This is a genomic window from Bradyrhizobium sp. CCBAU 45321 (assembly GCF_028128975.1).
GTDB classification, from domain to species: Bacteria; Pseudomonadota; Alphaproteobacteria; order Rhizobiales; family Xanthobacteraceae; genus Bradyrhizobium; species Bradyrhizobium yuanmingense.
Window position 1 is genome coordinate 1 of record NZ_LFKZ01000112.1, and the last position, 49,413, is coordinate 49,413.

At 60.9% G+C, this 49,413-nt stretch carries 42 protein-coding genes and 3 pseudogenes; 27 read left to right on the forward strand and 18 right to left on the reverse strand.

What is annotated here, in order from left to right; genetic code table 11:
• The 3 genes from ACM43_RS13415 to ACM43_RS13425 all read left to right on the forward strand — a co-directional run.
• The coding region (locus ACM43_RS13415) for a helicase-related protein (protein ID WP_271540566.1) at positions 1 to 2,466 on the forward strand (2,466 nt) is incomplete at its 5' end.
• Between the two features lie 35 nt (positions 2,467 to 2,501).
• Positions 2,502 to 3,056, forward strand: coding sequence for a hypothetical protein (locus tag ACM43_RS13420; RefSeq protein WP_271540568.1), 555 nt, complete (start codon positions 2,502 to 2,504; stop codon positions 3,054 to 3,056).
• 17 nt (positions 3,057 to 3,073) lie between these two features.
• On the forward strand, positions 3,074 to 4,381 hold the full coding sequence (locus ACM43_RS13425) for a hypothetical protein (protein WP_271540570.1): 1,308 nt from the start codon (positions 3,074 to 3,076) through the stop codon (positions 4,379 to 4,381).
• 156 nt (positions 4,382 to 4,537) lie between these two features.
• On the opposite strand, the gene ACM43_RS13430 is transcribed toward ACM43_RS13425, so the two are convergent.
• From ACM43_RS13430 to ACM43_RS13460, 7 genes are all read right to left on the reverse strand, one after another.
• A complete protein-coding gene (locus ACM43_RS13430) occupies positions 4,538 to 6,337 on the reverse strand; it encodes a S8 family peptidase (RefSeq protein WP_271540572.1) in 1,800 nt (599 codons plus the stop codon).
• Positions 6,338 to 6,489: 152 nt separating this feature from the next.
• Complete coding sequence (locus tag ACM43_RS13435) at positions 6,490 to 6,759, reverse strand: hypothetical protein (protein WP_271540574.1); 270 nt, start codon at positions 6,757 to 6,759, stop codon at positions 6,490 to 6,492.
• Complete coding sequence (locus ACM43_RS13440; RefSeq protein ID WP_271540577.1) at positions 6,756 to 7,847, reverse strand: AAA family ATPase; 1,092 nt, start codon at positions 7,845 to 7,847, stop codon at positions 6,756 to 6,758. The genes ACM43_RS13435 and ACM43_RS13440 overlap by 4 nt, the downstream gene beginning before the upstream one ends.
• 105 nt (positions 7,848 to 7,952) lie before the next feature.
• Positions 7,953 to 8,855, reverse strand: a complete 903-nt coding sequence (locus ACM43_RS13445) for a HesA/MoeB/ThiF family protein (RefSeq protein ID WP_271540580.1) — start codon at positions 8,853 to 8,855, stop codon at positions 7,953 to 7,955.
• Positions 8,852 to 9,355, reverse strand: a complete 504-nt coding sequence (locus ACM43_RS13450) for a hypothetical protein (RefSeq protein ID WP_271540581.1) — start codon at positions 9,353 to 9,355, stop codon at positions 8,852 to 8,854. Before ACM43_RS13450 ends, ACM43_RS13445 begins: the two co-directional genes overlap by 4 nt.
• A gap of 10 nt (positions 9,356 to 9,365) precedes the next feature.
• Positions 9,366 to 9,683 (reverse strand): hypothetical protein, encoded by a 318-nt coding sequence (locus ACM43_RS13455; protein WP_271540583.1) that lies wholly within the window; start codon positions 9,681 to 9,683, stop codon positions 9,366 to 9,368.
• Positions 9,680 to 10,390 (reverse strand): multiubiquitin domain-containing protein, encoded by a 711-nt coding sequence (locus tag ACM43_RS13460; protein ID WP_271540585.1) that lies wholly within the window; start codon positions 10,388 to 10,390, stop codon positions 9,680 to 9,682. Before ACM43_RS13460 ends, ACM43_RS13455 begins: the two co-directional genes overlap by 4 nt.
• 159 nt (positions 10,391 to 10,549) lie before the next feature.
• On the opposite strand from ACM43_RS13460, the gene ACM43_RS13465 reads away from it, so the two are divergent.
• Complete coding sequence (locus tag ACM43_RS13465) at positions 10,550 to 10,939, forward strand: helix-turn-helix domain-containing protein (protein ID WP_271540587.1); 390 nt, start codon at positions 10,550 to 10,552, stop codon at positions 10,937 to 10,939.
• Complete coding sequence (locus tag ACM43_RS13470) at positions 10,929 to 11,837, forward strand: ImmA/IrrE family metallo-endopeptidase (protein WP_271540589.1); 909 nt, start codon at positions 10,929 to 10,931, stop codon at positions 11,835 to 11,837. The genes ACM43_RS13465 and ACM43_RS13470 overlap by 11 nt, the downstream gene beginning before the upstream one ends.
• 106 nt (positions 11,838 to 11,943) lie before the next feature.
• Here the strand turns inward: ACM43_RS13470 and dinB are convergent, their stop codons facing one another.
• From dinB to ACM43_RS13490, 4 genes and pseudogenes are all read right to left on the reverse strand, one after another.
• On the reverse strand, positions 11,944 to 13,050 hold the full coding sequence (dinB, locus tag ACM43_RS13475) for a DNA polymerase IV (RefSeq protein ID WP_271540591.1): 1,107 nt from the start codon (positions 13,048 to 13,050) through the stop codon (positions 11,944 to 11,946).
• The gene (locus tag ACM43_RS13480; RefSeq protein WP_271540592.1) at positions 13,047 to 13,772 is read right to left on the reverse strand and encodes an SOS response-associated peptidase; all 726 of its coding nucleotides are present in this window, start codon (positions 13,770 to 13,772) and stop codon (positions 13,047 to 13,049) included. Before ACM43_RS13480 ends, dinB begins: the two co-directional genes overlap by 4 nt.
• 3 nt (positions 13,773 to 13,775) lie before the next feature.
• Entirely contained in the window at positions 13,776 to 14,225 is a 450-nt protein-coding gene (locus ACM43_RS13485; RefSeq protein WP_271540639.1) for a hypothetical protein, read from the reverse strand.
• Positions 14,226 to 14,269: 44 nt separating this feature from the next.
• Positions 14,270 to 14,664: pseudogene (locus ACM43_RS13490) on the reverse strand (hypothetical protein).
• 80 nt (positions 14,665 to 14,744) lie between these two features.
• Here ACM43_RS13490 and ACM43_RS13495 point away from each other — a divergent pair.
• From ACM43_RS13495 to ACM43_RS13505, 3 genes and pseudogenes are all read left to right on the forward strand, one after another.
• Positions 14,745 to 15,917 (forward strand): annotated as a pseudogene (locus ACM43_RS13495) (DNA-binding protein); the annotation flags it as partial.
• Positions 15,918 to 16,101: 184 nt separating this feature from the next.
• The gene (locus ACM43_RS13500; RefSeq protein WP_271540594.1) at positions 16,102 to 20,421 is read left to right on the forward strand and encodes a strawberry notch-like NTP hydrolase domain-containing protein; all 4,320 of its coding nucleotides are present in this window, start codon (positions 16,102 to 16,104) and stop codon (positions 20,419 to 20,421) included.
• Positions 20,421 to 21,464, forward strand: a complete 1,044-nt coding sequence (locus tag ACM43_RS13505; RefSeq protein WP_271540596.1) for a DUF7146 domain-containing protein — start codon at positions 20,421 to 20,423, stop codon at positions 21,462 to 21,464. Before ACM43_RS13500 ends, ACM43_RS13505 begins: the two co-directional genes overlap by 1 nt.
• Before the next feature lie 341 nt (positions 21,465 to 21,805).
• On the opposite strand, the gene ACM43_RS13510 is transcribed toward ACM43_RS13505, so the two are convergent.
• Together ACM43_RS13510 and ACM43_RS13515 are read right to left on the reverse strand one after the other, a co-directional pair.
• Positions 21,806 to 23,476 carry a hypothetical protein gene (locus ACM43_RS13510; RefSeq protein ID WP_271540598.1) on the reverse strand — a complete coding sequence of 557 codons (1,671 nt, stop codon included), beginning with the start codon at positions 23,474 to 23,476 and terminating at the stop codon, positions 21,806 to 21,808.
• 74 nt (positions 23,477 to 23,550) lie between these two features.
• Positions 23,551 to 24,027: a hypothetical protein gene (locus ACM43_RS13515; RefSeq protein ID WP_271540600.1), complete on the reverse strand. Its 477-nt coding sequence runs from the start codon at positions 24,025 to 24,027 to the stop codon at positions 23,551 to 23,553.
• A 716-nt stretch (positions 24,028 to 24,743) separates the two neighbouring features.
• Between ACM43_RS13515 and ACM43_RS13520 the strand changes: the two genes are divergently transcribed.
• The 5 genes from ACM43_RS13520 to ACM43_RS13540 all read left to right on the forward strand — a co-directional run bounded on the left by ACM43_RS13520 (position 24,744) and on the right by ACM43_RS13540 (position 32,797).
• Positions 24,744 to 26,873, forward strand: a complete 2,130-nt coding sequence (locus ACM43_RS13520; protein WP_271540602.1) for a DNA/RNA non-specific endonuclease — start codon at positions 24,744 to 24,746, stop codon at positions 26,871 to 26,873.
• 290 nt (positions 26,874 to 27,163) lie between these two features.
• Positions 27,164 to 28,717, forward strand: coding sequence for an HAD family acid phosphatase (locus tag ACM43_RS13525; RefSeq protein WP_271540641.1), 1,554 nt, complete (start codon positions 27,164 to 27,166; stop codon positions 28,715 to 28,717).
• Between the two features lie 347 nt (positions 28,718 to 29,064).
• Positions 29,065 to 29,643 carry a hypothetical protein gene (locus ACM43_RS13530; protein ID WP_271540604.1) on the forward strand — a complete coding sequence of 193 codons (579 nt, stop codon included), beginning with the start codon at positions 29,065 to 29,067 and terminating at the stop codon, positions 29,641 to 29,643.
• 13 nt (positions 29,644 to 29,656) lie between these two features.
• On the forward strand, positions 29,657 to 31,342 hold the full coding sequence (locus ACM43_RS13535) for a hypothetical protein (RefSeq protein ID WP_271540606.1): 1,686 nt from the start codon (positions 29,657 to 29,659) through the stop codon (positions 31,340 to 31,342).
• 429 nt (positions 31,343 to 31,771) lie between these two features.
• Positions 31,772 to 32,797, forward strand: coding sequence for a hypothetical protein (locus ACM43_RS13540; protein WP_271540608.1), 1,026 nt, complete (start codon positions 31,772 to 31,774; stop codon positions 32,795 to 32,797).
• Positions 32,798 to 33,159: 362 nt separating this feature from the next.
• Here ACM43_RS13540 and qatD read toward each other — a convergent pair whose 3' ends face one another.
• From qatD to qatA, 4 genes are all read right to left on the reverse strand, one after another.
• Entirely contained in the window at positions 33,160 to 33,924 is a 765-nt protein-coding gene (qatD, locus tag ACM43_RS13550) for a Qat anti-phage system TatD family nuclease QatD (RefSeq protein ID WP_271540609.1), read from the reverse strand.
• 166 nt (positions 33,925 to 34,090) lie between these two features.
• Complete coding sequence (gene qatC, locus ACM43_RS13555; RefSeq protein ID WP_271540611.1) at positions 34,091 to 35,278, reverse strand: Qat anti-phage system QueC-like protein QatC; 1,188 nt, start codon at positions 35,276 to 35,278, stop codon at positions 34,091 to 34,093.
• Positions 35,278 to 36,162: a Qat anti-phage system associated protein QatB gene (gene qatB / locus ACM43_RS13560; RefSeq protein ID WP_271540613.1), complete on the reverse strand. Its 885-nt coding sequence runs from the start codon at positions 36,160 to 36,162 to the stop codon at positions 35,278 to 35,280. The genes qatC and qatB overlap by 1 nt, the downstream gene beginning before the upstream one ends.
• Entirely contained in the window at positions 36,162 to 38,102 is a 1,941-nt protein-coding gene (gene qatA / locus ACM43_RS13565) for a Qat anti-phage system ATPase QatA (RefSeq protein WP_271540615.1), read from the reverse strand. The genes qatB and qatA overlap by 1 nt, the downstream gene beginning before the upstream one ends.
• An 862-nt stretch (positions 38,103 to 38,964) precedes the next feature.
• On the opposite strand from qatA, the gene ACM43_RS13575 reads away from it, so the two are divergent.
• The 4 genes from ACM43_RS13575 to ACM43_RS13590 all read left to right on the forward strand — a co-directional run bounded on the left by ACM43_RS13575 (position 38,965) and on the right by ACM43_RS13590 (position 41,378).
• Positions 38,965 to 39,888 carry a DUF2493 domain-containing protein gene (locus ACM43_RS13575; RefSeq protein WP_271540617.1) on the forward strand — a complete coding sequence of 308 codons (924 nt, stop codon included), beginning with the start codon at positions 38,965 to 38,967 and terminating at the stop codon, positions 39,886 to 39,888.
• Positions 39,889 to 40,028: 140 nt separating this feature from the next.
• Positions 40,029 to 40,478 (forward strand): hypothetical protein, encoded by a 450-nt coding sequence (locus tag ACM43_RS13580; protein ID WP_271540619.1) that lies wholly within the window; start codon positions 40,029 to 40,031, stop codon positions 40,476 to 40,478.
• A gap of 226 nt (positions 40,479 to 40,704) precedes the next feature.
• A complete protein-coding gene (locus ACM43_RS13585; protein WP_271540621.1) occupies positions 40,705 to 40,869 on the forward strand; it encodes a hypothetical protein in 165 nt (54 codons plus the stop codon).
• A 188-nt stretch (positions 40,870 to 41,057) separates the two neighbouring features.
• Entirely contained in the window at positions 41,058 to 41,378 is a 321-nt protein-coding gene (locus ACM43_RS13590) for a DUF736 domain-containing protein (protein ID WP_271540623.1), read from the forward strand.
• A 102-nt stretch (positions 41,379 to 41,480) separates the two neighbouring features.
• Here the strand turns inward: ACM43_RS13590 and ACM43_RS13595 are convergent, their stop codons facing one another.
• On the reverse strand, positions 41,481 to 41,729 hold the full coding sequence (locus ACM43_RS13595) for a helix-turn-helix domain-containing protein (protein ID WP_104462270.1): 249 nt from the start codon (positions 41,727 to 41,729) through the stop codon (positions 41,481 to 41,483).
• Positions 41,730 to 41,875: 146 nt separating this feature from the next.
• Between ACM43_RS13595 and ACM43_RS13600 the strand changes: the two genes are divergently transcribed.
• The 10 genes and pseudogenes from ACM43_RS13600 to ACM43_RS13645 all read left to right on the forward strand — a co-directional run.
• A complete protein-coding gene (locus ACM43_RS13600) occupies positions 41,876 to 42,148 on the forward strand; it encodes a DUF2285 domain-containing protein (RefSeq protein WP_271540626.1) in 273 nt (90 codons plus the stop codon).
• 165 nt (positions 42,149 to 42,313) lie between these two features.
• Entirely contained in the window at positions 42,314 to 42,508 is a 195-nt protein-coding gene (locus ACM43_RS13605) for a transcriptional regulator domain-containing protein (RefSeq protein ID WP_271540628.1), read from the forward strand.
• A 136-nt stretch (positions 42,509 to 42,644) separates the two neighbouring features.
• Positions 42,645 to 43,085, forward strand: coding sequence for a DUF2285 domain-containing protein (locus ACM43_RS13610; protein ID WP_271540630.1), 441 nt, complete (start codon positions 42,645 to 42,647; stop codon positions 43,083 to 43,085).
• A gap of 132 nt (positions 43,086 to 43,217) precedes the next feature.
• On the forward strand, positions 43,218 to 43,499 hold the full coding sequence (locus ACM43_RS13615) for a helix-turn-helix transcriptional regulator (protein ID WP_008561544.1): 282 nt from the start codon (positions 43,218 to 43,220) through the stop codon (positions 43,497 to 43,499).
• 22 nt (positions 43,500 to 43,521) lie between these two features.
• The gene (locus tag ACM43_RS13620) at positions 43,522 to 44,403 is read left to right on the forward strand and encodes a replication initiator protein A (protein ID WP_271540632.1); all 882 of its coding nucleotides are present in this window, start codon (positions 43,522 to 43,524) and stop codon (positions 44,401 to 44,403) included.
• 289 nt (positions 44,404 to 44,692) lie between these two features.
• Positions 44,693 to 45,157, forward strand: a complete 465-nt coding sequence (locus ACM43_RS13625) for a DUF2840 domain-containing protein (RefSeq protein WP_271540634.1) — start codon at positions 44,693 to 44,695, stop codon at positions 45,155 to 45,157.
• Positions 45,154 to 45,666 (forward strand): S26 family signal peptidase, encoded by a 513-nt coding sequence (locus ACM43_RS13630; protein ID WP_271540636.1) that lies wholly within the window; start codon positions 45,154 to 45,156, stop codon positions 45,664 to 45,666. Before ACM43_RS13625 ends, ACM43_RS13630 begins: the two co-directional genes overlap by 4 nt.
• 206 nt (positions 45,667 to 45,872) lie before the next feature.
• Complete coding sequence (locus ACM43_RS13635; protein WP_333919219.1) at positions 45,873 to 46,562, forward strand: lytic transglycosylase domain-containing protein; 690 nt, start codon at positions 45,873 to 45,875, stop codon at positions 46,560 to 46,562.
• Between the two features lie 666 nt (positions 46,563 to 47,228).
• The gene (locus tag ACM43_RS13640) at positions 47,229 to 48,992 is read left to right on the forward strand and encodes a relaxase/mobilization nuclease domain-containing protein (protein ID WP_271540637.1); all 1,764 of its coding nucleotides are present in this window, start codon (positions 47,229 to 47,231) and stop codon (positions 48,990 to 48,992) included.
• A gap of 37 nt (positions 48,993 to 49,029) precedes the next feature.
• A pseudogene (locus ACM43_RS13645) lies at positions 49,030 to 49,413 on the forward strand (conjugal transfer protein TraG); the annotation flags it as partial.

Genomic DNA, 49,413 nt, shown 5'->3' on the forward strand with positions numbered 1-49,413 from the left:
TTTCTCGAGGAGCTCGGTCTCAAGGTCGGCATCATCAATGGATCATCCGGCCAAAGAAACCAAGAGACCATAGCTCGGTTCCGTGCCGATCCGCCTGAAATCCGTGCCATCGTTTCAACCGAAGCTGGCTCGGAAGGCGTCAATCTTCAAATTGCCAACGTGCTGATCAATTTCGATCTGCCTTGGAATCCGATGATCGTGGAGCAGCGTATCGGTCGCGTTCAGCGTCTCGGCTCTGAGCATAAGAACGTAATCATCTACAATGTGATGCTCGCCGGCACGTTCGAAGAATATATTGTCGGCCGTCTGATGACCAAATTGCAGATGGCGACAGATGCCATCGGCGATATCGAGTCCTTGCTCGAGGCATCGGGCGTCGGCGACGAGGAAGAGGGAGCCGGATTCGACGAAAAAATACGCGAGCTTGTGGTCGCAGCGCTCGCCGGCCACGACATGAAAGCTGCCGCAGAGAGGATCGCCCGCAGCATCGAAGCTGCCAAGAAGACCCTCGAAGAAGAACAAGAGAATATCGAGCAAACGTTAGGGTCGCAGGATGGTTACGGCTATGTCGGCCCCCAGACGCCGACGCTCGAAAAGATCAAACCTTCCATGGAGTTCGAGCCTTTCGTGCGCGCGGCCCTTACAAGCCTCGGCGGGGCCGTCAACGATATCGCTCCCGGTGTCTTGCGCGTCACTGGCAAAGGTGCCCCCGAATTCGTACGCCTCATAGAGGATGCTGGTCCCGATTATGCAAAGGTGCCGCTCTATAGGCCGGGCAGTACCGCCTTTCTTCGCCTTATTGATCGCGTCACGGCTTCCGGCCTTCATGAGGTTCAGGATATCGATCATGAACCGCGACAGCGGATAGAGCAGCTTGTCGACGAGTGGGTATCTAGCTTTAAGGGAACGAAGCCGGAGGTGACAATCCAGAGCACGCAGCGCCGGTTCGGAGGCAATGCTATTGCCCGCATACGCGCGACAACGGCTCATGACAGTTACGAGCGCATCGTGACGATTACCTGCAATCCAATCGAGCACACCCAGGCGGCCGCTGCGCTCGACGCTATGCCGGCTCTACTTCAGCAGCCCGAGGTCGCTGGTCTCAATTCAAATCTCGTTTTGGATGAAGCCAATCGCGACCCAAACGTCGTCGAATTTAACCGCTTCTATCTCGAGCGGCGCGACGCTGAACTGAGGTCGGCCGGTAAAGATGCTCGGAAGCGCAAGAAGCTGGAAGATGAATTCACGCCGCAGATTGACACAACACTTGTGGCCTTGGACGGCCAGGTGAGCCGGCGGGTAGATCTAAAGGTACGATACCAGCTAGATGGCGCGTCATATGAGAGCGACCTCGTCATCACGCCTTCCGCCGATCGGATCGACACTGCGCCGGCGCTGGAGCCATGCGCGCTGATGCGTGTAGAGGTGCCTGCCGACTGCCTCGCCGCCTGTGAACTGTCGGGCGTGCGCGCGTTAAGGCACCGATTGGCGCGCTCGGAGGTGAGCGGACGTTACGGATTACCTGAACATCTCCTTCGTTGTTCGCTTTCTGGCAAGTCGCTCCTCGTTGACGAAGCTGGCATGTCCGACATCACGAATGCTGTCGTTGACCGGACATTGCTCAAATCTTGCGCCATCACCGGCAAGAAAGGAGAGCCCGCCCATTTTGGGCAATGCGCCTTCACAAGGGCCAATGTGCTCTCGGAGCAGCTTGGGAAAAGCGAGGTTTCGGGCAAGCCCTATCGGCTTGATCAAGAGGTGTCCTCCGTGGTCTCAGGTAAGCGCGGACATGTTGGGGAATTTGTCCGCTGCCAGGAAACCAAACGCACATTGCTGCCGCGTGAGGCCGAACGCTGCGCCAAGACTGGACGGATCGTTGCACCAGACGTCCTTCAACCCTGCGACGTCACAGGCAAGCGCGTGCTGCCCAGTGAGCTTCGGACATCGTCCGTCAGCCGCAAACGTGTGCTAGCGGAGCATTTGGTCTCGAGCAATCTGTCCGACGCTATTTTCCTAGGAGATGAGGGCATCCGGTCTGCTTACGGGAAGTTCTGCGCGCCAATCGAGGCGAAGCACTGTCAGTGGAGCGGTGCCGCTACCCATCCGGATGATCTCAAGACCTGCGCTCTCTTGGGGCTTTCCGTTCATTTCCAGTATCTGTCAGACGAGTCGGGTCGTCTTCAGCCTGTTGAAGAGCTTCTCGCCGGCAGGCGCCGTGCCGTGGATGCTCGAGATCGTTGGGACATCATCCTTCCTTTGGTGTCGTCAGCGGTAAACACGAAGAGGTGCCAAATCGAGTCCGGACAACTCTCGCCCGATGGTCAAAAGCTCGCGCTCGCCGTCGAGATCAAATCCTTGCTAGGGCTCAGAACGCAACATGCGGCGATGCTCTACTCACTCAAAGACAATGCGATCCTTGGTAATATTGCGATCGTCAAGCGAGACGGACATGGCGGTTTCCGCTAGAGCATACTTCAATTCCAGTGAACGGATGTCTAACAATGGCAGATATCGAAACTATCAAGTGCAATTTCATCGGTGACTTCAAGGTCGGCGACAACATTCTGGCCAATGGCAAGGCTCTGTGTCGTTTAAGTTCGACCAACGAAGCCAATACGTTCAACAAGCTCATGGTGGTCCAAGCGGGCTCTATCGTTGAAGCGGCGCTTGATCAGATTATCTATCGAGCACAAAATTACACTACGGAAGGGGTGCCCAACATTCCGGCTGAAGTCCTCAAAAAAATCCGTGACACCGAGATCGAGCGATTTAACAACATCATTCAGGCGATGAAGACCCACAAGCTTCTCGATGGTCTGGGCGCGACCATCTACGACGACCTGCATCGCCTGCGCGAGCTTCGCAACCGCGTACATATTCAATTCGACGATAAGCCCGAGGAATTGGGCCGGAGCGACCATGACGCTTTTACCAGCAAGAATGTTGCATGGTCGCTTGATCTGTGCATCAAAATCTTGAAGCATTTGAGCGAGAAATTTCCGAGGCCCGAAAGGCTGGGCATGTTTGCCCACGACGTTTCCATTCCGAGAAGTTAGACGATAGCAGGCAAGACGTGTCATCCGCATTCAGTGAAAAGCAGGTTCACGACGCTTTGTGTGTCAAGGGCGGACTTGAATCGCTCGTTCAGGATAGTCCGGAGATTGAGAAGGCGCTCGATGAAGCGGATTACACGCCGCCGAAGATTGATCCAGCGGAGTATCCCGGTCCTGATTTCGAGCTTTGGAAATTCGTGAAGTCGCGCGCCCTGCAAAAGATCGGTCGATTGCATCGGACCATACGTTACGGCGAGTTTATCGGCAGCAAAATCAATCTTCGTACCGACGATACGAAGCCAATGCAGCTCGACCTTTTGGGGCAGCACGAACCTGGCTTATTCATTCTGGAGCTGAAGGTCGATAAAACGGCGGAGCGCAACGCGTTCTCAGAGCTGTTCGCATACAGCAATTACATCGCCGAGATGTTCGCTTTGTCGGGCAGCAAGGATATCACGAATGTTCTGGTAGCCAACTTGGACAACAAGATCACCACGCAAGCCTACCTGTACGATCTGCTGATCGCCGATCGCAACGTGATCGTCTACCGGCCCGAATTCCCGACCGCTTCATTGGACGATCTCACCCTTCACCTGCATATTCCTAGCGACGAGGATTTTAAGCATCTCACCAATTGTTTGCTGTCCCACGAGTCGATGGACTGCGTTGTCGTTTCCTTCGATGACATGGAGGGATGGTTCGATAGCAATGAAGATGGCTGCGACCTCAACGATCATACGATCGAGCATCTGAGCAAGCTAAGTACTTACGCAGCGCAGCTCATGGAAGCCGAGCGGCTTCACGGATTTTGCTTCGTCCGGAGGCGTTGGAAAGAGGTCCAGATGGGCTGTGGCAATAGCCTGATCTTTTGCGCGATCAATCCGTTTCGGATCGCTGGCCGCGAGCAATCAAATGACATTTTGGAGCAACTCGACGAAAAGCACCACTACGCATTCTTCGAAGTGCCTGAAATGGGGTTCGACAGTCGCCTTTTCGCGCTGGCGAAGCGTGCGATCAAGGATGGCCTCACCCACGATTACGACTGTGAGTTGGAAAGCGCGGTATGGAGTGCGATGGTCGTCTCCATGATCGAAGTTGTTTTTACGCACAACTTTGCTTTCCGGCCTACCGGAATTTTTCGCGAGGCCTACTCAAACTATCTGAACATGCTCTATGCCGATGAAAATGCAGGCCTGTGCGACGAGGATATCTCGGTGCTCAAGGTCAACGAGCTGTACAGCTGGTTCAACGCTTGGCAGTTCATGGAGCGGTGCGGTTTCACCGAGCCCGATCACAAGAACGGGTTGGAAGATGAGAGTGTGGGATAGCCGGGAGAGAGCTTTCTTGGCGTTATGTGCTTCTCATCACCTTATTCTAAAGCTCAACGACGCCAGCCAGGACTGTAAGGGCTGAAGCCGATGACCTCGTCGATCGTCAGCAGGATGCGTTTGATTGGGCCAAAGGAGTTCCCCGCACGGCGGCTGCTATGTCATGACCGGAATCTCGATAACTGGCCGGAGCGCTTCGAGCTGGCGTGCATATTTGCGAACGATCTTGTCGTAGAGGTCACCAAGGTGCTTGGCGTGGACACTGACGACAAGTGCGTACGGCAGATCCTCCTTCGGCGAGAAGTTACGCCCGCCGAGACGCGCGTTGTAATGAATGTCGAGAACAGGATTGCGCAGCGTCTTGCCCATGAACGTAACGCGGGTGTGGAGGCAGTTCTCCCATTTCCAGGCATCGCGGCGGAGCTCATCCTCCATCAGGCCGCTCTGTGTCTTGCCGAAGAAGCTCTTGCTGTCGGCGTGGACCTGGTTCGGATCCTTGCGCTTCTGGTCATGTGGCCTGAAGGTCGGCTCGAGCCCGGCGCGGGTGTAATTGCCGGGATGGTGCGGATCGACGCCAGTCGGATAGCAAAGCGTCGCAGTAATCGTGACCTTGCCGGGTACGGTGCCCGATGGCATGGGGATCGGGGCGCGGATATAGCGGGTCGGCGTGATTTTGCCCTGGTGGACGACGCGCACCGTGTCGTCGTCGCATAGGACGATGTTCTGTACGGATCGCGCGACACGGCCGCGGCCGACATCCTCGGCGGGATGGTCTGACGGTTGGGCCGTGTGGATGAGCAGCGCCCGGATCGCAAGCATGTCCAGGCTGTCACCGAAATGCGCGCGAACACCGGCGCCAAGGCGTAGGACCGACGGCGCGGAGAAGGACGTCCCCTCCGTGGCTTCGAATGCCGCTGCCGGTGTCTCGCTGACGACGATGAATGGCCGTTGCAGGCAACCTCCGAATTCCACGAAGTCGGGTTTGACCACACCGGGGCTGCGTCCCGGACCAATCGAGCTGTAGCCGCTGCGCTGCCACGGGGTCTCAGGGCTGTCGCATGATCCGACCGCGAGGGCATTCACGCAATCTGACGGGACCTGGATGCGGTTGAAGCCGCCCTTGGCCGGTCCGTCTCCATCGTTGCCGACGGCGATGGTCGCCAGAGTGGTGCCCGCTGACAGTCGGTCGTCGAGGACGGCGGTCCACGCATGAACGTCATCGTCTTCGATTGGAAGCCGGGGGCCGATGCTGAGGTTGATGAAATGGTAGTGCTTCTCGACCAGGACCTGGTCGATACGAGAGAGCACCTCATAGAGCTCGTGCGGATTCTGTTTTGGGGCGGTATCGAGAACGCGATAGTGGTCGACCGCCGCATACGGACGCGGAACAGGGCTTGCGGGATCGATATGCCCGAACAGGAATGCGGAGCTGACCCCCACGCCGTGCTTCTGCAAATCGGGAATGGTGCCGCCGATACCGGAGGGATCGATGGGCTTGACCCATTTGCTGATCGGATGGTTCTTCGGCATGCCACCATCGAAGATCGCGACGCGGATCTTTGGATCGATCGGACCGACAGTCGGCAACACGATGTTTTCCATCGGGACGCGCGACGAACGGAATGTCGGGCGCAGCATGCGCAGGCTCGGCATCTGCCGCAACGCGCGGACAGGTGTGAAGGTGGCGATTTCGTCAGCGAGCTCCACGGGGGCCTCGAGTTCGACAAAACACAGCCCGCCGGCCGAGAACCGTCGGCCAAGGGCCTGATCAATGCCGATCTCCTCGAGATATTCGCTGAACAGCGGAATGATCCCGTTGGAGCCAGTGCCCGCGTCACTGTGCAGGACGACCTCGAAGACAGTCTCGCCGGTTTTCGGGAGCCTGCCCTTGATCTTGTCGCGCGGCGTTGGCGCAGCCACCTGCTCGATGGTCGGCAGCTCATCGGCACCCTTCACCTCCTCACCCCACCGGGGCAGTGCGCTGCGCCAGGCGCGAAAGGCGTCGCGGCTGCCTGCAACGAACAGCTCCGTGGTGATGGTCTCTTCGGGTTCGCGACCCTTCGAGCGCTTCTGCGGCTTGATGCGCCGCGGGCGGCTTCCGATCGGCTCTAGCCCGACGGATTCGAGAGGCGTTCCGGGAAATACGATTTTGCAATGTATTCGGGGTTGAGCGTGACCGTTGCAACGGCGCGATTGTCCGGACAGGCCGCGTCCGGCAGCTGGTCGATGCCGCGGACCACGCGCGCGAGCATGGGCGCAATGCGCTCCCTCGCCTCGGAGAACGTGTAAGGATGGCTCTTCGGTGCGCCGCCGCGGACGCCTGCGACATCTTCGACAAGGCGTTCGCCCTTACCCAATAAAAAATTGCGTTTGGTCATGACGTATCTCTGCCGTTTTTCCGTTTCGTCATTTTCTTAGATTTGCCGGCGCGACTGCGGATGGTGTCACGCGCCACGCCGGTAAGCTCGCCCGCCTTGCGCTGCGAGAGGAGGCCGCGATTGACAATCGCTGTCGCCAGTTGAATGCGTTTGGCTTTGACAATCGATTTGTTGGTGAGCAGCCCGGCCAGTTGCTCTTCGAGCGGGACATTGCCTAGCGCTGCGCCACGTCTCGCGGCAGATAGATCGCGCTCGATGTCGCTGAAGGATCGGCCGGCGAAGCCCGTAGCAAGCAAACCGCTCCACTGTTTCGTTGCTGGAAAATAGGGGGCGAGTGTCGCCTCAATGAAGCGCGCAATTGCCTCCTGGTCTGGCAAAGGGAATTCAACGTGCAGCTCGAACCGGCGCCATATGGCGGGATCGAGAAGATCGGGGTGGTTGGTTGCCGCAAGGAGCACACCCGAGGTCGGCCAGTCGTCAATTTGCTGAATGAGGACCGTGACAAGCCGCTTGAGCTCGCCGATCTCACCGCGATCATCGCGGCGTTTGGCTATGGCGTCGAGTTCATCGAGAAGCAGGACACAGTCGATGGTCTTCGCGTATTCCAGAACATGGCGCAGATTGCTGCCCGTCCTGCCGAGCAGGCTGCTCATGACAGCGGCCAGGTCCAGGATGAGGAGCGGGCGCTTGAGCTCGCGCGCCAGCCATCGCGCCGCCATAGTCTTCCCGACGCCGGGAGGCCCCACGAACAAGGCCGCCCGTGTGGGATCGAGACCGGCACGGGCCAGTGCCTGCGGATTGCGACGCTCTTCCACGACCTGACGCAAGGCGCGTTCCAGCTCGGGTGAAAAGATCGGGTCGTGATCGAGAACAGGCTCGGATTCGACCCGCATCAGGTGAAGCCGGGAGTCGATGTCGACCGGCAGCGGCACTTCGGCCTGCCGGCGCAAGGGGGAAGCCGGAGAGGGCGATTCGTGAAGCAGGCTGGTGAGCGCCTCGGCGAACTGAGGCACGGCCTGGTGGTAGCGCTTGGCCGCGCGTCGCAGGACGACCTGGACGTCCTGTATGCGGCCAGTACAAGGGTTCAACAGGCCTGCACCCTAGCAGGGGTGGACGAGTTTTCACATGGAAAATGAAAACTCGCCCATAATAGAAAAAACATAAGTTATTACAATTAGATGAAGGTGGGCGAATTATATTGATTTTCGACCACGCAGCCGAATCAAGAGGCGACGCCACCACGGCAGCCGCACGCGCTCCGATGCCGGCGCCGGCCGCGGTGCAAAGGCCTGCTTGCGGATGTCGAACAGCGGATCTCCGGCCTCGTCGTGCGGGTGGTGAGGGCAGACTTGATCCTTGAGCAGCTCCATGCGGGCGTTGCGGGTGACCGTTCCCTTGTTGCCGTCGTAGTCGAGGAACACGAAGGACGGCGGGTTTTGGTACCACGGCGTAAGCACCTGGGTCAGCAAGCCGACCGTCGTCGACGCGAGCACGCCATTCGACCAGACCACCTGGGGGCGCGAGCCTGCAGCACCGTACTTGCGGGCTTCCTGCTCGAGCCTCTCGTCGGTGATGAAGCCGCAGCAGCGCATGCACGGTGCTCCCGGCATCGAGAGGATGATTTGGCCGCTGACCAGGTACCCCTCCTTGCCGAGATCGTGCACGTCCATGCCGATGTCGATGTACGGGATAAGGTGACGGCCGGCGAAACGCTCAAGCTGTTCGCGCTCGCGGAAGCCGTCGACCGCGCCGACGATGATGTCGCAGCGCTTGAGATCATCGACGGCGTTATGCCAGTCGTCCTGCACCGAGATGATCCGCGCGCCGGGATTGAGGCCGCGGATGAGGCGCGCTGCAATCGCGACCTTGGGCATGCGCGAGTCCACGTCGGCTAGCGTCCCGCCGATCAGGCGGTTGGTGTTCGTGTCCTCGATCACGTCTGGGTCGGCGTTCACATACCCGCCCACGCCCATATGCGCCGTCTGCTGCGCCACGTGCGACCCGCCGCCGCCGAGGCCGACGATGCCGATGGTTGCGCCTTCCAGGATTGCGTCACTGTTAGGCCCCAGGAAGCTTTGTCGGTCGAGGCGGCTCATGCAGCCCTCCATGTGTGAACGGGCATGCCGACCTCGGTGAAGCGGGCGATAAACGGCTGTGGCGCGTCGCGACCAAGCCAGACCTGGCCGAAGGCGGCCGTGTCGCTGAGAACGATCGCGCCGTGGACCGCATGGGGCGCGACCGACACGAAATTCGGGATGAACCTGGCGTTCTCACGGTTATCGACGCCGCTAAACCCCGGCACGCCATGGCCGCCATGCGTATGTACGTGGAAGATGGCGGCGCGGTCGTTCATGGCCCACTGGCGCGCGCGGCGGATCGCCTCGGCGCTCATCATTGCGCCGACGCTCGGGTCGCGCAGATATTCTTCATCGAGCACGGGACGGTATTCCCGGGCCAGGATCATCAGCTCGTCGTGGGCGGCGGCAAGGCCGGCGGCGATGAAACCGACGCGCTCGTGCGCGAAGGCGTGAGGGCGGCGCAGATCGGCGCGGATGCCGGCCAGCAAGGCCTTGTTGATCTTGAAATGAATGTTCATGCGACGGCCCTCAGATGCGCCAGCAACATTTGCGTCCATCGCAGCGAGGCAGGCACGTGATTCCACGACGGTGCCCACCAGTTGCGCTCGACCACGCGGTGCGGGTTCCAGTTGGCGCCGCGCCCTTCGATCTTGTCTCGAAGAACAGGCGGGTGTCGTAGCCCGAGTGAGCAAACGGCACGAGCAGCAGGTCCATGCGGTACGCAATGTCGGCCGCCATGAAGCCGAAGGAGGGCAGCAGTGCGACCGGCTGGCCGCCCTCCTTGAGGAGGACGGCCTCACGGTGCATCGCCTGCAGCCCGGCGAAGTTCGCGGGGGCGTCGGTCACGAGGAACCTCCGCAGGGCACCTGCTCGAAGAAGCGCATCCCGTCCTTGACGCGGAGCTTCTTACCGGGCTTGAGCTCGGTGAGGTTGCCTTCCTCGTTGATGACCTCGAGGACGTAGCCCTGCTGCACGCCGAACAGGTCCTTGAGCTGCTCGGTGGTGTAGGTCCCGCGAGGGATTTCCCGGGGCTTGTTCTCGAAGAACACCGTGATGAGCCGCTTCTCGGTGTGCAGGTGCTCGGTGCCGGCCTCGCTAAGGTCGAGCTCGTCGCCCCGCTTAAGCTCGACGTCGTCGCTATCGCGGTCCTGGATGATGACCTCGTCGTCGCGGACGTGGCCGATGACGCGCAGCTCCGGCTCCCCGATCTTGCGGATCCCCCATTCGAAGCCGTGGTCATTAAGGGTGAACCGGAAGATACGGTCGCTCTTGAAGGCCCGGAACGCCTCGGTGCCCGGCGCGGTCAGGTCGACCGTTTCGTCGAGCCCGATCGAGCGGGTCCCGTGACGCATCAGCTGGATCAGCACGTAATCGCCGGCCGGCTTGAAGCCCGCCTTCTCCAGGATGCGGTCGCCCTTGGGCGGCGCATCGCCGAATTCGACCGTGATGCCATTCACGGTTGTCGAGAACTTGCCGTCCGGCCCGGGGCGGCGCGCCGCTTCGGCCTCGACATGTTGGTTGCGGCCCTGGCCGCCAGTCTGGGTATTTTCCATCGTCCTAGTCCTTGCCTTTCTGCCAGCCCATCGCCAGCTCGGTAATGATAAGATAAGGCGGCGTGCAAAGAACGTCAAGCACTTTACGTGCACGCTTGACATTCTTATCGTTTGTGCTAAATACACTAACGGAATCAAGCAGTTTGGAGGACGATAGACATGGCCAAGAAGAGCGCTGAGCCCGAGGTCAAGCTCACGCTTGGACAATATCTCGCCTCAATTCGTGAAGACCGCGACCTCTCGCAGCGCGATGTCGAGAAGGCCACCGGCAAAGTCGTGTCCAATGCGTACTTGTCCCAGATCGAAAACGGTCTGATCAAAAAACCGAATCCGAACATCCTGCATGCGCTCTCGGAGCTTTACGCGATCAGCTACGAGGATCTGATGGAGCGCGCGGGCTATATCGTGCCCACGCGTTCGCGCGGCGCAGGGCAGCGCCACGGGCGCGTCGCCACCTTCGCAGGACATAACCTGACGGACGAAGAGGAAGCGAAGCTCGTCGAGTTTCTTGGATATTTGCGCAGCAGGAAGAAGCCTGGTGAAAGCTGACGACAGTAGTCTCGATCCCGAAGAGGTGCGCGCTGTGCATGCCGCTGCACGGCGCGCACTGGACCGGGCGTCGGCATGGGGTGTCTATCCCACACCCACTTCCGTCATCCTCGAAGCGGCAAGCCTGAAGATCGCGCCAAAGAGCGCATTCGACCCGCGACGGATCACGGAATTTCTGCTGGGCAAGGCCGAGAGCGCAGCCACGGCTCTCAAATCCGCAATCGCAAAGGTGTTCGGTATCTACGATGCCGGCGAGCAGTTGATCCATATCGACGACAGCGTTCACAAATCCAAGCAAAACTTTCTCAAACTGCATGAGGCAGGGCACCACGAGCTCCCTGCTCATCGCAGCGCGTTCCGGTTGTTCCACGACTGCGAAAAAACACTGGATCCTGCGATCTCCGACCTCTTTGAGCGGGAAGCAAACAACTTCGCCAGGTTCGTGCTGTTTCAGGGGGACGGTTACGCGTCGATGGCCGTCGATCACAAGTTCGAGCTGCGCACGCCGATCAAGCTGGCGGGAAAATTCGGGGCGTCGGTCTATGCCTCTTGCCGCGAGTTTGTGCGGACGCATCACCGGGCATGCGTCATCTACATCCTCGAGCCGGTCACGTACTGCGAACGCACTGGCGCCCGCGCCGAGGTACGCCGGATCGAAGCGTCGCCGGCCTATCTGAAGCAGTTTCGCCGGCCAGATGAGGACGTGATAACCCTCGATCATTCGCTCGGACGCGTACTACCGATCGGCAGGAAAATGACCCGTCCGACGACGGTTTCAATCACTGACCGTAACGGTCAGGCCCACGAATGCATTGCAGAGGCATTCAACACGACCTTCAATATCCTACTGCTGGTCTACCCGGTGAAGGCCCTTACGAGCACCACGATCATCCTTTAGGGATAAGGTGCTCGCAGCGCGGCCGCGGCTCGCCGCGCGATCGAAGATCCTAATCGGTACAGACTGAGCTCGACGACCAACTTGAAAAGGAAGTGAAGTGACGCGATTACATCGGCAACGCCAGCTGTGGTTCCGTGTCATCGACATGCTGCAGCGCCGATAGCGAGATGCCCAGAAGCCGCACCGGCTTAGGGAGCGGCATCTCGTTCTGCAGCAAAGCGACCGATAGGCATTCCAGCTCGCTGCGGCTCGACACCACGATGGGTACGGATCTGCTTCGCGTGATAATCTCGAAGTCGTTGAACTTCATTTTCAGAGTCAAGGTGCGTCCCCGGTTGCCAGCGCCCTCGCAGTATCGCCAGACCTTGTCGATGAGCGGCTTCAGTTCGACAATCATGGCGTCGAAGTCGGTAAGGTCGGCGGAGAATGTGTTCTCCGCACCGACTGACTTTCGTATTCGGTCGGCGCGGACTTCGCGATTATCGACGCCTCTCGATATCCAATAGTAGTGTTTGCCCGCTTTGCCGAAATTTGCCTGCATGAAATCGAGCGACTGATTGCGCATGTCGAGGCCGGTGTAGAGACCCAAGGAATTCATCTTGGCGCTGGTAGCCGGACCGATGCCGTGGAATTTGCCCACGGGTAAGGCTTCGACGAAGGGCGGCCCCATCTCCGGCGTGATGACGTACTGGCCGTTCGGCTTGCGGTGGTCTGAGGCGAGCTTCGCCAGAAACTTGTTGTAGGAGATCCCGGCGGATGCGTTGAGGCCGGTTACCTCCTTGATCTTCGTACGGATCGCCAACGCGACGTCTCGGGCTAACGGAATGCGCTGCAGATTTTCCGTGACGTCTAGGTAGGCTTCGTAAAGCGACAACGGTTCGATGATTGGGGTGTGCTCCGCGAAGATCTCGCGGATCTGCTGGGAGACCGCCTTGTAGATTTCGAAACGGGGTTTCACGAAGATCAGGTCCGGGCACTGCCGCTTGACTGTCACCGATGGCATGGCCGATCGGACACCGAATTTGCGCGCTTCGTAGCTGGCCGCCGCCACGACGCCGCGCTCCCGGGATCCTCCAACGGCGACCGGCTTGCCGCGCAGATCCGGATTGTCCCGCTGCTCGACCGACGCATAGAAGGCGTCCATGTCGATGTGAATGATCTTACGCTGGCGGCTCGGGGAGGCTGCCTGGTCGTCATCGTCCTCGATGGTCACGTCGCTAGCCCGGCCGTGTCTTCCTTGACGCCACGGGCGACAATCCGGAGCATTCCGTCGGCAAGCGGCCGCTGCAGCTTTAGCGCCTCGTCCGGAGGAGCCATCATCCAGGCCTCGACCTCGTCCGGCGTCGTCAGGATCAACGGCATTGCCCTCGGGTGGATGGCACCGACCTCGGCGTTCGGCTCTGTCGTGAGGAACGCGTACAGGTCGTTGGTCGTCTCACCTTCCTTGACCTTGCGGACGGACGTCCAGTTGGTCCAGATGCCGGCGAAACAGGCGAGGGGACGGGTCTCATCAAGCGCGAACCAGATGTCGCCGCCCTCGGCCTTGTTGAACTCGCTGAACGAGTTGAATGGCACCACGCAGCGATTTTCGGTCCCCAGCCATCGCGTCCAGTGCTTGCTCTTCACGTTGCGGATGTTGGTCGTGCCGCCGTCCGGCTCCATTCTGAGCAATTCCTTGAAATCCACCGCCTTGCCCTTGGCCTGAAGCTTCTCGGCTCGCTTCCTCGTGGCATCCATCAGCGCTTTTGACGACGATGGCATGCCCCAGCGCGCCGTGGCGAGCTCGCGGCCCTCGGCTCCGTTGCGCACGATCGGTGCCTTGTAGTCCGGAAATACCCCCGGCATCGGCGCCAGATTTCCAACGTATCGGTTCACGACGCGGAACAGCGCGCTGATGGCAGCTTGGTTGGTCGTGATCGAGTAAAGATTGCACATCGGTCAGGATTCGGCTCGAGGGTGGCGCGGCTGCCGTGTCAACTGTAGCAGAGTCGCGGATGGACGCCGGCCCGCCCCGGCGCATTTGCGGCAGCGCAGCCGGCTGGCGAGATCGTGCACGAAGGTGGTCGGAGAGTGTTTCATCGCTGCGAGGTCCACGTCGCTCGCCGTCTTGCAGCGCGCACACCTGATCTCCAGCCAGGGGAAGCCTCCGTTCACGGCCTGATCGATGGTCGGCGACGGATCAATCGGTTCGCCGTCACTCCACATCCGCTCGTTCCAGCTTTCGCAAAGCAGCCTGTCGGCCTGCTGGATCATCGCCTCACCTTTGGCCCGCATCTCCGCCGATTGGATCGCCAAGATGCTCGCCATCGCGCGCGCCTTGCCGAGCTCTTTTGCAAGAGCCTTGCGATCGCCGCCCGACAGGGGCGTAGGGTGATACTTCGGGGCCATCCGCACATCCAGGCGCAACGATCGGATCGGCAAATCCTGAGCGACTACGGCGTCTCGAACGCTGGCCAGCACCCGTCTTCCTCATGCCTGCCGGTGCGCTGCTGGCAGGTGTTGTCGAGCAACCGCTGCGCCACGTCCTTCCAGATTGCGTTGGCGCCATACAAGCGGACGGCATCGGCGGTCTGGATTTCCACGGTCCGCTCGCAGCGGCGGCAGGAGATGCGCAGCACGTGGGCCTTGATTTCCGAAAGGCGTCGCTGTCGGGCCTGGGCCACGGTCGCGCCGGCGCGAGGGTCTTTGAGGACCGATTCCCAATATCCGGCCGGGACGGGCGCATCTGGAGCCGCAGCCGAGGGCGCTCGTCTACGGTCGGCTTCAGCGGCCAGTTTTTCATCTGCTTCGGGGTCGGCATGCGCCAGCTCGCGGGTCGATCGGTCATGCCTGAATTAGAACATAACAAGAACAAATGTCGAGTCCGTCCAAGAGGTGGATGAGAAAAATCCTCCTGTGGGGCGGGTCGATGCGCTGAACGCCGAGCAGGCCAAGCTGGAAACCGACTACCAGGACGCCGACGAATTGCCCGAAGAGGTTGATCAGCGTCTTGGCGAGATCGAGTCGGCACTGGCGGCTTTCGAAGACCGGCCGATGCTTTACGAACCGACCGAGATCGCCCGAGCTGGCGTCTTCATCAGCATCGATTCCGAAGGACGCCTCTCCGTGGACCGGGGTTACGTCCGGTCAGAGGACGAGGTGCCGGCAACTGATTGCCACGTCGGGCAAGACGCCGGTGCGTTGTCGACCGAAGGTCAGGAAGAGGGCGCTTCCGTTCAGCGGACGGTGATCGCGGTCGCGGGTAATGCTCCCGATGCTGAAGAAGATGATGAGGATGCGGCCAGGCCTCTGCCGGATCGGCTGATCACCGAGCTGACGGCGCATCGTACGCTGGCACTGCGGGATGCACTGGCAGAAAATCCTGCGATCGCGTTCCAGGCGGTGCTGCATAATTTCGTGCTGACGGCCTTTTACCGGTTCGCCTCGTCCGGAAGCTGTCTCGAGATCAGCCTTCGGACGCCGAACTTTTCAACTCAAGCTCCGGGGCTGAGAGAAAGCGTCTCCGCCAAGGCCGTCGAGGCGCGGCATGAGGCCTGGAAGGCAAGGTTGCCGAAGAGCGAGAACGATCTCTGGGATGCGCTGACGACTCTCGATGGTGGTGCACAGGCGTCGCTGTTCGCCCACTGTGCATCATTTGCGGTCAATGCCGTCTATGAGCCGGCCAACCGCTACAATCAGGGCCGGGTCTCCGCTCACGGTGTCCGCACCCGTCTCGACCAAGCGGATGTGCTGGCGCGCGCGATCGGGCTCGACATGGTGCAGGCTGGCTGGCGGCCGACCGTCGACAACTATCTCGGCCGGGTCACCAAGCCACGAATTCTGGAGGCGGTGCGTGAAGCCAAGGGCGAGTCGTCGGCGCAATTGATCGATCATCTCAAGAAGGCCGACATGGCCAAGGAGGCCGAGCGTCTTCTGGATGGCTCGGGCTGGTTGCCGGAGCCGCTGCGTCTCGTCGATCTCGATGCGGCGCCAGTGGGGCAGGAGGGCGAAGCAGGTCCGCTGCCCGAATTCCTTGCCGACGAGGAGGCTCAGGAGAACGCCCGCGACGATTATCCTCAACGGCTCGATGCGGCTGAGTGAACATCATCGATTGGATGGCTCGGGTCGTCCCGCAGTTGCTTGGGGACCGTGTATAGCGCCGGTCCCCATTCTTATGGGCGAGGGCGTGAGAGGGAGAGCCGGGCCGGGAAGGGTTTGAGCCGTTAGGTCAAAGGAGAGCGCCTGGTGGTTCGACCCATTCCTGCTCCCCGAAGGAAATCCTGTCATGACTGAATCTCTCGCGGGCGGCGCTGCCGCCGCGCCGCTCTCGATGCGTGCCGCTGCTACTCTCACCTCTGCTGCTATCAAGGCCGCCCGACAGCTCTTGACTGATCTCGAACGCGGCCGTCGCATTGATGCCGCCGTCCTGCGTGGCGCCATGGAAGCGGCCTTCGGCGCCTCGGATGCGGCCGGCGCCTGGAACTGGAAGACCGCGTATGACGTCTGCGAGGCGGCAACAGTTCTATTCCTTCGCAAGTTCGGTCCGGCCATGCGCGCCGAGGCTGGCTCGACGGCTGCCATGCTGCCGATGCTCGCGAGAATCGCGAGCTGTCTGCCGACCCATACGCGGCGCTCCGAGGACAGTCAGGCGCTCCAGCAATTTTCGACGCCGATCCCGCTTGGGCTGGCCGCATGCACCGCGGCCGGCATTACGCCTGTCGACCGCGTTCTGGAGCCATCCGCTGGGACCGGCTTGCTCGCAATCCTTGCCGAGCTCGCCGGCGGCTCTCTGATGTTGAACGAGTTGGCAGAGGGCCGCGCAGCGCTGCTCGATCATCTGTTCGCCAACGTTGAGGTCACCCGGTTCGACGCCGCGCAGATTGATGATCATCTCGACGCGAACGTTGTGCCGAGCGTCGTTCTGATGAACCCGCCGTTCTCCGCGGTAACGAATGTCGATCGACGGATGGCGGACGCCGCCTTCCGGCACATCGCTTCGGCGCTCGCGCGCCTTTGCGACGGTGGACGCCTCGTCGCCATCGCTGGCGCGGGCCTTGCGCCGGATAACCCTACGTGGCTAGAGGCCTTTGTTCGCCTCCAGGAGCGCGGGCGGGTCGTGTTTTCTGCCGCGATCGACGGCGCCGTCTACGCCAAGCACGGCACTCAGACGGACGCGCGGTTGCTTGTGATCGACAAGCTGCCTGCTGCCGATCCGAAGGCTTTTCCTGCCTCGCAAGGCATGGCTGGCGATGTCGCCACCTTGCTCAATTGGGTAACCCAGCATGTGTCTCCGAGGCTGCCCCTCGCCGCGCCGGTCGTGGCCGATGTCGTCAGGCGGCGTGCGATGTCTCGATCAGCGGGCGCTTCCGCATCACGTCTGTCGTCCACTTCGGAAAGTGCAGCGCCAAATGGCGTCGAACTAACGTACGAGACGGTCGAATGGTCGCCGCCGGACGGCGCCCGGCTAACCGACGCGCTCTATGAGGAGTACGGATTGCAGTCGATCCGTATTCCCGGATCATGCGCACATCCGACCAAGCTCGTGCAGTACGCGGCGATGGCCTCCCTTGCGCCACCGAAGCCCTCCTATCGTCCGCATCTGCGTTCAAGCCTGGTCGCAGACGGAGTTCTGTCGGATGCCCAGATCGAGAGCGTTATTTATGCCGGCGAGGCGCATTCCGAATTTCTCGCGGGCTCCTGGACCGTCGATGCGACCTTTGACCTTGTGGCCGCCGCGCGCGACGACGCAGAAGATGCCGTCCGCTTTCGCCGCGGCTGGTTCTTGGGTGATGGGACCGGTGCGGGCAAGGGCCGGCAGGTCGCCGGCATCCTGCTCGACAATTGGCTCAAGGGCCGCCGCCGTGCTGTCTGGATCAGCAAATCCGACAAGCTGATCGAAGATGCGCAGCGCGACTGGTCCGCGCTCGGCATGGAGCGACTGCTCGTTACGCCCCTGTCCCGGTTCCGCCAGGGCACACCGATCCGGCTTTCGGAAGGCGTCCTTTTTGCCACCTACGCCACGCTACGCACCGACGAGCGTGGCGAGAAGCTTTCACGCGTAAGTCAGATCGTTGAATGGTTGGGCTCCGACTTCGACGGAGTGATCGTCTTCGACGAGAGCCATGCCATGCAGAATGCGGTCGGCGGCAAGGGCGAGCGCGGCGACCAGGCGGCCTCTCAGCAGGGGCGCGCGGGCCTGAGGCTCCAGCACGCCCTGCCCAATGCTCGCGTGGTTTATGTGTCGGCGACGGGCGCTACCACGGTCCACAACCTAGCTTATGCCCAACGCCTGGGCCTTTGGGGCGGCGCCGACTTCCCATTCGCCACGCGCGCCGAGTTCGTCGAAGCGATCGAGCAGGGCGGGGTCGCGGCGATGGAGGTGCTGGCCCGTGATCTCAAGGCGCTCGGCCTCTACGCGGCCCGCTCGCTCTCTTACGAAGGCGTCGAGTATGAGCTCCTCGAGCACCAGCTTACGCCGGAGCAGGTCCGCATCTACGACGCCTATACCAGTGCGTTCAGCGTCATCCATAACAACCTCGACGCTGCGATGCGGGCCGCCAACATCACCGGCGAAACCGGAACGCTGAACGGGCAGGCAAAGTCCGCGGCCCGATCCGCCTTCGAGAGCGCCAAGCAGCGCTTCTTCGGCCATCTGCTGACCTCGATGAAGACGCCGTCGCTCATCCGATCGATCGACCGCGATCTAGACGCCGGCCATGCCGCTGTCATCCAGATTGTTTCAACGGGCGAAGCGCTGATGGAGCGCCGGCTCGCCGAGATCTCGACCGAGGATTGGGGCGACGTCCAGGTCGATATCACCCCGCGCGAGTATGTGCTCGACTATCTCGCCCATTCCTTCCCGGTCCAGCTCTACGAGCCGTTCACCGACTCTGAGGGCAACCTATGCTCTCGGCCCGTCTATCGCAACGGACAGCCAGTCGAGAGCCGGGAAGCCGTCGCACGCCGCGATCGCCTCATCGAGAAACTCGCCTCGCTGCCTCCGGTACCCGGCGCGCTGGATCAAATCGTGCAGCGCTTCGGCACCGGCACGGTCGCCGAAGTGACTGGCCGCTCGCGACGGGTCATCCGAAAGGGCGAGCGCTTGGTGGTCGAGAACCGCGCGGATTCGGCCAATCTCGCTGAGACCTCGGCGTTTATGGATGACGTCAAGCGCATCCTTGTGTTCTCCGACGCGGGCGGCACGGGGAGGAGCTACCACGCCGAGTTGTCGGCCCGGAATCGCCGCTTGCGGGTTCATTACCTGCTCGAACCCGGCTGGAAGGCGGATGCTGCGATCCAAGGTCTCGGTCGAACCAACCGGACCAATCAGGCGCAGCCGCCGCTGTTTCGCCCGATCGCGACCGACGTGAAGGCCGAAAAGCGATTTCTCAGCACCATTGCCCGCCGGCTCGACACGTTGGGGGCCATCACGCGCGGCCAGCGCCAGACCGGAGGGCAGGGTCTATTCCGGCCGGAGGACAATCTCGAAAGTCAGTACGGGCGCGATGCGTTGCGTCAACTCTACACGCTGCTCGTCCGAGGCAAGGTCGAAGGTTGCTCGCTCGAGAGGTTCGAGGATGCGACCGGCCTGAAACTGACGGATATCAATGGCCTTAGGGATGACCTGCCGCCGATCACGACCTTCCTGAATAGGTTATTGGCGCTCACCATCGACCTGCAGAATGTCCGGTTCACCGCCTTCGAGCAGCTCTTGACCGCTCGGATCGAGGGCGCTGTCGCGTCGGGCACCTACGACCTCGGGCTGGAAACGCTCCGCGCCGAAAGCTTTGTCGTCACCGACCGGCGGACGATCTATGTCCATCCGGGCATCAGCGCCGAGACCCGGCTGCTCACAATCATCCAGCGCCAGCGTAACCATCCTGTTGGTTTGGATGACGCCCTTGCTCGTCTTTCTAGTCATGCTGTCCTGCTGATCAACGAGCGCTCGGGCAGGGCGGCCGTGCAGGTCCCGGCCTCGAGCATCATGCTCGACGACGGCGAGATCGAGAGCCGCGTCCGGTTGATCCGACCGATGGAGCAGCACCAGGTCCCCTTGAACATGATGGTGGAGAGCCATTGGGTTGAAGCGGATCGCGAGCGCTTTGCCGCTGCCTGGCTGGCGGAGCTTGCCGAGGTGCCGGAGTTCACGGAAAGCACGATACACGTCGTTGCGGAACTGCTGCTACCCATCTGGAAGCGGCTGCCGAACGAATCGACCCGCGTCTATCGGCTCCAGACCGATGCGGGCGAACGCATCATCGGGCGCAAGGTTTCGGCCGCGTGGGTCGCAAGCGTCCTTGCGACGGACGCGCCTGCGCTGACGCCAGGCGCTGCCTTTGCCGCCCTGATGGAGGGACGGACCGTCCTCGAACTCGCGGAAGAACTCCAGCTTCGCCGCGTTCGGGTGATGGGGGCTTACCGCATCGAGCTGTCGGGCTTCAACGACACGATGCGCGATCGCCTGCGGGCTTACGGTCTCTTTGGGGAGATCATCTCCTGGAAGCTGCGCATGTTCGTGCCCACGGACACGAGCGGTGTCGAGATCCTGTCGAGAGTGCTCGACACCTATCCGGTGGCGCGCATCGGCGAGCGGGAGGCCGCCTGATGTCCCGCGATGCTTCCGAACTGGCACGCCGCCTCTCGCGCGAGGCTGAGGCGGTGTGTCGACACTATCTCTCCAATGGCAGGCGGGCGGGGCGGTACTGGCTGGTCGGCGACGTTCACAACACGCCGGGCCGCTCGTTGTTCGTGCGGCTGCACGAATCGCTGAAGGGACCCGCTGGGAAATGGACCGACGCCGCAACGGGCGAACATGGTGATCTCCTCGACATCATCCGCGAAAGTCTGGCCTTGCGAGACTTTCGCGAGGTCGCCGAGGAGGCGAGGCGGTTTCTAAAGCTGCCTCGTTCAAAGCCGCAATTCGCTCCGAAAACCATTCGTCCGGTCGTGCCGGCCGGTTCGCAGGAAGCCGCTCGTCGGCTCTTTGCGATATCCAGCCCGATTGAAGGGACACTAGCTGAGGCGTACTTGCAGCGCCGCAGAATTACTTGCATCAACCATGGTGGCAGCTTGCGCTTCCATCCTCGTTGCTACTATCGACCAGACGAGCATTCGTCGATCGAAACCTGGCCAGCGATGATAGCCTGTGTCACCGACCTCGATGGACGGATCACAGGCGTACACCGCACTTGGCTCGATCCAGACGGTTTTGATCGCGTGCGGCTCGGCAAGGCTCCGATCGACACACCGCGACGCGCCATGGGTGACCTGCTCGGCAACGCCGTTCGCTTCGGCGTGGTCGATGATGTGCTCGCTGCCGGCGAGGGAATCGAGACCATGCTGTCACTGCGTTACGCACTGCCAGCCCTGCCCATGGCCGCCGCGCTTTCGGCCAATCATCTCGCAGCCATGTTGCTGCCGTCTGGCCTGCGTCGGCTCTATATCGCCCGCGATGACGATGCTGCCGGAGATGCCGTACAGGCTATTCTTACGCAGCGCGCGGAAGCGGTCGGCATTGAAGCGATTGCGCTGTCGCCTCGGGTGGGCGACTTCAACGACGATCTGCACTTATTGGGTCTTGATGCTCTGCGGGCAGCGTTGCGGCCTCAACTCGTACCAGAGGATGTCCTCCGCTTCCTGCATCCGTAGACCTTCAAGCGATAGGGCCATCGACGGCCGACGACGAACGCCGGGACCAGCGTCAACGCGCTTTCATCTGCCTGCTCGGCGGTGTCGTCTACAGGAGCGACAGCATGCCGCCGGCGCGCAGCGGCGGAACCCGGGACCGAGCGCTCCCGGCGAGCGATACATTATGTGAAGCGCGAGGGATCGTCACCCGTAGGGCCGAGGCAAAGCGCATCGTGGCTCGGTGAGCGTGAGCGAATAGTGCCCGGTCCGCAAGGCGGACGCCCCCCACTCGTCAACAAAACCGGGCCGGACCGGTAATTCGACAGGTTCTTAATGGGCGGCGCGAAAGCTTTCGGCCGAACCTAGTGTCGAGAGCGGTACGCTAGCGAGATGGCGACAACCTGTAATGCCGCGATGCCAATGGCGGCCAGTTCGGGAGCGGCGATGCGCAGCCAGATCATCTCCTTCGTCAGTTTTATCCAGTCGGCCGCAAGGTCGAACGGAGGGAAGGAGAAAGATCGCCATTCGTCGTAAGTTGATAGGAGCGCCGCGAGGCCCGCCGCGATGCTGGGTGCCACCCATTGCCAGCGCCAATTCGGTTGCGAAACACGCGCAACTATGGACAGCGCGCGCAGGGATACCGTGGCGCATCCCAAAGCAAGCAGAAGCATCCATCCGCCCGAGGCGGCGATGAGCTTCTCGCAGACGCTCGCGAACGTCGTGAGGATGTCTTCAACGATCCTATCCGGCGTAAGGGGTTCGCTACCAAAGCCGCCCGACTGCGTAAGGCAGGCTGAGAGGTGGGTGAAGAGATAGCCAAAGTCGTAGAGGTTTACCCGCGGCAGAAAACTGGCCAAACACAGAAACACCGCCATTGAAACTGCTGTTTTCCAAGAGATGGGTTTCGAGAAGGCTCGAGATGACATGATCAGCATTGCAACTGTCCTGACATGGGCGGTCGATGCAGTGAGCGCCATCCACGAGTGGTCGAGAACGCCTCCGCCCCAGAGCGGCGTCAAGGGATTGATTGGCAGGAGGAATGGCAGCGCTAGGGAAAGCGCAAAGTAGCGGAGTTTGGGAGTTCCGAGCCGGGATTCGTCCTTTAGCAAAGCGATCCGCTCAAAGGTGGAAAGATGAGTCAGATCGGGCGACAGAAGCGAATGGCGCAGATCGGCAAGCGAGGAAGCCCGCACGGAGGGGTCGTCTGCAAGTGCTTGCGCGAAGCCGGAAAGCCCACTGGTCCAGAGCCCGCCCACAGCATCGGCGCGGATTTCCATGAGAGTAGTGATCAGGCTGACTTGGCGCTTTATCAGCAGCAGTCCGATGGACGGTAGCAGCAGAAAGAGCGTAGAAAAGCAGAGAACGGCAAGAACATGCAGCCCGGCGTCAGTCCACGAGTTTGCACCGGTTCGACCCAGCGGAATAAGGATCACTAACGCGGCGGCGAGAGCCATGATCATGACTATCGTCGCTCGGATCACGATCCGCGATGTGCGGCCCACGGCTTGAAGAAACCGAAGAAGCCGGTCGTCTCGGAAAAGCAGGTGACACATCTCGTGCGCAAGGACGCCCATGGCTACGGGGTCGCGCTTGGCGGCGCGTTGCCACAACGCCGAGCTGACCTGGATTTCGCCGGACGCGCCTGTGCCACGCGCGCTGGCCATGACGTTGAAATTTGGAAACCAGACGAGCGAAGGCGGAGCTCCGTGGGTATGAGGCAAGCTGCGCCACATTTCCGAGACGAGGGCAACGAGATCATCGCCGGCGCGGCCACTCACCGGGCGCAGCCGACGTTCGTTGCTGCGGGAGTCGGGTGCAGCCAGAATAAGATGCCGTATGTGCGCGGCGCTGAACATGAGTATGGATACAAAGGCCGTGCCCAGCAGCAGCTTGAAGTTGACCTCGGTCCAGTCTTGAGCACCGTGAAGGAGTTCAAATCGATCCAATAGCTGCGCCGAGCCGAACGCGACGAGCGCGATCAGAAGAGAGGGAAAAAGCAGCGTTGCCGTTGGCACTACAACAAGGAACAGCAAGGTTGCCTGCGCGACGATTTCTATTGAGCATGCCTCGGCAAGGGATCGCGCGCTGTGGTCATGCTGAGCCGGCATCACGCCGCGCTGACCTCTTTCGTCATCGCCGAGCTTCGGACCGCTGCGGCGAGTTCATCGATTTGCGCTTGAGGCAATTTCTGTCGGGCGCCAACCGCGCGAACAATGGCTTCGAATTCGCTTGCCGCTTCAACGGGCGCGTCTGTCCAGTGGTGCTCGACAAGCTGGACAACTCCGTCAGTCGTCGCATCCGCCAGGGCGCCCGCTGCTTTGTCGGTAAGCTTCTTCACATAGGCCGCCCAAAGCTGCTTGCCGGCCTCGATGAGGATCGGAATGACAATAGCGCCTATAATCTCCGCTCCGAAGTCACCGCCCTCTTTGTCGAACTGACGCATAGCCGCGAGTTCCTGCTCGAGGTCACCGGAAGTTTCGGCCTGCTTGCCAAGATCTTCGAGTGTGAGGACATCAATGTCGCGCGCGCCGGCGCGCAGTGCGGCTCCAGCGATCCAAATTCCGAACTTGTCGCCTTCTTTCATACCAAGCCCCCCAACTTGGGCTGTGCTATACTACCATGGATTGCAGTCTGCGGCGAATGATATTATGCTGCCCACGCGGATTTTGAGCAATTATTATCGGGAGTTGGGATTCATGTGGCGATGGATATTGAGTTTCTCGATGGCGCTTTCGCTGATCGCATTTGTGTCCGTAGGCGAGGCAGGTGCCGGCGATGCGATGCCGGCCCAGCAGAAGTCAGCGGGCCTATTGGGGCCGCGTGTTAGCGCGCCCAACATGTCGCCCGTGCAACGGGTCGCAGATCCTTATTGCCCTGGCGGTTCGTCAGCCTGTCAGGGAAGTTGTCAAACTCACGCCGGGACGTTCAGCTGTAGCCGAGGCTATCTCTGCTGTTACCCAGGCGGCGGCAGGCCGGGGGATTGCGTCTCCGCGGACAAGTGTCGCTGACGCCGACACGCTCGGATGGCGCGCTGAATGGCGCGCGGCGATGCGGGGTGTGCTGAGCGCAAAGCAAACGACGCCGCGATGCTGGCACCGTTTCTTGCTCTACTGCCGGCCAGAGTAAAATGGCCGTCACAAACCATGCACCCATTGCTTCGCAAATCGGCAATCTCAAGGCCCCGAACGAGGACGGAGTTGCCTTCCGCGCCAGTTCGGTGATGACGGGACAAACTGCAGAATTGGTCTTCCAAGGTTCTTTCGTCGAAATGCTGACATTTATTGAAGGGGGATCAATATTATGGAATCACGCCAGGCGCGCCTTGAGAAAGTTGTCAGAGACAGCGAGAAGGAGCGAACGCGCATCCGAACGCTTGTCGAAGAGAAACGTTGGATTGAGGCCGATCCGGATCGAAATCGCGTTGCACGGTACGTGGCACGGAAGTCGGCCACACAGAAGCGGCGTGGCGGGGAAGCCCGGCAAGGTGATACTCTTGACTGGCAAGCGGCCTGGTTTCTGCCGGAAGGCGCTCAGGTCCGACGGGCTGTCGCCTATGTCGAGGTGTTCGATGCCAGATCCTCGACCACTGGCAGCGGGTTCATGATCAGCCCAGAATTGTTCATCACGAACCAGCATGTGATCATGGACGCGGCCGCTGCAAAGGGTGCGCAGATCATTTTTGACCGCGAACTCGATGACGGCGCTAGGTTGCAGCCGACTACGACCTTTTCGCTCGACCCCGATCGGTTCTCTCTGTTCTCGGACGAGACCGCGCTTGATTATGCGATCATTGCCGTCGGTTCAAAAACGATGGGCAACGGAAGTCTTGCGGACTTCAGCTATTGCATCATCTCCGACCGGCCGGACAAGCACGTGCTCGGCATGCCCGTGAATATCATCCAGCATCCGAACGGCGCCCCGAAGATGATCACGGTGCGCAATAACAGGCTTACGTACCGAACTGACCGGACGCTCCTTTACGAGACCGACACGGAGCACGGCTCATCGGGATCTCCGGTCTTCAACGATGAATGGGAAGTCGTCGCCCTGCACCATTACGGCTATCCCTTTCTTGAGCCGAAAGATGAAACGGGGAAGAAAATACCGATCACGGTCAATGAGGGTGTCCGTATCAGTGCGATTTACAGGGACCTTGAAGCCCGGCTACCGACGCTTGCAGCCGAAAAGCAGGCGCTGCTGCGCAAGGCATTAAATTTTACGAAACAAGTTTCTCCCGGTGCGGTGGGCAAGCGGCTGGCGCCCCCGCGGCGGAGCAATGACGGTTCGGAAGGTTTTCTTCTCCTTCAAGGCAGGCAGCTCATGAATGATTCTCAATCGAATGAAAAGGCGGGCGGTCGGGATTTACGGGTTGTGATTCCGATTGAGGTTATCGTACGCGTCGGCGCTGCTGGGGTGGTGGCAGCTACCGACGCCGCGGCAGTGGCTGAGCTTACGCCGCCTAAGGCCCTCGCACCTGGCGGCGAAAAGGTGTCGATCGATCAGGACTACACTAACCGGAGCGGCTACAAACCAAATTTCATACCGGGCGTTTCAATTCCGTTGCCCGAGCCCCAGGGGAAGCTCGCCAGGCAGGTGGCTCCCCTACGCCCCGGCGAGGATGAGGCCGCCGCCGGCGAGCTCAAATACGAGCATTTCAGCCTCAAGATGCACAAGGGCAAACGGATCGCGATGTTTACGGCGACCAACATCGACGGCCGGCGCTATCTGAAGGTAAAGCGGGAAACGGGCGAGGTTGTTGAAGAGGGAGGCGAGGGCGAGACTTGGTACAAGGACTCTCGTATCAGCGCAAGTTTCTACATCGATCAGACCTTCTACTCGGAATGGTCCCATCTGTTCGACCGCGGTCACTTGACGCGGCGCACGGATCCAACCTGGGGCAATACGAACGAAGAAGCGGAACGAGCCAACGCGGATACGTTTCATTTTACGAACTGTTCGCCGCAGCATTTCAGGTTCAACCAAACTACACGCTATTGGCAGGGTGCCGAGCAGTACGTTCTGGAAAATGGTGCCATAGCCGAGGATACGGAGAACAAGATCACCGTGTTTCAGGGCCCGATCTTCGATGATACCGTGGATCTTTGGGCTGACGATGTGCAAATCCCCTCCTCATTCTTCAAAGTCATCGTCTGGAAAGGCAAGCAGGGCCTGAGGTCGGTCGGTCTCGTAGTAGACCAGGCTCAGCTGCTATCGGAAGAGAGGCATGGTCTCGGCAAGCCGAAACCCGCCGAATTCGTCGATGTCTCTCAGTGGCGCGTATCCGTAAAATCGATCCAAGACCGAACGAACCTCGATTTCGGTGAAGATGTGCGCAAGGCAGATACGATCAAGCAGGAAAAGCAACCGGTTGCTGGTGAAGCGCAGGTCAAGGTCAATTCCTTTGCTGATCTGCTGCCGAAGACCGCCTGAGCGTCACGCAAGCGACCCACCTCAGCAACGATGGTGGGCGCGCAACAGCTAGTTTCCGGCTTTGTCGAGCCAGTTGGCTCGGCAGCAGCGACGGCTCAAAACGCGGTCTTGCTTTCAAACAGCTGCGGGCGAGTTATCGCTGTCGTAATGACGGGTTCAATTGACACCAGCAACGACTTTCATCAGGAGAGGTGCCCGTGACGTCACGCTCATCGCTGATTGCCGCCACTGCGCTTGTTGCCGCCATGTGGGCCGGCGAAGCCTTCGCCCTGAAACTTGCTAGCTGGAACATGGAGCATCTGGCCGACAGCGATGGCGAGGGCTGTCGTCCGCGCAAGCCGGCGGATTATCTCGATCTCAAGCGGCATGCCGACAAGCTGAGCGCCGATATCGTCGCCGTTCAGGAGGTCGAGAACGAGCAGGCCCTCGCGCGCGTGTTCGACCCGGAGCAATGGTCGCTGGAGATCGCCCGCAATCCCGACCAGCAGGACGCGCGACCCTGCTCGGGAATGGCCGATAAATTCATCATCACGCAACGGGCCGGCTTCGCGATCCGCAAAGCCCTCAAATACTCACGTAACCCGGACCTGACCGCGCTTGATATCGGGAACGACAATCGTCATCGTTACGGCGTCGATATCACGATCGAGGCCGGCGTCCCGCTTCGACTATTATCGGTCCATCTTAAGTCCGGCTGCCCGACCGGGGCGCCGGGCAGCAGCGACGATGATTGTGAGGTGCTCTTCGATCAGCAGAAGGTCCTCAAAAAATGGGTCGATGATCGGGCGAAGGATGCCATCCCCTTCGTGTTGCTCGGCGATTTCAACCGTCGCCTTCAGGCGGAAGAGCAGTTCTGGACGGGTATCGATACGCCCGGCGACCCGTTGCGGGATCTGACCCTGTCGGTCAAGCGGGACACGGTCGCCCGCTGCCAGGCGGCCTTCCCGCAATTCATCGACTTCATCATCTTCAATCCGGCCAGCCTTGCGCTCTTCAAGGCGGAGAGCTTTCAGGAACTGGTCTACGACGCCGCGCCGGCGTCGGACCATTGCCCGGTTGCCGTTGAACTCACGGTGCCCGATCTTGGCGAAGTCGCTCCCCAAAAGGGCCAGATGACCACGGGCCTCAAATGGTTTCGCCGATCGGCGGAATTTCCACTGCTCACCCAATATCTCTACGAGATGGCGGCGCGCCGGGTCGAAGCCATTCGCCAGTCAGCGAGCGAAGGGCCGAATTGGGTCGTCTCGCTGGATGCAGACGAGACGATCTTCGACAATTCGCTCGGCCAGCTCGAGAACGAGTATCTCGGCGTCGGCTATATGCCCGAACGCTGGAAGGCCTGGGAAGCGCGCGGAGCCGCCAAGGAGATTCCGGGCGCGATTGATTTCGTGAACTACGTGCTGGATAGCGGCGGCAAGATCGCGATTATCACCAACCGCGATGCCGATCTCGAAGAGGTCGCGCGGCAGAACCTCATCCGCCTCGGTATGCGGGATGACCGGCGCAAGGTCTGCATTCTCGGTCGGCGCGCCGTTGATACGCAGGCAGCAAACACGGAGGAATGGCAGCGTTTCGGCTACAAGAACGACAAGGACCGCCGCCGTCGTCTGATCAGCGAGGGAAACGCGGCAGGATGCTGGTCGCGCGACGTGGACGGATCGGTCCGGGCGTCGTGGAGCCGACCACACAGGTTCGCCCTCTGGGTCGGCGACAACATCCTCGATTTGCCTAAAACCACCCAGGCCGAAGCGCGCGTGAACGGCACGCCCGACCTCATATTCGGAAAGGACTACTTCCTGATCCCCAATCCGCTCTATGGTTCGTGGCAGAGCAACAAGCCGTAGCCAAGCCGGCCTCGGTGCCTACTTCGCACGTGGTTTTCGCTTTGCCGACGCGGCGGACCGGAGTCATCTTACCTCGTGTTGACCATCAATCGGTGGAAAGCGATCGGAGAGTATCGGCAGGCCTGCCGTCCTCCGCGGACTGGCCTCCGAATTGTCACGTGGACATGGCGCCGCTTGGCGCATGTAAAAGCTCATCACGCTGCCCAAAGCCTTGGGTCGCAAAGATTGTTGCTCCCGGCGTACGCAATATGCTTTGATGAATCATTGTCGAGCGCTCCAGTGGCGACGCGAGCAATACAAAGCCAGGGTTCAGAGACGTCCAATCTCTTGCAACAAGGAGCCTTCGTATGTCTGCGCCAATCGCTCCAGCCGATAAACAGACTCTGAAAGCCTTCTGGGTCGAAGTCGCGCCAAGCGCGCAAACAGCGGGCCCAGAGAAACAGGCCTTTCGAGGCGTCAATTTGCGCCTTGATCTTCTGAAGTCCCTCAGGGCCACGTGGGAGACAGTCAAGGTGGCCGGAAAGATCAAGCTTGCGCTGTACGCGCCGCCTGACCTCGCGTCGATCCTCGAGATTGGGGTTGAGTCGATAAGCGCTGCGCAGGCCATTTATGAGTCATTTGTGCAGACGATGCGGCCGATCGACTACGTCACCTACATCGTGCTTGCACGAAGTCCCGACGGGATGACGGAAACTGAGCTGAAGACGGCGGTTGACGAGTTTCTCGACAAGCAGAGCGATTACGCGGAAGTGTCGTGGTATCTCCGGATATCGGGCGAGCGACTCGACCGCGCTCGGCAGGCACGGCAAGGAAATTGGATGAAGACGGCATTGGAGAAGCTACTGGAGAACGACATGATCAGCCGTGAGAGCGATAAAGTTTGCTTTAAACCGAGGCACTACACGTTCGGTTGGAAACCCGACTGACGGAGAAGCGCCGATGTTCAGTCCTAGCCTTATCGCGATGATGGTTCACAGCCTCGGATCGCAAGGGCTATCGCCGGACCGCCCGACATCGCCGTTACCTCCGATGCGTTTCCACCAGACCAAGATGGGTGAGCTTGCTGATTTCCTCTCGACCGGCGTGAAAACGCGAGCCACCGGTTGGCCGGTCATACCGATCAGCGGCCGCACCACTCGCGAAGTCAAGAAGCTTGAAGATCAAGCGCAGCAAACCTTCGGTTCTACCGCCGCCACTGACGGCGGCTTCTTTTTCTGGGCACGCGTCCCTCTTCATCACCTCGTGAATCTTTTCGCGTCATGGTATGGGCTGTCCGCTCACGTGGAATATGTCGATCTGGGCACGCCGGTGCGCGCTCTCGGAAGTGGCTCGACCTACGACCAAGAATGCCAGCGCTTGCTGAATCAATCTGCTGCCCCAAACGCTGCGACGGTCGGTGCCGCCATTGTCGACATGGGCGACTTGTCGTCGGGCGGGCCAGATAGCTACGGCGGAATGCTTCGACACACCGTGAGCTCGGGAGTAGAACTCTCCCAACATGCCGAACAGGTCTTGTCCGTTCTGTTGCAACGATTGGCTCCTGTGCTCAGAAACACGACGGTCAGCTGCGCACTCGTTAAACCGCCGTCTAGGCCGATCGTTGTGGGACGCTCCTGCTTCGATCAGGCCTGCACACCGGAGATGCAGACTGCGATGCAAGCTCTCGCCACTCAATTGGCGAACGACGGCCTTCCAGCTGCCGTGAATCTCTCGCTTGGCACCCACGTCGGACCGCATAACGGATTGTCTCCGCTCGAGCAGTACGTGGCCAACACGCTAATCACAACAGATCGCTATGTCGTGGCGGCTGCCGGGAACGACGGAGGGACGGGATGCGCCGCGAAGCGAACTATGATAGCAGACGAGCCCGAGACTTTCGGGCTGCGCTCTGGCGTCAGTTGCGAGGAACTTCTGGTCGAGTTTTGGTGGGACGATGCAACGGCAAAAGATGTTGAGGTCGTCGCCGACGTTTATGAGATCGTCCAAGGCGGCGCCATGAGCAATCTTGCCACGCTCACGATCGACCAGACGTCCGCCGGCATGCTCACCACAACTCCCGTTGGCCTCCCGGGGAGCATGGCAACTCACTCCCTCTTCAGCGCGAAATGTCAGAACAATTTCCGTTGTGCCGCATTCGCGTTAAGTTCGGGAATGCCTGGACAAAAGCTGCCTCTACTCCACGTGCAGTTCAAGCTAACCGCAAAAAGGGATGTTACGATCAATAGTTGGATCGTGATCGCCGAAAAGAACCCCTGTCTCACAGCTTTCGTCGAAGGCGGGCACGAAGGAAGCATCTGTGTGCCTGCGAGCGACCCGAGCGTTTTGAGCGTCGCGGGCCTGCTGTCTACCGGTAAGATGTGGACAGGCTCGTCGCGAGGACCCTCGGCGGAATATGACGCGGCAGGGACATCCGCGGGAAGCCCCCATATGGCTCATCTCGCTGATCTCGGCGGCGGTGTTTTTGGCACGAGCTTCGCGAGCCCGCGAGCTTGCGGTGACGCCGTTGCCACCCTGAATTCTTCGAAACTTTCAAAATGCACAAGCGCCCTGACGTTGCTAAACGAGACATACCAGCTTGGAAAGCTGCCTTGGAACCCTCGTTTCGGTTACCACAAAGCGAAGTAGCGCTCGTAGGTTGGTAGAAGGGCCCGCATACTTTGGTCGTTCCCAACGCGGCTCGGCGTGCGCTTAGAGCGCTGCTCTTTGTTTTGATGCCATGGAAGCCGGAGCGTAGCGACCATACGGTTAGCGTTTTGCGCTCGCCTTGGCCTTAACGGGCTGGGGCCGCAGGGCCCCGTTCGTCACGGGCGCAAGCCCGAATAAACGACGGAGATGAACCGCTGCCGAAACTAAGACGGCGACTTCGCCGCCGGCTTGCGAAGCACGAAGTGCGTTTGCTGGAAGCTTCGTGCGGTCGGGCGGCTTCAGCCGACCGAGGCGACCCGCTAAACGGACGTTTACTGGACGGCCCCGAGGAGAGGCCCGCCAACTAGATTGAAGCTATCTGGACCACGCGGTCTCCTGCCACGGTCCTTGTTTATCGGGAGGGGTGCGATGAATGAGAGAGTCAAGATATTCCGCGAACGTCTTGCAGGACCGCCGCGAGAGATGAGAGAGCCTTTATCCCTGGACCAAGTCGTGAAAGTTCTGGGATATCTCCTTGCGGCGCTCTACATCTCCGGCTTGATCATCTTGAATTCAGCGCTTGAACACCTAGGACTGTCCGATTTCTCCGTTCTGCAGCCGCGTTGCATTGCTGCTGGTTTGCTGCTCGCCTTCTATATGCTCCTCGATTTGGCGTTGGTCGCGCCACTGGTCGGCGCTTCCTGGCTTGCCCTGTACTATGTGATGCTGCCAAAATTAACACGCAAAACGCGCGTTCGCCGGGCGATTCTCTGCATTGTTGCTTACTTCTTCGTGCAACTCGTAGTGCTTAGGTTGACAGCTTTGCTATACGGCAGTCTTACCCCATGGTTTTCCGCTTACGAGCATGCGGGCCGCTTGGATTGGGAATTGCTAAAGGTGTGGTGGGAGCTGTTTGGGCACCGTTGGAATTTCGGTTCGGCTTATCTCGTGTTCATGGCCTTCGCGGTGTACGTCTGGCTTTACGTCCTGTTTTCCCTCGAGATCAAGTTCGAGCGGCTGCAATTTTCGCAGCAGCAATGGATATTGGTGAGCTTGTTATTGCTCGCACCCGTTATCATGATTTTCGTTTTTACCATCCCAGGGTTTGCGCGCGATGTATATCCAAACTTGGCTCAGAGCGTGGGGGGTGGCCAGCCGATCATTGCGCGACTGCAACTTAGCGATCCAGTGCCGCTAATCGAAGACGGCAGAACATTCCGCCGCGTGGCCGAACAGGTACCCGGAAAAGACCCTAAGCTCTACGTTCTAACCGACCCCGTTGTAGTTTGGTATCAGACCGCGTCCTACGTGTATGTCAGTCCGCTCGCCATAAATAGCGGGAAAGTCCGCCCGATCGCGATTGATATCAGATCCGTCAAGGTGATTCAGCAAATCGCTCAAGTCATCCAGGTGCGCAACGGGACGGCCATTATGGCTATCCGCAATCAACGCTAGAGAGCGGAGCTGACACGAACATTGCACGCAACGTGAGGCCGCTGGCCACCGGGCCCGGGCGATATGGCTATCATGGGCGCACTGGGTGCGAGCGAATTCCTAGTCCACATTGATATGCAGCACGAGAAGTGCAGCTTCCTGCCAGGAAGCACCGTCCGCATCGGCATCACGCAAACGCAGATAGGTGATCATGTGCTTCTTGTCGTACGCCGGCAGTACAGTGCAGGAAAACTCCCGCTGAAGCGCCTTGACGCCTCCTGCATAACAATATGCGCGCCTTCCTGCCAGGAGGTGCTTTATGGCCTTCAGCGAGTTTCCCGATCGCCCCGTCCGAATGGTGCACTTTCTGGATCCGTCGGGCTTCAAAGTTCTGCGAAAGCAAGAACACGTGTGCTATTCTGCGCGACCGTCGCTCGGAGCACCGCCGCATCCATCCCGAGTAACTTCGCGACACCATCGCAAGTCTGGAGCACATCCCAAGGCGCAGTGGTGCGGCCGGCGATGGATGTGAATGGGGAGTCCGTCTCCATCAGAAGCCTATCGTGGGGGATGCATTTGATTAGAGCTTGGCCACTGGCGGTTCCGAGCATGCTGACATTGACGGAGAAGTAACAGCCGCAAGCAAGAGCCTTCCTTGCGCTCGCGACCGATCCGGAAAACCAATGTAGAACCGGTAGCAATCTGTCCGGCGTCGTCAGGGCTTCGAGCATCGTGATCACGTCGTTTGCTGCGCGGCGGCTATGGATTGTAACGACCCTACCGCCCAAAGATTGCGCGGCGGCCAGAATCCTTCCGAAGACCTCCTTTTGCTTCGGCAGGCTCACCGCGTGCTGTCGGCTGCCGTCGAGACCGACTTCTCCCACGAGCCGGCTTTCGGGCAGCAGGCGTTCGAGGAGACCGAGTTCCGTGTGACGATCGGCTACGAGTTCGGGATGCAGACCAACCGCGGGATGAACGTATCTGCTCTGCCGCATCCATTCTTTGTTGTGAGTCCAGGCCTTGGGGGTGGTTGTGACCGCAACCGTAGCAATGCGCTCGCGTTCGCATGCCGCAACCAACGCGGCGGGGTCGCGGTCAAGATCCACGTGACAATGAAAATCGGCTCCGCGGATATCATCAGCAACCATCAAGGACGCACTGTAACGTGTCTTAGGATACGCGCGACCTCCTCGATTCCGCGGCGGAACACGGCTGCGTATCGCCCGATGTCGCGGCGAGCATAATCCGAAAGCGGCCCCGGCTTGTGAACAAGTATGCTCTCGATGCCGGGTGACCCAGACAGGCGGGACGCCATCATCTGAAATGATCGTACGTGCTCGCTTTCGGCCTTTGCCCCCTCCAGGGGCTGAGCCGCAAGGTTCGAATGGAGTAGAGAGTCCGGTCAGTTCCGAAGGCGGACTCAATCGCGGCGCGCCGGATAAGGCAGGGCGTACAGTAGCCGCAGTGTCGAGGGGAGAGACTTCTGTAACGGGCTTTGCCGAAGGATGAGCACGAGATCGTCTTCGGCGCGAGCCGCTTGGCGAGTCTGCGGTTACGACACTTTTTCAGCATCTCTGCCTTTGTCATGAACCGGTAGGGATTCTTGATGCTCGCGGAGATGCCGAGGGCGTCGATGAGTTGTTGCCAACGCGCGAGGTAGAATGGGTGCGTGGTGCGTGTACTCCACGCGCCTAAGCGCAGGGGGTCGAGTGGCACATTCAGCGAGATCAGGCCATTCTCTGGAATATAGATCGTGGAGTCTTCGAGTGCACTGGCGGCCAAGGCCGCCAACGCCAGAAAAAGGAAGGAACGGCCCCGCGTCGTCAATTCTGGACCAGAACCCTCCACCAGGTCTGCCGGAAACCCGATATTGGCACGAACATGGCGCGGCTCAAGATCACCATAGACCGCGCCAATGCCTTCAGCGCACTCAGTCTGTGTACTCGTGCTGACATCGCCGTAGTGGCTGACAAAAAGCGGGCTATGATCTTCCGCGAGCAGATCGATCGCGCCGACGAAGCTGTCAAGACCGCCCGAAAACAGGCAGACGGAGTCGAAAGTGTCAAAGTTGAGTTCGCCAGCCTGCTCGACGAGCTCGCGATAGTCGCGATGACGCCTGCGAAACGTGAGGCGCCAGTGATCGCCGGTGAGGAAGCGCAGCATTCGCTCGATCAAGGCGGCATGAGGGGTCCACACCTCGGGTTCGAGGACCGGCAGGTAGAGATCGATTTCGCGCGTCCAGCTATCCTGAGACTCGGTCGCGCGCGAAATTCGGGTGTCGGCGGCCATGACGACTGCGGAGAAGATTGCAAGGTCGACCGCGCGCTCTGTGGGAGTCAAGCCCAGATCGGCCAATTGATCGATCATCTGGCCGAGGCCAAAACCTAGTCGGTGATCGCCATCAACGAAGCGGATTGTGGTTTTCACGGTGTCCGTGTCGCGCGGCACGACACGTGTTTTGTCGGTTGGACCGAGACGGGCGATGATACTGTGGCGGCGCATCAGCTCTGATCCCCCCACGTCTCAAAGAGCTCCCAGGCATTCTGGTAGGTCTGGTCGACGATGGTCCGAATCTCGGCATCCGAGAGTTCGGCAATTGAGGAAAAATCCGAGGCGAACGAGTCCCTGACGTCGCGCTCTACGTAGCTGCGAAACTGCGCCTCAAAGGCTTGGATGGCGTTAAGGTCAGCAACCTCAAACCCGTTGACGCCAATCTCTTGGAAGAGTCTGGCTTCGATCGCGTGCGCGATGAAGGCGAGGAAGACGTCTCTGATCTGCTCGGCGGTCAACGCATCGAGGTTATCGATGCCGATCTGTTCGAGATCGACGCAGGTCTCAAGCCAGGCGTCGCGGGCGATGCCCTCGTCAATCGGCCCGCCATCCCGGCAGATGATGTCCGTGAGTCCGATGAACACCTCACGGGTCGGGCGACCGACGAGATTTCCGAGATTAAGCCGGGCGAGCGTGTCGGCAACGCCGTCGCGCTGAAAGCCCCTGAAGACGCCGAGGGCGCCGCTGGCGGCTTCACGGGCCGAACCCATCTTCCGCGTGGCGTTGTGGCTTCCGCCCGCGCCCGATCGCACATAGTCTCGGACGGCACGCCGCAGGGCTCGGCGGTCATTTCCGCCGGATGAGGCAAAGCGTGTGAAGTTGGTGCGAGCCCCAGTATACCGCCCGGCGGCTGGTGGGGGCTGGATGGTAGGTCGCGGCGCTTGCGTCGCGGCTGGCGATAGACCATCGCCGGGCGCCTCACCATCGCCATCCTCGCCACTGTCCGCCGGTTCGGCCTCGCCGCCCGGCAGCGGGTCGCTCGAGATGGGCTCGAGGAACGTCGGGACGAGCGACGTGTTCGAGCCGGGACCTCCTGAAGAGCTTGACGTTCCCATCAGCTCTTCCTTTTGCGAACGGCAGCGGTGGCCTGCCCGGCGGCCCGCTTCAAGGTCGCATTCTCATCTTGCGCCGCCCACTCCTGAAGGAGCGCTTGAAGCTGCCCCATGGCCGCGCCGTCGGTGAGGATCTCGTTCCAGCCCCGGACAATCCAGATACCAAGGGATTTGACGTCGAGGGCGCTGATGAGGTTGACCAACTGCGACTGAAACCGGGGATGGTGTTTGGCGAGAATGCCGAGTCCCTCGAAGCCCTCCGGCGGGCTTTTAAGTTCCGTGGCTTGAAGGACGCGCTCGCTGAGCGCCTTGAAGGCGGCCTCGGCATCCTGTGTCGGCAGCGCTCGGACCTCGGGCTCGATCATTCGCAACGCGAGTCCAGAGCCGGTAAGTTTCTCGACCAGCCCTTCGATGCCACCGATGCTTGCCGGTCCAGCCAGAGCGCGCTTGTCGCGTGTGACAAAGACATAAGGCCGCAGATCGGTATCGCCTAGCGATGGCGGAATGGTGAGCCAGCGTCTGAGCCAGTCTCGTGCAAGCCATTTCGCGCCGTCATCTTCGGCCGACTCTGACGTCTGCTGGCTCGGTTTCTTCTTCGGCGTGTCGGTCTCTTCCTTCTCCGCCTTCAGCTCCTCCTCGAAAGCGCGCAGTTCGGCCACTTTGCCGTCGTCCGAGGACATCGCCTTAGCGGCGAGATAGTTATAGAAGTCCTCCTGAAAACGCTCGGCGAGCATCAGCTTAGCGAGCTTGCTTTGATCGACCTCGTCGTCAAAGTTCCGAGCCTTGGCGATGGCCCGGCGCACAAGCATGGCGTTGAGAAAGCGTTTGATCTGGCGCGGATTACCCTTCGTACCTTCGCCCAGGATCGGGCCAATTCGCGTCGCGAGCACGAAAGCGGCGTCGAGCTCGGCTGCCCGCGCCGCATCGGCAGCGCGCACATCGGCGTGGGTGAGGCCCGTGCCGAGCCAGGGGCGGTTGAGCGTGGCCTTTGCGCCTGAAAGCAGCTTCTTGAATCCAGCGTGTTCGCTACCTAACAGACTCTCGATCAACAGAAGCATGACGTAGACGCGGGTCTCCTGGGTGCCGAGCGCCGGTATGCGGAATGGCACCTGAATCAGCTTTTCGAGATAGTTGCGTGTGTAAGAGACTGGCCCAGATGCAAGAGGAAGGTCGGGAAAGTGCTGGCGAACGGCATATTCGATCATGCCCTCGTCGGCGCCGATCACAAAGGCGGTCTTAGGCACGAAAAGAAAGAGTCTGATCGCCTCAAGTGTTGCGATGGCAGTGGCGGGCAGGCAGCGATCGAGGTCATCGATCAGCACCACGAGTTGATTGATCTTCGCTTCATCGAGCAGGTCCGCAAACTCCTTCCGGAAGTGGTGGATGATCTCCGGCAGATTGGCCTCAGCCGCTTCGGCCGGCTTGAGGAAGGTGCTAGCCTCCGTCAGCTTCTCCTTGATCTGATCAGTCGACATATCCTTCAGGCCGCCAATTGTGGCATTGAGCTTTTCAAGGACCGAACCGATCTGATCTGGCGAAGGGAGTCCCGTGACCGCGTTAAACACGAGGCCGCCGCCGCGCTTCAGGAGCTTGAGCCACTCGACGCGCTTGAGCAGTCGCCCGCCGAGTTCTTTCACCTTGCCAAACGTTGAGCGCTGCTGGCAAAGCTCGGTAATGATTGCTTCGATCAGAACGGTCTTGGCGTCCTCGAAGCCTTGGAACGCCCACCCATTGAACCAGAGGCAGGCCACAGCCTTGTCTCCGGCTAGGTCGCGGTCGCGCTGCACCATCTTCAGGATGCTGGATTTGCCCGCACCCCAATCTCCGTGAATGCCGATCGTCAGCGCGCGGCTGCGGTTTTGAACCAGCAATTCAACGACCGTGTTCGAAATGGCTTCGCAGTTCAGAAAATCGACTTCGGTCTCATAATCCGGAATTAACATGCCCCACCCCTGAAAAGGCCGTTACGGCTCTTCTTGTCTGCAACTATAGCGAGCAATGCGTTGGCAGCCAAGCCGCAGACCTGGCCTGCCGCGAACTTGCCTTGCTCCGTCGCCGGCACTCTAGTGTGGGTAAATTTTCACCGACTTCGCCAGCATCCGCAGTGTCGCAGCGCAACCACGTTGCGATGGGCATGCGCCACAGTGAACGCGGATCAGAAGCCGTATTTTTCGCGGCGGAGGTTGAAGGCTGCCTTTCCACCTTCTATGATCTGCTCGATCGCTTCCCCCGGCGGTCGGACCTACGCGATCTCGAGATAATCCGGGCCCGGCAGCTCTGGGAAGGGCGGTCGGTAGCGTCTGCTCCCAGAACGCGACGGAAGCGATGTCGACTTGCAGCGGAAGATATTTTCCGTCCTGGCGCCGGGCAGCCAGCCCAGCGCCTGGATCGTCACGCGCGAATCGCTTTGGAAGCGGACGGGATCGGGGATGTGCCAGCGATGCAGGCCAAAGCGCTGCTGCGACGGTAGCCGCAGAATAGGCCGGTGTTTCGATCGTCGTTATAGGTCGGTCATAACGAGGCCATTGCCTGAATCGGAGGCGACCTCGGCCTTCTAGAGGGCGATCGGACGGCAAGCGGCTCGGGTCGGCAATGGCTGCGCCCGGCTATTTTCCGCCGCGCGCTGCGATGAGCAGACAACAGCCGTCAAACCGGCGCGCTTTGCATCGCGAAGCAAAATAGCCGGCCTTCGCCATCCTCCGCTGCCGCTTCGGCCCTTGCGGGTTCTGGCCCGTTCCGCCCGCCGTCTGAGTGATCGCCACGAAGGCCGCGATGGGCGCGGCCGATCCGGCAAAGGATCCCCCAATGACCGACCACGACGACGTTGAACTGCTGCACGCCTCTTCTCCAACTGACCACGTCCTCACCGAATTGCAGCTCTTTGGATACCGCCCCTTCGACGACCAGCCCGATCCGCGGCCGCTTCCCGAGGGCAGGATCATAGCCGGCGCCGTCGCCGATATCTTTGATGCCTTAGTCGCGACGTTGAGCGACACGCGGCTCGAGCCGGACCTCGACGATCTGCTCTGGTCGACTGTTAACCTGTTCCATCGTGCCGTCGACCGCATCGGTCGCCAACTCGACGACAACGAGCAGGCGCAGCAGAAGCGCCAACGCGAGCAAGACGGCTCCGAAGTCCGATCGGTCGAACTCGAGCGCGTGACCGCGGAAGGCATCTCGCTGATCGAGCGCCGCAACTGCCTGGAGCTCTTCCGTGACCAGGCCATCGAGCGCTTCGAGACCCAGACCGGCTCGTTCTGGCGTCCGCGATCGGGATCACTGGTGAATCATCGCACGCTGACGGCAGCTATGATCGACTCCCGCGATTTTATCGCGGCCAAGCGCCACGCCGAGACCGAGGTCATGCTGCCCGCTGGGCCGAAGATCGCGCTCACCGGAGGGCTCGACTTCAACGACCACCACCTCATCTGGGATCGTCTCGACAAGGTTCATGCCAAGCATCCCGACATGGTCCTGCTCCATGGCGGCTCCCCGAAGGGGGCCGAACTGATCGCATCCAAATGGGCGACGATCCGCAAAGTGCCCCAGATCGCCTTCAAGCCCGACTGGACGAAGCACGCCAAGGCAGCACCGTTCAAGCGCAACGACGCCATGCTCGAACTCCTGCCGATCGGCGTCATGCACTTCCCGGGCACGGGCATCCAGGACAACCTCGCCGACAAGGCGAAGCGTCTCGGCGTCCCCGTCTGGAGGTTCGGTGGCGCGTGAGCGCCGTCCTCGAGTCTCCAAGCGTTAAAGCGGAGTTGCATGCGCCGCAACTCCGCCTCGTTTCGATCCTATGTTGGAAGTAGCGCCGTGATGGTGGTGGCAGGCGCGACTTGCAAATCTATGCACATGGAGCCACCACCATGCTAGCCCTTGGGCTTGTTCTCAATACACTCGGCATCGGCTTGTTCTGCTGGGCGATCTTTGCGCTCGCTGTGTATGCCCTGCCGTTTTTCGTCGCCCTGAGTATCGGGATGACGGCGTTTCAGAGCGGTGCCGGCCTCATCGGCGCGCTGCTTCTCGGAACGGCCGGCGGCGCGTTGACGCTCGTCTTCGGCCAGGTCGCCGTCGCTATTAGCCGGTCCTTGGCCTTGCGCACCGCGATCGCGACAGCATTCGCTGTTCCCGCCGCCGTTGCCGGCTATCATCTGGTGTTCGCCTTGTCCCAGATCGGGGTGCCTTCGCTGGCTTGGCGAGACGTCTTCGCTTGCTTGGGCGCGGTTTGCATTGGCGTCACGTCATGGAAGCGCTTAATCGTGCTTGCCGAGACCCGCCCGTTCAAGTCGGGTAGGGTGGTGGAGAATCCGTCCTAACCAGTTCTTACAGCGGCAAGGCGCGAAGGGATGACCGGTTACGCCTTCATCGTCGTACAGGTTCGCGTAGATCGGTGCGCTGAGCAGGGGTGATCGAGACACTGAGGGCGGGAGACGCAGACCTTCTCGGAGCATTTCGACCAGGCTGCGCCGATCTCCGCGCGGCCCACGCAGCCGCGGCGGAGCGGTGTTGCCTCGATCCGTTCTTGATAGACGATACCGCCCTTTGCAGCAGATTGTTTCTCCTTCTGCGCTGAATCGTTCCGACCTCTTGTTCATCAAAACCGAGATAGCCACGCTTCTCCGTAAGATTGTGGTTCAGCACGCGGATGCACGTGGCCTCGTTGATGGCTTGATCTGGCCGAAGACCGGCTCCGCCTCGATCGTCTGAGCCGCAACGCCGTTGATGCGACTTTCTTCCCCTGGGCTTCGCCCATTCCTCGCGAGACAAGAAAGTCGTCACAACGACGTCCTCCGCTGCGCTCCGGCCCGAGCGGGTGCGTCGCCGATCGTCCTCGGCCCTAGATCGCCATCGAGGCCGCGGTGGTCGCGGGCTCGAAACACAACAGGAGAAGTGACATGGCTAACATCGGTTCTTTCAAGAAGGTCGGCAACGAGTTCCAGGGCGAGATCGTGACCCTGAGCCTGAAGGCCAAGGGTGTCCGCATCGTCGCCGAGACCAACCGGTCCAACGAAAACGCTCCCAGCCATCGCATCTATGTGGGGCGCGCGGAGATCGGCGCAGCCTGGTCGAAGCGCTCCGAAGAGGGCCGCGACTACCTCTCGCTGAAGCTCGATGACCCCTCGTTCAACGCGCCGATCTACGCGAACCTGTTCGACGACGAAGGCAGTGAAGGCTACACCCTGCTCTGGTCGCGGCCGCGCAAGACCGGCGAGTAAGAGCGCCCTACCAAGCCCCGTCCGGTCCGCCGGGCGGGGCTTCTCATCCTTCCAGGCATCAGTGTCCGCAAGCGGCCGCCGGATCGAGCTGCTCGACATCAATCACTCGGCCTGCCCCCGAGTCTTTTTCTTGGCGCTTGCGGGCGGCCGAGTGAGCAGGTCGGCGGCCTCGACACCCAGGCTGCGCGCGAGCCGATCGACAACGTCGATACCCGCCGCATAAACGCTTCGCTCGAGTGCGCTGATATAAGTGCGGTCAATTTCAGCACGATGAGCCAATTCCTCCTGTGACAAACCACGGGCCTGCCGGAGCTTCCGCAAATTGATTGCAAGTATCTCGCGTATATCCATACGCGAGAGGGCATGTCCTTGAAGAGTATTTCACCACGGAGTATTCTCGACAAAACGCCCTCCGGACGGCTCCCGCGACAGCTTTAACGCTTCTGCTCCTTCCGGCCCGCGTGTTAGAAATTGTCTAATCTAAGGCGTGGAGTCTTATGAGGAAGCCGCCGCTCGACCCAGACGTCGCCGATGCTGCGCCTGCAGATCAAATTCTCACTGCCTACGATGAGCGGCATGTGGTGACCTACATGCGCCTTCTGCAGGCCGAAAGCGACGGGGCTGACTGGATGGAAGTTGCTCGAATCGTGCTGCATATCGATCCGGTGCGGGAGCCGGACCGTGCGCGGAGCGCATATCAGAGTCATCTTGCTCGCGCCAAATGGGTGACCGAGCAGGGGCGCCTCTTGCGCGGAACCGGCTCGAAATAGAAGAAAATCGCTGGCTGGCGACTTGCAGACAGAACGATTTTCTTTTGCTGACCAGTGGTTATTCCTGTGCACCACGTGGTGCTAAACTAGGGTCTTCCTACAACCGCTTCGTTCATACCTATTGCGCCGCAATCTTTGTTAGCTGCGTGCAATGGGACGGAAGCAATGCCCGAATTCGACTGGCGGTCGCCGGAATCCTACAAGAGCCTACAAGACGCGGAAGTGACCGACATCGCCTGGGAATGTCTCCGCCGCAACGCCAACTATCGACGCGAGTACGAGGTGATGATTGCCAATAGCCCGAACGGCGAAGTGACTGACGAATTCAGGAGGAAATGGGGCATCTGCTTTCGCCCATGACCCGCAGAGGTCGTTCGACGAGCAGACGATCTTTTGGACGCCTGAGGTTCTAGCGGCAGTCGTTCCGGTCAAGGTGGTAACGGCGGAGGACAGCAGGTCGTCGTCCCAGCCACTGCTTGACCTTACAGCTGGCCAAATGCGCCGCGCTGTCGACGGCTGGCATGCCGTGCTGCGCATCGGTTCGACAGACCACCGCGTGTGGTCCAAAGAGCTGCCGGTGCTCGGCGCGTCATACGCAGCCGAGCTGCCATTCGACGGCGATTTAGAAGCGCGCGCCTATGCAGCCCGGCGGCTGTGGCGCGCGATGAATGGACGCGCGCCAGGTCCTGCCTTTCATGAACTCTCGAAGCAGCGGCGCGAGCGCTTGCGGGCCGCGATCCGTGCGCTCGACGCGCACGGCGCGGGCGCAAGCTATCGCGTCGTCGCAGAAGTACTGTTCGGCAAGAAGCGCATTCCCGATCGCGCCTGGAAGACGCATGATCTGCGCAATCGAACGATACGCTTGGTGCAAGCCGGGCTTGCGTTGATGCGCGGTGGTTACCGCAAACTTCTGCGGCGCGGGCGCAAAGACGAGTAGCGCAGTCCGCAAGGGGTGCCGAAAATCGCTCCCTCCATATTCGGCATCCCCTCCGAGATCCTGCTCCTCCATGATGACCGCACACACGCCGGCCTAGCCAAGCGTGGTGCGATGTTCTCCTGGAGTCCTCAAATGCCCGATCCGATGGCCGGCCTTCCCCCGCGATTCCTGCGTACGCCGGAGGCCGCGCGCTATCTTGGCCTGTCCGGTCGCACGCTGGAGAAGCATCGCACCTACGGTACTGGACCGACATATCGGAAGATTGGCGGACGTGTTGTCTACGCCGTCGATGACCTGAAAGCGTGGGCCGACCGCGGCGCGAAGACCTCGACATCGGATCCGGGCAAGGGGACCGTGTTGCCCGCCAAGAAGCATCCCGCGCTGCGCCCGTATGCGGGCCAGGAACGCCGCTGATCGCCGCGCCAGGACAGTGACCATGCGGCGCAAGCACCATTCCGAGCGCGACCAGCTTGAGCTCTTTCGGGCGCTGCCTGGCGATCTCGCGCCGCGCGATGCGCAGGATCTGATGGCCTATCCGTTCTTCTCGCTCGCAAAAACAAAGCGAACTGTGCCGATCGATTTCCGCGCGGGTGCGATCGCAATTCGTGTCGAAGCCGTGCCGGAACACGGCATGGCGACCATCTGGGATGCAGATGTTTTGATCTGGGCCGCGTCCCAGATTGTCGAAGCTCGTGACGCGGGCTTGAAGACCTCGCGCCTGATGGCTGCAACGCCTTACGAGATTTTGACGTTCGTCGGCCGCGGCACCAGCGCGCGCGACTATGACCGGCTCAAGGCGGGCCTCGACCGACTTCAGTCAACGACGGTGCTGACGTCGATCCGTCAGCCGGCAGAACGGCGCCGGCATCGCTTCTCCTGGATCAACGAGTGGAAGGAGACGGCCGATGCAAATGGCCGTCCATTTGGGATCGAGCTGATCCTGCCGGATTGGTTCTACGCCGGCGTCGTCGATGACGCGCTCGTGCTGACGATTGATCGTGCCTATTTCGAGCTCACGGGCGGGCTGGAGCGGTGGCTCTATCGCCTCGTGCGCAAGCACGGTGGACGCCAGTACGGCGGCTGGAGTTTTGATCTTCTGCACCTCCATGCCAAGTCCGGCATCCTCTCGCCGCTCAAGCATTTTGCTTACGACGTTCGCCAGATCGTCCAGCGCCAGACATTGCCCGGCTATCAGCTCGTGCTCACGCGCGATCCTGACGGCACCGAGCGGCTGAACTTCGCGCCTGCGCCTGTCGATCCCTTAACGGCACGCCTGCGCCGGCGCGGTCTTATTCCAAATTCGGAGGACAACCTGTGAATCAGCTCGTGCTATCGGGGACCGCAACCCTCGTGCTATCAGGGACCCGATCCTCGTGCTATCGGGGACCGGAATCGAGCTTAAGAGCTTGTTTCTCCGCGCTTTCCGGCCGCTCTAACTTTACTAACCAGAAATCCTTCGGATTTCTTCTAACGGAGCGGGCCGAAAGCCGCGTTGGTGACGCTCGGCAACGGCAGTTCGACAGTCCAGCCTGCCTTTGCAGGCCGTACACACTCTCCACTGAGCCCCAAGCTCCCGGCTGCCAGCTCCAGCGTCAGGGAGTCGCCGCATGAGCGATCTCACGGAAGTGGAAGTTCTGTGGCTCGAGAAGCGTATCGAAAACCGCATACGGTTCGGTCGTATTGTCAAAGAACGGAAGCTTGATCGCCATCGGCGCGTCTTGTCATTTGCGCCAGGCAGTATCTTTGCCTTCGTCCGCTGGACCTCCAACGACTTTGGCACGATCATTTCGCGGATCGACATCTTGCGCGCGGTCGCACCGGGACAGCGCTGTTCGACTGTACCGTATGTGACACCCGGCGGTGAGATTCTGCTGCGGCTTTCAGGCTGGCCGAAGGTCGAGCGCGTGCTCCAGATGATCGATGCCATTGAGGCGCTCGGCATCGATCCGGTTGATGTTGCGCCCGATCATTGGCATCACGTTCACAACCGTCTGTCCGTCAACGAGAACCCGCGTCCTTATACGAAAGCGCGCCACCAAGCCTGGCTTCACCGTCAGAGGATAATGCGATGACGGGCCGCGTGAAGACGCTGACCGCGACGTTTGGGGCGGCGGCTGCGCTCGTCGCGACACTCGCTCTGGAGCCGCTTCCGCTTTTCATCTGGAACGCATCTGCGAGCGTGCCGATCGGTCTCTATCGCTTACGACCGACGGAGAGCTTCCATGTCACCGAGCTGGTCGCCGTTCAGCCGCCCGAGCCGCTTGCGACCTTCCTCGACCTTAACGGCTTTTTGCCCATTGGCGTCCCGATGCTGAAGCGCGTGCTTGCCCTTCCGGGGCAAAGCGTTTGCAGAACCGGCCTCATGATTTCGGTCGACGACGTCGCGATGGGCGAGGCGATGGATCGCGACGGACGCGGGCGGCCACTGCCGAAATGGCAGGGCTGCCGCGTCGTTGGCGACGGCGAGCTGTTCCTAATGAACTGGCAGTCGGACGACTCGCTTGATGGCCGGTATTTTGGATTCTTGCCTGCGTCGGCAGTGATCGGCCGTGCGCTGCCCGTGTGGACATGGGAGGAGTGATCGTGCGTGTTCCACGCTCTTACACCGCCATTCCTCTGTTCGATCGATCGCGGGACCATTCCTCGGTCTCGACCAACGCTTGCAGGGCCGACGCGCGCCGCGGAAGTCCAGGGCGGCCGCATGGCCGGCGCGAAGCGGCTTTACCCTGGACGGGCGCGAGCACGACGGCATGCTTGGCTCGGTCGGGCGTGCGTGTTTGGACTGTCGTGTTGCTGTTGCTTGTTTTCGCTGCGTCGGACGGTGCTACTCTAGCTGAGAGTGGAAGGGCATTAGGTCAAGCGGTTGCTCAGGCAGGCAACCCGTTTGCAACTTTCGTCGACGAAGCCTCGCAACGTTTTGCGATTCCGATGAACTGGATCGTTTCGGTCATCAACGTCGAAAGCGCTGGAAACCTGCACGCCAAGTCGCCCAGAGGAGCAATGGGCCTGATGCAAATCATGCCGGCGACCTGGGCGGAACTTCGCGAGCGGTACAATCTCGGGAACGATCCCTACGACCCACACGACAACGTTCTGGCCGGGACGGCCTACTTGCGCGAACTGCTTGACCGATATGGCTCGCCTGGCGTGTTCGCCGCGTACAATGCGGGACCAGCTCGCTACGAAGAGCATCTGGCAGGCACCTCTCTGCCAGACGAGACGCGAGCATACGTCGCAAAGCTTGCAGATCTGCTGACCATCGAACTGCCGCCGAGGTGGGCGTCCAGCGGTCAGTCATCAGCGGCTGCGACGCTATTCGTCACGCGATCCGATCTCTTGAAAACGCGCGATCGGTTGCCGGCGCTCACGCCGTCGAGCGGTGTCACGACCGCAATCTCGGCGCCTGGTGTTTCGCCCATGGTTCCCCGGCCAATTGGCATGTTCGTTCCTCGATCGGATTCGGGAGCATCGCAATGACCAAGTGTACTGGTTCGCGAGCTGATGGCGTTTGGGCGATGCCTTCGGCCCGCGCTCTACTCGTCGCTTCGCTCCTCACCGAGCCACCCTTCGGGTGTCTCGGCCCTTCGGGTAACGATCGCTATCGCAAGCGCTCGGAAGCATTGGAGGCTTCGCGAGTTGGCTGCCAAGTCGCTGCGGCTCTTTCGGCTACCGGGAGACCACGACGGCAGGACGGGCACATGGTTCCTCGGCCAATTAGCCTGTTCGTGCCTCGATCGGATTCGGGAGCATCGCAATGACCAAGCGTGCGGGTTCGCAAGCTGACGGCGTATGGGCGATGCCTTCGGCCCGCGCTCTACTCGTCGCTTCGCTCTTCACCGAGCCACCCTACGGGTGTCTCGGCCCTTCGGGTAACGATCGCTATCGCAAGCGCGCGGACGCAGTGGGGGCTTCGCGAGTTGGCTGCCAAGTCGCTGCGGCTCTTTCCGGATTCAGCGACTGGGAGATCACGACGGCAGGACGGCGAGATAAAAGGGGCTCGCCGGTCGAACCGCAAGCCATTGGCATGGCTTGGTTTCTGGCGTGCCGGTCGGTCGGGGCGCGTGCCGCGCCTTGCATTTTGATGAATGCAATCAAGGGCGTTTCCGGCACCTTGTGCGCTTTTGATCGTTGGAGGGCCCTGCCGTGAGTGTGCGCGACAGCGACCTGCGCGTTCGGCCTGGGCGCATCCGCAGTACCCGCGCGCCGAAGCAAAAGAGCTTCATCAACCAGGTGCTACGTGCCGCGAAGAAAGCAGGACACACCTCAGGGCAGGCTGCAGCTGCCAGGCGTGCCGTGGCTTATGGGCGCTCGACGTTTGGCCGCGGGCGCCTTGCTTTTAGCCGTGCCAGATTGTTCAGCCCGACGCGCCGCGTCGTGGTGAAGGCGCGCGTGGTTCGTCACAAAGGGCGGGCTTTCCGCTCAGCGCCACTGACCGCCCATCTTTCTTATCTGAAGCGCGAAGGCGTGACCCGGAGTAGTGAGCGGGCCGAGATGTTCGGTGAGGGCTGCGACCGCGCCGATAGCGCGGCTTTCGCTGAGCGCTGCAAGGACGACCGGCATCATTTCAGGTTCATCGTCTCGCCCGAGAACGCCGACGAGATGACAGACCTGAAGGCCTTCACCCGCGACCTTGTCAGGCAGATGGAGATCGATCTCGGTACGCGGCTCGATTGGGTGGCTGTCGATCATTGGAATACCGACAATCCTCACGTCCATCTTCTCGTTCGGGGCGTGGACGAGGAAGGGGCGGATTTGGTGATCTCCCGTGATTACATTAGCCAAGGCCTGCGTTCACGCGCTGAGGAACTGGTCGCCATTGAACTGGGTCCAAAACCAGAGCACGAGATCCGCAATTCGCTGGAGAGGGAAGTCACGGCGGAACGATGGACGCGGCTCGATCGGGAGATCCGGCTGGCGGCCGATGAGACCGGCTACATCGATCTTCACCCAGAGAATCCCGGAAGCTCTGATCCCGAGATTCGGCGCCTGATGGTCGGTCGCCTTCAATATCTGGAGAAGATGGGCCTTGCGGCCTCCGCCGCGCCGGGGGAGTGGATGGTCGGGCTCGAGGCCGAGCAGTCCTTGCGCGACCTCGGCTTGCGCGGTGACATCATCAAAACCATGCATCGCACCTTTACCGAGCGTGGCGAAGCGCGCGGCATTGCCGACTTCGTCATCGAGGGTGGACAGCCCACGTCTCAGATTGTCGGACGGCTGCTTGACCGGGGATTGCATGACGAACTGACCGGCGAGGCCTACGCCCTGATAGACGGAACGGACGGGCGCGCACACCACGTACGCTTCCGAGGAATCGAGGCCTTCGAACATGCTCCGCCCGTTGGCGGAATCGTCGAAGTCCGACGTTTCGGTCAAGCTGGCGATCCTCGGCCGACCGTGGTGCTGGCGGTCCGCTCGGATCTCCATCTTGCCGAGCAAGTCACCGCCAGGGGCGCGACCTGGCTCGACCACAGGCTGGTGGAACGCGACCCCATGCCGCTCGCCATGGGCGGATTCGGCCGCGACACCCGCGAGGCCATGGAAGCCCGTACCGAGCATCTGGTCCAGGAGGGCCTGGCGCGGCGGCAGGGCCAACGGATCGTCTTGCAGCGGGACCTCCTGAACACGCTGCGCCGGCGCGAGCTAGACAAGGTGGCCACAAAGGTCTCGACGGAGACCGGCTTGCCTTATGTGAAGGCCGACTCCGGGGACCATGTGGCGGGCACCTATCGCCAGCGGCTGACGCTCACCTCAGGACGCTTCGCCATGATCGATAATGGGCTCGGCTTCCAGCTCGTACCCTGGTCGCGCGAACTCGAACAGAGGCTCGGCCAACACGTCACCGGCGTCGTCAAGGATGGCGGAGGCATCGAATGGGGCGTTGGTCGGAAGCGCGACCTCGGCCTTTAGCAAAATCTACAATTCAAATTGCGGAAGGGCGTTCGGGATGTCCGGAACCAAGATCCTTTGGGGACAGGTGATCGTCGTCGGCCTGATCGTCTTGCTGGCCATCTGGGGAGCCACCGAGTGGACGGCCTGGCGGCTCGCCTGGCAACCGGAACTGGGGCGGCCCTGGTTCGAGCTGTTGGGCTTCAAGGTCTACTATCCGCCCGTCTTCTTTTGGTGGTGGTTCGTCTACGACGCCTATGCACCTCAGGTCTTTGTCGAGGGGGCCTTCATCGCGGCGTCGGGGACCTTCATTTCGATCGCGGTGGCGATCGGCATGTCGGTTTGGCGGGCGCGCGAAGCCAAGAGTGTTGCGACCTATGGTTCGGCGCGCTGGGCAGGTCCCGAGGAGGTGAGGGCGGCTGGACTTCTCGGCCCGGATGGT

What these genes read in the sequence shown, in the direction of transcription:
- ACM43_RS13450 (WP_271540581.1), bottom strand. Translation starts at nt 9,355, where the DNA reads ATGAACATTCATTTCAAGATCAACAAGGCCTTGCTGGCCGGCATCCGC.
- ACM43_RS13420 (WP_271540568.1), top strand. Translation starts at nt 2,502, where the DNA reads ATGGCAGATATCGAAACTATCAAGTGCAATTTCATCGGTGACTTCAAG.
- ACM43_RS13480 (WP_271540592.1), bottom strand. Translation starts at nt 13,772, where the DNA reads ATGTGCAATCTTTACTCGATCACGACCAACCAAGCTGCCATCAGCGCG.
- ACM43_RS13630 (WP_271540636.1), top strand. Translation starts at nt 45,154, where the DNA reads ATGACGGGCCGCGTGAAGACGCTGACCGCGACGTTTGGGGCGGCGGCT.
- ACM43_RS13515 (WP_271540600.1), bottom strand. Translation starts at nt 24,027, where the DNA reads ATGAAAGAAGGCGACAAGTTCGGAATTTGGATCGCTGGAGCCGCACTG.
- ACM43_RS13540 (WP_271540608.1), top strand. Translation starts at nt 31,772, where the DNA reads ATGAATGAGAGAGTCAAGATATTCCGCGAACGTCTTGCAGGACCGCCG.
- ACM43_RS13505 (WP_271540596.1), top strand. Translation starts at nt 20,421, where the DNA reads ATGTCCCGCGATGCTTCCGAACTGGCACGCCGCCTCTCGCGCGAGGCT.
- ACM43_RS13580 (WP_271540619.1), top strand. Translation starts at nt 40,029, where the DNA reads ATGCTAGCCCTTGGGCTTGTTCTCAATACACTCGGCATCGGCTTGTTC.
- ACM43_RS13535 (WP_271540606.1), top strand. Translation starts at nt 29,657, where the DNA reads ATGTTCAGTCCTAGCCTTATCGCGATGATGGTTCACAGCCTCGGATCG.
- ACM43_RS13610 (WP_271540630.1), top strand. Translation starts at nt 42,645, where the DNA reads ATGCGCCGCGCTGTCGACGGCTGGCATGCCGTGCTGCGCATCGGTTCG.
- ACM43_RS13445 (WP_271540580.1), bottom strand. Translation starts at nt 8,855, where the DNA reads ATGAGCCGCCTCGACCGACAAAGCTTCCTGGGGCCTAACAGTGACGCA.
- ACM43_RS13465 (WP_271540587.1), top strand. Translation starts at nt 10,550, where the DNA reads ATGGCCAAGAAGAGCGCTGAGCCCGAGGTCAAGCTCACGCTTGGACAA.
- qatD (WP_271540609.1), bottom strand. Translation starts at nt 33,924, where the DNA reads ATGGTTGCTGATGATATCCGCGGAGCCGATTTTCATTGTCACGTGGAT.
- ACM43_RS13615 (WP_008561544.1), top strand. Translation starts at nt 43,218, where the DNA reads ATGCCCGATCCGATGGCCGGCCTTCCCCCGCGATTCCTGCGTACGCCG.
- ACM43_RS13460 (WP_271540585.1), bottom strand. Translation starts at nt 10,390, where the DNA reads ATGGAAAATACCCAGACTGGCGGCCAGGGCCGCAACCAACATGTCGAG.
- ACM43_RS13530 (WP_271540604.1), top strand. Translation starts at nt 29,065, where the DNA reads ATGTCTGCGCCAATCGCTCCAGCCGATAAACAGACTCTGAAAGCCTTC.
- qatA (WP_271540615.1), bottom strand. Translation starts at nt 38,102, where the DNA reads ATGTTAATTCCGGATTATGAGACCGAAGTCGATTTTCTGAACTGCGAA.
- ACM43_RS13595 (WP_104462270.1), bottom strand. Translation starts at nt 41,729, where the DNA reads ATGGATATACGCGAGATACTTGCAATCAATTTGCGGAAGCTCCGGCAG.
- ACM43_RS13590 (WP_271540623.1), top strand. Translation starts at nt 41,058, where the DNA reads ATGGCTAACATCGGTTCTTTCAAGAAGGTCGGCAACGAGTTCCAGGGC.
- ACM43_RS13605 (WP_271540628.1), top strand. Translation starts at nt 42,314, where the DNA reads ATGCCCGAATTCGACTGGCGGTCGCCGGAATCCTACAAGAGCCTACAA.
- ACM43_RS13485 (WP_271540639.1), bottom strand. Translation starts at nt 14,225, where the DNA reads ATGGCCCCGAAGTATCACCCTACGCCCCTGTCGGGCGGCGATCGCAAG.
- ACM43_RS13500 (WP_271540594.1), top strand. Translation starts at nt 16,102, where the DNA reads ATGACTGAATCTCTCGCGGGCGGCGCTGCCGCCGCGCCGCTCTCGATG.
- ACM43_RS13625 (WP_271540634.1), top strand. Translation starts at nt 44,693, where the DNA reads ATGAGCGATCTCACGGAAGTGGAAGTTCTGTGGCTCGAGAAGCGTATC.
- ACM43_RS13600 (WP_271540626.1), top strand. Translation starts at nt 41,876, where the DNA reads ATGAGGAAGCCGCCGCTCGACCCAGACGTCGCCGATGCTGCGCCTGCA.
- qatB (WP_271540613.1), bottom strand. Translation starts at nt 36,162, where the DNA reads ATGGGAACGTCAAGCTCTTCAGGAGGTCCCGGCTCGAACACGTCGCTC.
- ACM43_RS13525 (WP_271540641.1), top strand. Translation starts at nt 27,164, where the DNA reads ATGGAGCATCTGGCCGACAGCGATGGCGAGGGCTGTCGTCCGCGCAAG.
- ACM43_RS13575 (WP_271540617.1), top strand. Translation starts at nt 38,965, where the DNA reads ATGACCGACCACGACGACGTTGAACTGCTGCACGCCTCTTCTCCAACT.
- qatC (WP_271540611.1), bottom strand. Translation starts at nt 35,278, where the DNA reads ATGCGCCGCCACAGTATCATCGCCCGTCTCGGTCCAACCGACAAAACA.
- ACM43_RS13620 (WP_271540632.1), top strand. Translation starts at nt 43,522, where the DNA reads ATGCGGCGCAAGCACCATTCCGAGCGCGACCAGCTTGAGCTCTTTCGG.
- ACM43_RS13520 (WP_271540602.1), top strand. Translation starts at nt 24,744, where the DNA reads ATGGAATCACGCCAGGCGCGCCTTGAGAAAGTTGTCAGAGACAGCGAG.
- ACM43_RS13435 (WP_271540574.1), bottom strand. Translation starts at nt 6,759, where the DNA reads ATGACCAAACGCAATTTTTTATTGGGTAAGGGCGAACGCCTTGTCGAA.